Source organism: Streptomyces sp. Act143, assembly GCF_003143935.1.
Classification (GTDB): domain Bacteria; phylum Actinomycetota; class Actinomycetes; order Streptomycetales; family Streptomycetaceae; genus Streptomyces.
On sequence record NZ_QFRX01000001.1, the window covers coordinates 8,677,388 to 8,735,058 of the forward strand.

51 protein-coding genes (1 of these 51 cut by a window edge) are annotated in these 57,671 nt (G+C 70.1%); 38 read left to right on the forward strand and 13 right to left on the reverse strand.

Features of this window, described 5'->3' with window-relative positions; all coding sequences use genetic code 11:
- The 4 genes from DI272_RS39650 to DI272_RS39665 all read left to right on the forward strand — a co-directional run.
- Positions 1-985: vitamin B12 dependent-methionine synthase activation domain-containing protein (locus tag DI272_RS39650; RefSeq protein WP_309221691.1), on the forward strand; the 985-nt coding region annotated here is incomplete at its 5' end.
- A gap of 184 nt (positions 986-1,169) precedes the next feature.
- Positions 1,170-1,871 (forward strand): HAD family phosphatase, encoded by a 702-nt coding sequence (locus DI272_RS39655; RefSeq protein ID WP_109499998.1) that lies wholly within the window; start codon positions 1,170-1,172, stop codon positions 1,869-1,871.
- A 422-nt stretch (positions 1,872-2,293) separates the two neighbouring features.
- A complete protein-coding gene (locus DI272_RS39660; RefSeq protein WP_109499999.1) occupies positions 2,294-3,898 on the forward strand; it encodes an ABC transporter substrate-binding protein in 1,605 nt (534 codons plus the stop codon).
- A gap of 67 nt (positions 3,899-3,965) precedes the next feature.
- Positions 3,966-5,543 (forward strand): ABC transporter substrate-binding protein, encoded by a 1,578-nt coding sequence (locus DI272_RS39665; protein WP_109500000.1) that lies wholly within the window; start codon positions 3,966-3,968, stop codon positions 5,541-5,543.
- A gap of 102 nt (positions 5,544-5,645) precedes the next feature.
- Here DI272_RS39665 and DI272_RS39670 read toward each other — a convergent pair whose 3' ends face one another.
- Together DI272_RS39670 and DI272_RS39675 are read right to left on the reverse strand one after the other, a co-directional pair.
- On the reverse strand, positions 5,646-6,317 hold the full coding sequence (locus DI272_RS39670; protein ID WP_020141342.1) for a response regulator transcription factor: 672 nt from the start codon (positions 6,315-6,317) through the stop codon (positions 5,646-5,648).
- Positions 6,318-6,381: 64 nt separating this feature from the next.
- Complete coding sequence (locus tag DI272_RS39675) at positions 6,382-7,452, reverse strand: RecB family exonuclease (RefSeq protein WP_258314811.1); 1,071 nt, start codon at positions 7,450-7,452, stop codon at positions 6,382-6,384.
- A gap of 174 nt (positions 7,453-7,626) precedes the next feature.
- Here DI272_RS39675 and DI272_RS39680 point away from each other — a divergent pair, with 174 nt between their 5' ends.
- From DI272_RS39680 to DI272_RS39690, 3 genes are all read left to right on the forward strand, one after another.
- The gene (locus tag DI272_RS39680; RefSeq protein WP_109500001.1) at positions 7,627-9,525 is read left to right on the forward strand and encodes a site-2 protease family protein; all 1,899 of its coding nucleotides are present in this window, start codon (positions 7,627-7,629) and stop codon (positions 9,523-9,525) included.
- A 38-nt stretch (positions 9,526-9,563) separates the two neighbouring features.
- Positions 9,564-10,466, forward strand: a complete 903-nt coding sequence (locus tag DI272_RS39685; RefSeq protein ID WP_109500002.1) for a tRNA (adenine-N1)-methyltransferase — start codon at positions 9,564-9,566, stop codon at positions 10,464-10,466.
- Between the two features lie 272 nt (positions 10,467-10,738).
- On the forward strand, positions 10,739-11,323 hold the full coding sequence (locus tag DI272_RS39690) for a hypothetical protein (protein WP_109500003.1): 585 nt from the start codon (positions 10,739-10,741) through the stop codon (positions 11,321-11,323).
- 161 nt (positions 11,324-11,484) lie between these two features.
- On the opposite strand, the gene DI272_RS39695 is transcribed toward DI272_RS39690, so the two are convergent.
- Entirely contained in the window at positions 11,485-11,790 is a 306-nt protein-coding gene (locus tag DI272_RS39695; protein WP_109500004.1) for a ferredoxin, read from the reverse strand.
- A gap of 563 nt (positions 11,791-12,353) precedes the next feature.
- Here DI272_RS39695 and arc point away from each other — a divergent pair.
- From arc to prcA, 6 genes are all read left to right on the forward strand, one after another.
- Positions 12,354-14,120 (forward strand): proteasome ATPase, encoded by a 1,767-nt coding sequence (gene arc / locus DI272_RS39700; protein WP_109500005.1) that lies wholly within the window; start codon positions 12,354-12,356, stop codon positions 14,118-14,120.
- 245 nt (positions 14,121-14,365) lie between these two features.
- Positions 14,366-15,877, forward strand: a complete 1,512-nt coding sequence (gene dop / locus DI272_RS39705) for a depupylase/deamidase Dop (RefSeq protein WP_375138093.1) — start codon at positions 14,366-14,368, stop codon at positions 15,875-15,877.
- 189 nt (positions 15,878-16,066) lie between these two features.
- Entirely contained in the window at positions 16,067-16,285 is a 219-nt protein-coding gene (locus DI272_RS39710; RefSeq protein WP_109500007.1) for a ubiquitin-like protein Pup, read from the forward strand.
- Between the two features lie 49 nt (positions 16,286-16,334).
- Positions 16,335-16,940, forward strand: coding sequence for an endonuclease VII domain-containing protein (locus DI272_RS39715; RefSeq protein ID WP_109500008.1), 606 nt, complete (start codon positions 16,335-16,337; stop codon positions 16,938-16,940).
- Complete coding sequence (prcB, locus tag DI272_RS39720; RefSeq protein WP_109500009.1) at positions 16,892-17,737, forward strand: proteasome subunit beta; 846 nt, start codon at positions 16,892-16,894, stop codon at positions 17,735-17,737. The genes DI272_RS39715 and prcB overlap by 49 nt, the downstream gene beginning before the upstream one ends.
- A 64-nt stretch (positions 17,738-17,801) precedes the next feature.
- A complete protein-coding gene (gene prcA / locus DI272_RS39725; protein WP_109500010.1) occupies positions 17,802-18,539 on the forward strand; it encodes a proteasome subunit alpha in 738 nt (245 codons plus the stop codon).
- Positions 18,540-18,624: 85 nt separating this feature from the next.
- On the opposite strand, the gene DI272_RS39730 is transcribed toward prcA, so the two are convergent.
- Complete coding sequence (locus DI272_RS39730) at positions 18,625-19,689, reverse strand: LacI family DNA-binding transcriptional regulator (RefSeq protein ID WP_109500011.1); 1,065 nt, start codon at positions 19,687-19,689, stop codon at positions 18,625-18,627.
- Positions 19,690-19,754: 65 nt separating this feature from the next.
- Here DI272_RS39730 and DI272_RS39735 point away from each other — a divergent pair, with 65 nt between their 5' ends.
- The 12 genes from DI272_RS39735 to DI272_RS39790 all read left to right on the forward strand — a co-directional run bounded on the left by DI272_RS39735 (position 19,755) and on the right by DI272_RS39790 (position 32,084).
- The gene (locus tag DI272_RS39735; protein ID WP_109500012.1) at positions 19,755-21,014 is read left to right on the forward strand and encodes an MFS transporter; all 1,260 of its coding nucleotides are present in this window, start codon (positions 19,755-19,757) and stop codon (positions 21,012-21,014) included.
- Positions 21,015-21,023: 9 nt separating this feature from the next.
- Positions 21,024-22,385 carry a Pup--protein ligase gene (gene pafA, locus DI272_RS39740; protein ID WP_059196529.1) on the forward strand — a complete coding sequence of 454 codons (1,362 nt, stop codon included), beginning with the start codon at positions 21,024-21,026 and terminating at the stop codon, positions 22,383-22,385.
- Between the two features lie 128 nt (positions 22,386-22,513).
- Positions 22,514-23,515 (forward strand): FKBP-type peptidyl-prolyl cis-trans isomerase, encoded by a 1,002-nt coding sequence (locus tag DI272_RS39745; protein WP_109500013.1) that lies wholly within the window; start codon positions 22,514-22,516, stop codon positions 23,513-23,515.
- A gap of 61 nt (positions 23,516-23,576) precedes the next feature.
- Positions 23,577-23,948 (forward strand): FKBP-type peptidyl-prolyl cis-trans isomerase, encoded by a 372-nt coding sequence (locus tag DI272_RS39750; protein ID WP_109500014.1) that lies wholly within the window; start codon positions 23,577-23,579, stop codon positions 23,946-23,948.
- 149 nt (positions 23,949-24,097) lie between these two features.
- Complete coding sequence (locus tag DI272_RS39755; protein ID WP_109500015.1) at positions 24,098-25,051, forward strand: YafY family protein; 954 nt, start codon at positions 24,098-24,100, stop codon at positions 25,049-25,051.
- A gap of 19 nt (positions 25,052-25,070) precedes the next feature.
- On the forward strand, positions 25,071-26,099 hold the full coding sequence (locus DI272_RS39760; protein WP_109500016.1) for a YafY family protein: 1,029 nt from the start codon (positions 25,071-25,073) through the stop codon (positions 26,097-26,099).
- A 149-nt stretch (positions 26,100-26,248) separates the two neighbouring features.
- A complete protein-coding gene (locus DI272_RS39765) occupies positions 26,249-26,509 on the forward strand; it encodes a hypothetical protein (protein ID WP_109501284.1) in 261 nt (86 codons plus the stop codon).
- A gap of 9 nt (positions 26,510-26,518) precedes the next feature.
- Entirely contained in the window at positions 26,519-26,713 is a 195-nt protein-coding gene (locus DI272_RS39770) for a hypothetical protein (RefSeq protein ID WP_109500017.1), read from the forward strand.
- A 261-nt stretch (positions 26,714-26,974) separates the two neighbouring features.
- Complete coding sequence (gene tatA / locus DI272_RS39775) at positions 26,975-27,262, forward strand: Sec-independent protein translocase subunit TatA (RefSeq protein WP_109500018.1); 288 nt, start codon at positions 26,975-26,977, stop codon at positions 27,260-27,262.
- A gap of 47 nt (positions 27,263-27,309) precedes the next feature.
- Positions 27,310-28,266, forward strand: coding sequence for a twin-arginine translocase subunit TatC (gene tatC, locus DI272_RS39780; RefSeq protein ID WP_109500019.1), 957 nt, complete (start codon positions 27,310-27,312; stop codon positions 28,264-28,266).
- Positions 28,267-28,297: 31 nt separating this feature from the next.
- Positions 28,298-29,188: a diacylglycerol kinase gene (locus DI272_RS39785; protein ID WP_109500020.1), complete on the forward strand. Its 891-nt coding sequence runs from the start codon at positions 28,298-28,300 to the stop codon at positions 29,186-29,188.
- A gap of 40 nt (positions 29,189-29,228) precedes the next feature.
- On the forward strand, positions 29,229-32,084 hold the full coding sequence (locus DI272_RS39790) for an RNA helicase (protein WP_109500021.1): 2,856 nt from the start codon (positions 29,229-29,231) through the stop codon (positions 32,082-32,084).
- On the opposite strand, the gene atzF is transcribed toward DI272_RS39790, so the two are convergent.
- The 4 genes from atzF to DI272_RS39810 form a co-directional block, all read right to left on the reverse strand.
- The gene (gene atzF / locus DI272_RS39795) at positions 32,066-33,802 is read right to left on the reverse strand and encodes an allophanate hydrolase (RefSeq protein WP_109501285.1); all 1,737 of its coding nucleotides are present in this window, start codon (positions 33,800-33,802) and stop codon (positions 32,066-32,068) included. The genes DI272_RS39790 and atzF overlap by 19 nt on opposite strands.
- A 62-nt stretch (positions 33,803-33,864) precedes the next feature.
- Positions 33,865-37,377, reverse strand: a complete 3,513-nt coding sequence (locus DI272_RS39800) for a 5-oxoprolinase/urea amidolyase family protein (protein ID WP_109500022.1) — start codon at positions 37,375-37,377, stop codon at positions 33,865-33,867.
- Positions 37,374-38,006 carry an urea amidolyase associated protein UAAP2 gene (locus tag DI272_RS39805; RefSeq protein WP_109500023.1) on the reverse strand — a complete coding sequence of 211 codons (633 nt, stop codon included), beginning with the start codon at positions 38,004-38,006 and terminating at the stop codon, positions 37,374-37,376. The genes DI272_RS39800 and DI272_RS39805 overlap by 4 nt, the downstream gene beginning before the upstream one ends.
- On the reverse strand, positions 38,003-38,827 hold the full coding sequence (locus DI272_RS39810) for an urea amidolyase associated protein UAAP1 (protein ID WP_109500024.1): 825 nt from the start codon (positions 38,825-38,827) through the stop codon (positions 38,003-38,005). Before DI272_RS39810 ends, DI272_RS39805 begins: the two co-directional genes overlap by 4 nt.
- A gap of 184 nt (positions 38,828-39,011) precedes the next feature.
- Here DI272_RS39810 and DI272_RS39815 point away from each other — a divergent pair, with 184 nt between their 5' ends.
- From DI272_RS39815 to DI272_RS39840, 6 genes are all read left to right on the forward strand, one after another.
- Positions 39,012-39,638: a TetR/AcrR family transcriptional regulator gene (locus DI272_RS39815; protein WP_109500025.1), complete on the forward strand. Its 627-nt coding sequence runs from the start codon at positions 39,012-39,014 to the stop codon at positions 39,636-39,638.
- A gap of 270 nt (positions 39,639-39,908) precedes the next feature.
- On the forward strand, positions 39,909-41,486 hold the full coding sequence (locus DI272_RS39820; RefSeq protein ID WP_109500026.1) for a sensor histidine kinase KdpD: 1,578 nt from the start codon (positions 39,909-39,911) through the stop codon (positions 41,484-41,486).
- The gene (locus DI272_RS39825) at positions 41,483-41,890 is read left to right on the forward strand and encodes a roadblock/LC7 domain-containing protein (RefSeq protein ID WP_059196512.1); all 408 of its coding nucleotides are present in this window, start codon (positions 41,483-41,485) and stop codon (positions 41,888-41,890) included. Before DI272_RS39820 ends, DI272_RS39825 begins: the two co-directional genes overlap by 4 nt.
- The gene (locus tag DI272_RS39830; protein ID WP_109500027.1) at positions 41,887-42,294 is read left to right on the forward strand and encodes a DUF742 domain-containing protein; all 408 of its coding nucleotides are present in this window, start codon (positions 41,887-41,889) and stop codon (positions 42,292-42,294) included. The genes DI272_RS39825 and DI272_RS39830 overlap by 4 nt, the downstream gene beginning before the upstream one ends.
- The gene (locus tag DI272_RS39835) at positions 42,275-42,895 is read left to right on the forward strand and encodes an ATP/GTP-binding protein (protein WP_109500028.1); all 621 of its coding nucleotides are present in this window, start codon (positions 42,275-42,277) and stop codon (positions 42,893-42,895) included. Before DI272_RS39830 ends, DI272_RS39835 begins: the two co-directional genes overlap by 20 nt.
- 98 nt (positions 42,896-42,993) lie before the next feature.
- Positions 42,994-44,514: a cytochrome P450 gene (locus tag DI272_RS39840; protein ID WP_109500029.1), complete on the forward strand. Its 1,521-nt coding sequence runs from the start codon at positions 42,994-42,996 to the stop codon at positions 44,512-44,514.
- Here the strand turns inward: DI272_RS39840 and DI272_RS39845 are convergent.
- Together DI272_RS39845 and DI272_RS39850 are read right to left on the reverse strand one after the other, a co-directional pair.
- Positions 44,508-45,455 (reverse strand): RluA family pseudouridine synthase, encoded by a 948-nt coding sequence (locus DI272_RS39845; protein ID WP_109501286.1) that lies wholly within the window; start codon positions 45,453-45,455, stop codon positions 44,508-44,510. The two genes, DI272_RS39840 and DI272_RS39845, sit on opposite strands and share 7 nt — an antisense overlap.
- A gap of 19 nt (positions 45,456-45,474) precedes the next feature.
- Positions 45,475-47,016, reverse strand: coding sequence for an amino acid permease (locus DI272_RS39850; protein ID WP_109500030.1), 1,542 nt, complete (start codon positions 47,014-47,016; stop codon positions 45,475-45,477).
- 214 nt (positions 47,017-47,230) lie between these two features.
- Here DI272_RS39850 and DI272_RS39855 point away from each other — a divergent pair, with 214 nt between their 5' ends.
- From DI272_RS39855 to DI272_RS39865, 3 genes are all read left to right on the forward strand, one after another.
- Positions 47,231-47,821 (forward strand): PadR family transcriptional regulator, encoded by a 591-nt coding sequence (locus DI272_RS39855; protein ID WP_109500031.1) that lies wholly within the window; start codon positions 47,231-47,233, stop codon positions 47,819-47,821.
- 187 nt (positions 47,822-48,008) lie between these two features.
- Positions 48,009-49,028 (forward strand): ATP-binding cassette domain-containing protein, encoded by a 1,020-nt coding sequence (locus DI272_RS39860; protein ID WP_109500032.1) that lies wholly within the window; start codon positions 48,009-48,011, stop codon positions 49,026-49,028.
- Positions 49,025-49,804, forward strand: a complete 780-nt coding sequence (locus DI272_RS39865) for an ABC transporter permease (protein WP_109500033.1) — start codon at positions 49,025-49,027, stop codon at positions 49,802-49,804. Before DI272_RS39860 ends, DI272_RS39865 begins: the two co-directional genes overlap by 4 nt.
- Positions 49,805-49,919: 115 nt before the next feature.
- Here the strand turns inward: DI272_RS39865 and DI272_RS39870 are convergent, their stop codons facing one another.
- From DI272_RS39870 to DI272_RS39880, 3 genes are all read right to left on the reverse strand, one after another.
- Positions 49,920-50,762, reverse strand: a complete 843-nt coding sequence (locus DI272_RS39870) for a siderophore-interacting protein (protein ID WP_109500034.1) — start codon at positions 50,760-50,762, stop codon at positions 49,920-49,922.
- Between the two features lie 147 nt (positions 50,763-50,909).
- Positions 50,910-51,854: a 5'-3' exonuclease gene (locus DI272_RS39875; RefSeq protein ID WP_109500035.1), complete on the reverse strand. Its 945-nt coding sequence runs from the start codon at positions 51,852-51,854 to the stop codon at positions 50,910-50,912.
- A 6-nt stretch (positions 51,855-51,860) separates the two neighbouring features.
- Positions 51,861-52,220 carry a hypothetical protein gene (locus tag DI272_RS39880; protein ID WP_109500036.1) on the reverse strand — a complete coding sequence of 120 codons (360 nt, stop codon included), beginning with the start codon at positions 52,218-52,220 and terminating at the stop codon, positions 51,861-51,863.
- Between the two features lie 161 nt (positions 52,221-52,381).
- Here DI272_RS39880 and DI272_RS39885 point away from each other — a divergent pair, with 161 nt between their 5' ends.
- From DI272_RS39885 to DI272_RS39900, 4 genes are all read left to right on the forward strand, one after another.
- Entirely contained in the window at positions 52,382-53,440 is a 1,059-nt protein-coding gene (locus DI272_RS39885) for a glycine betaine/L-proline ABC transporter ATP-binding protein (RefSeq protein WP_109500037.1), read from the forward strand.
- Positions 53,433-56,048, forward strand: a complete 2,616-nt coding sequence (locus DI272_RS39890; protein WP_109500038.1) for an ABC transporter permease/substrate binding protein — start codon at positions 53,433-53,435, stop codon at positions 56,046-56,048. Before DI272_RS39885 ends, DI272_RS39890 begins: the two co-directional genes overlap by 8 nt.
- 421 nt (positions 56,049-56,469) lie before the next feature.
- Positions 56,470-57,042 (forward strand): helix-turn-helix domain-containing protein, encoded by a 573-nt coding sequence (locus DI272_RS39895; RefSeq protein WP_109500039.1) that lies wholly within the window; start codon positions 56,470-56,472, stop codon positions 57,040-57,042.
- Positions 57,039-57,671, forward strand: the 5' portion of a protein-coding gene (locus tag DI272_RS39900; RefSeq protein WP_109500040.1) for a helical backbone metal receptor. 84 nt of this gene lie beyond the right edge of the window; 633 of the gene's 717 nt are visible here — the first part of the coding sequence; it begins with the start codon at positions 57,039-57,041; its stop codon lies beyond the right edge, outside the window. Before DI272_RS39895 ends, DI272_RS39900 begins: the two co-directional genes overlap by 4 nt.

Sequence of the window (57,671 nt, forward strand, 5' to 3'; positions counted from 1 at the left end):
AGTCCGCTACGCCCGCGACGCCTTCGAGGGCCTGCGCCTGATGGACGCCCTCATCGGCGTCAAGCGCGGCGTGCCCGGCGCGGCCCTGCCCGAACTCAAGCAACGCCGGGTGCGCGCCAGTTCCGTACAGGTCGAGGAGGAGCGGCCCGAGGAGGGGCACGTTCGTTCCGACGTCGCCACCGACAACCCCGTGCCCACCCCGCCCTTCTGGGACACCCGCGTCATCAAGGGCATCCAGCTCAAGGAGTACGCGTCCTGGCTCGACGAGGGCGCCCTCTTCAAGGGCCAGTGGGGGCTGAAGCAGGCCCGCACCGGCGACGGGCCGACCTACGAGGAACTCGTCGAGACCGAGGGCCGGCCGCGGCTGCGCGGACTGCTCGACCAGCTCCAGACGGAGAACCTGCTGGAAGCGGCCGTCGTCTACGGCTACTTCCCGTGCGTCTCCAAGGACGACGACCTGATCATCCTCGACGAGCAGGGCAACGAGCGGACCCGCTTCACCTTCCCGCGTCAGCGGCGTGGCCGCCGCCTGTGCCTGGCCGACTTCTTCCGCCCGGAGGAGTCGGGGGAGACCGACGTCGTCGGCCTCCAGGTCGTCACCGTCGGCTCCCGCATCGGCGAGCGGACCGCCAAGCTCTTCGAGGCCAACGCCTACCGCGACTACCTCGAACTGCACGGCCTGTCCGTCCAGTTGGCGGAGGCCCTCGCCGAGTACTGGCACGCGCGCGTGCGTTCGGAACTCGGCTTCTCCGGTGAGGACCCCAGCGACATCGAGGACATGTTCGCCCTGAAGTACCGGGGCGCGCGCTTCTCTCTCGGCTACGGCGCCTGCCCCAACCTGGAGGACCGCGCGAAGATCGCCGACCTGCTCCAGCCGGAGCGCATCGGCGTCCACCTGTCCGAGGAGTTCCAGCTGCACCCCGAGCAGTCCACGGACGCGATCGTGATCCACCACCCGGAGGCGAAGTACTTCAACGCCCGCTAGCAGGGTGGTCGAGGGGCACAAAGGCACAGCTCAAAGCAGCCCCGGGCGGTACTTGAGGTGTGCCCTGGAGCACCTCGATTAAACGAGGCGCATCTCCCGGGACAGCCGTACACTGGACGGTCCATCGCAGGCCGGTTCCCTCCGTGGGAACCGGCCTGATCGTCCCTCAAGGAGGTGCGCCTAGATGACCAGTACGGTCCCCGCGCTCGGTATCCGCACGGCCGAAGGCTCAGCCCTGCAGGCCGTGCTCCTCGACATGGACGGCACCCTGGTGGACACCGAAGGCTTCTGGTGGGACGTCGAGGTAGAGATCTTCGCCGGACTCGGCCACACCCTCGACGACTCCTGGCGCCATGTCGTGGTCGGCGGTCCCATGACCCGCAGCGCGGGGTTCCTGATCGAGGCCACCGGCGCCGACATCACTCTCGCCGAGCTCACGGTGCTGCTCAACGAGGGCTTCGAGGACCGTATCGGCCGCGCCCTGCCGCTGATGCCGGGCGCCATGCGGCTGCTGGCCGAACTCGCCGAGTACGAGATCCCCACCGCCCTGGTCTCCGCCTCCCACCGGCGCATCATCGACCGGGTGCTGACCTCCCTCGGCCCCCAGCACTTCGCCCTCACGGTCGCCGGTGACGAGGTGGCGCGCACCAAGCCGCACCCCGACCCCTACCTCTTCGCCGCCGCCGGACTCGGCGTCGATCCGGCCAGATGCGCCGTCGTCGAGGACACCGCCACCGGCGTCGCCGCCGCCGAGGCAGCCGGCTGCCATGTCGTGGCGGTGCCGTCCGTCGCACCCATCGCCCCCGCCGCCCGGCGCACCGTCGTCAGCTCGCTGGAGGAGGTCGACCTGGCATTTCTGCGCGGCCTGATGACGGAAATGCGCTGAGCGTTCACCCAGCGTGCATCGCGGATAGCGGCAGCATTTCCGAGCCGGTGTGCAAAGAAATTCGAATCTTGAGGGATGGCCGAATTCCGGTACTGGCACACCTGTTTGACCATGTGACGTTCCCCACTTCACAGGAGGTCGACAGGTAGCGCCGCCTGTGCCTGTAGCCCGCAATGAGGGGGTTGTGCCGTGCCCTTGTGTCCCGATTGATGGAAACCTGCACGAATCCTTCCCCTGTCGGGTTTTCGGTGCGTCCACACCCGGTTTCGCTCCGTGATGGCGGCTCAACTCCGGTGCCCGCGAACCCCTCTGCGGGCGCGGACTAATCTCGTCGCGAGAACATCACCGCACCCCCCGTGGATCCGTCGCACCACCCATGCATGCCGGATACACGGACTCGACAGCTCTGGAGAAACTCGAGCATGAACCGCAAGACTTTGGTGCTGCCGGCCGTGATCGGTCTGCTCGCCCCGGTCCTCGCCGCCTGCGGCGGGTCCGACAGCGGCAGCGGCGGCGGAGACGCGATAGTCGTCGGCACCACGGACGCGGTCACTGCCTCGAAGGACGCACCCGCGCCGCTCGACCCGGCCTACGCCTACGACGCCGGCATCTGGAACATCCTGCGCCAGACCGTGCAGACCCTGATGATCCAGCCGCGCGGCGAGGGCGAGCCCGTGCCCGAGGCCGCCGAGAGCTGCGGTTTCACCGACAGCGGCAACGAGCGCTACGCCTGCAAGCTGCGCCCCGGCCTGGAGTTCGCCAACGGCGACGCCGTCACCGCGGAGGACGTCAAGTACTCCATCGACCGCGCGCGGGCCATCAACGCCGAGGGCGGCCCCGTCGGCCTGCTGTCCACCGTCGACACCGTCGAGACCAAGGGCGACCGCGAGGTGATCTTCCACCTCAAGACGGCCGACGCCACCTTCCCGTACAAGCTCTCGACCCCCGTCGCCGGCATCCTCAACCCCGACGACTACCAGCCCAAGACCCTGCGCGAGGGCTTCGACCTCGACGGTTCCGGTCCGTACACCATGTCGGCCAAGGTCGAGAAGAACGAGCTCGTCAGCGCCGTGTTCACCAAGAACCCCAACTACAAGGGGACGCTGAAGGTGAACAACGACAAGGTCGAGCTGCGTACCTTCGCGGACGCCGACGCCATGGGCGCCGCCCTCGACGACGGTGACATCGACGTCATGTCCCGCACCATGTCGCCCGAGCAGATCCAGAAGCTCTCCGCGTCCTCCGACAGCGATGTCGACCTCGTCGAGATGCCCGGCCTGGAGATCCGCTACCTGGCCTTCAACACCGACGCCGCCACGGTCAAGACCAAGGCCGTGCGCCAGGCGATGGCCCAGATCATCAACCGCAGCGAACTCGTCTCCAAGGTCTACGGCTCCCAGGCGGAACCGCTGTTCTCGCTGGTGCCGGCGAGCATCATCGGCCATTCCAACGCGTTCTTCAACAAGTACGGCGACCCGAGCAAGACCAAGGCCGCCGCACTCCTCAACGGGGCGAACATCACCACCCCGGTCAAGCTGACGCTGCACTACACGACCGACCACTACGGCTCGGCCACCAAGAAGGAGTTCGAGCAGCTCCGGCAGCAGCTCAACGACTCCGGCCTGTTCGACGTCAGCATCAAGGGCGAACTCTGGAAGACCTTCCGCCCCGCCGAGCAGAAGGGCGCCTACGACGTCTACGGCATGGGCTGGTTCCCGGACTTCCCCGACGCCGACAACTACCTCGCGCCCTTCCTCGACAAGGGCAACTTCCTCGGCTCCCCCTACGCCAACAGCAAGATCCGCAACACCCTGATCCCGGAATCCCGTCAGCAGGCCGACCGGCTGTCCGCCTCCAGCAGCCTCACCCGCATCCAGGACCTGGTCGCCGACGACGTCCCGGTGCTGCCGCTGTGGCAGGGCAAGCAGTATGTCGCCGCCCGCGACGACATCACCGGCACCGCCTACGCCCTCAACTCCTCCTCCACCCTTCAGCTGTGGGAGCTCGGCCGTGGCGTGAGCGGCTGATCGTCCTCTGCCCGGGGCCCGGGACGGCCGGCCCGGGATTCGACACCCGACGACAAGGCACTCGTACGTGAACATGCGCAACCAGTGGCCGGTCCTGCCCATCGTGGCGGGGCTGGCCTCCGGCCTGTTGACCGGCTGCGGCACGGAGAACGGGGAATCCGGGAGCAGCGGCTCCTCCGTGGTCATGGGGATGTCCGACGACGTCCTGGCCACCGACCCGGCGTCCGGCTACGACCCCGGCTCGTGGCTGCTGTTCAACAACGTCTTCCAGTCGCTGCTGAGCTTCCCCAAGGGCGGCACCCAGCCGGTACCCGAAGCCGCCGAGAGCTGCGAGTTCAGCGACACCCGGACCCAGGTCTACACCTGCACGCTGAAGGACGGACTGAAGTTCAGCAACGGTGACGAACTCACCTCTGAGGACGTCAAGTTCTCCTTCGACCGCATGCTGAAGATCAACGACGACGCCGGTCCCGCGATCATGTTCCCGATGCTCGACAAGGTCGAGACGCCGAACGAGAAGACGGTCGTGTTCAAGCTCAACACGCCCGACGCCACCTTCCCCAGCAAGATCGCCTCCGGAGCCGGCTCCATCGTCGACCACCGGCAGTACGACGCCGGCGCACTGCGCGAGGACGGCGAGGCCGTCGGCTCCGGCCCCTACAAGCTGGACTCGTTCAGCGACGGCGAGGCCGTCTTCTCCGTCAACGACAACTACCAGGGCACCGCCAAGGTGAAGAACTCCGGCGTCACCCTGAAGTTCGGCGTCGACCAGGCCGACCTGAAGCAGGACCTCACCGACAACAAGATCGACATCGCTTACCGGGGCCTCAGCGCGAGCGACATCGCCGACATCGAGGCCGCCGGCAGCGACGCGGACGTCGACCTCGTCGAGGGCACCAGCGCAGAGGTCCAGCACCTGGTCTTCAACATGGACGACCCGATCGCCGGCAAGCTCGGCGTCCGCAAGGCCATCGCCTACCTGCTCGACCGCGACGCCCTCATGGCGCACGTCTACCAGGGCACCGCCACCTCGCTCTACTCGATCATCCCGGCCGGCATCGCGGGCCACAACACGGCCTTCTTCGACACCTACGGCGCCCGCCCCTCCAAGGCCAAGGCCGCCGCCGCCCTGAACGCCGAGGGCATCACCGGCAAGGTCAAGCTCACCCTCTGGTCCACCCCGACCCGCTACGGCCCCTCCACCGACCAGGAACTGAAGGCGATCGCCGACCAGCTCAACGACAGCGGCCTCTTCGACGCCGACGTCAAGTCCGTCGCCTACGACCAGTACGAGAAGGACATAGCCAAGGGCAAGTACGGCGTCTACGTGAAGGGCTGGGTGCCCGACTACCCGGACGCCGACAACTTCACCGCCCCCTTCTTCGGCGAGGGCAACGTGCTGAGCAACAACTACACCAACAGCACGATCACCGACACGCTCATCCCGCGCACGGCCGCCCAGAGCGACCGCGCCGCCACCGACAACGACTACGGCCACCTCCAGGATCTGGTCGCCGCCGAACTCCCTGTCCTGCCCCTGTGGCAGGCCAAGCAGTACGCCGTCGTCCGCGACGACGTCTACGGCCTGGAGTACTGCCTCGACGCCTCGACCGTCTTCCGCTTCTGGGAGATCAGCAAGGGCTGACCCCACCCGGCAACACCAAGGGCGCCCCTTCTCCGGAAGGGGCGCCCTTGGTGTTCCGACGCCGGCGCTACGGCTTCCGACGCCTGCGCTACTTGCGTCCGGCTACTGCGCGCCGGGGCGCACCAGCCCGCTCTCGTACGCGTACACCGCCGCCTGCACCCGGTCCCGCAGCCCCAGCTTCGTCAGCACATGACCCACATGCGTCTTCACCGTCGTCTCGCTGACGAACAGATCCGCCGCGATCTCCGCGTTCGACAACCCCCGCGCCACCAGCTTCAGCACCTCGACCTCACGGTCGGTGAGCGTGTGCAGCGTGTCCGGGACCGGCTCGTCGCCCGACGGCAGATGAGTGGCGTACTTGTCGAGCAGCCGGCGCGTGATGCTCGGCGCGAGCATCGCCTCACCGGCGGCCACCACCCGGATCGCCTGCACCAGCTCGTTCGCCGGAGCGTCCTTGAGCAGGAAGCCGCTCGCCCCCGCCCGCAGCGCCTCCACCACGTACTCGTCGAGATCGAACGTGGTCAGCACCAGCACCTTCGCCGGGCCGTCCCGCCCGGGCCCGGTGATCTGCCGGGTCGCCTCGACCCCGTCCATCCGCGGCATACGGATGTCCATCAGAACCACATCGGGCTGCAACGCCCGCACCTGGTCGAGCGCCTGGAGGCCGTCCCCGGCCTCACCGACCACAGCGATGTCCTGCTCCGCCTCCAGAATCATCCGGAAGCCGGTACGCAGCAGCGGCTGGTCGTCGACCAGTAGGACGCGGATGGCCACGAAAGTCTCCTTAGCTAGTCCGGCCCCATTCTGCCCTGCGACGCCTCGCCGGACTCGGCCGCCCTCACGGCAGCGGCTGCGACTCCCCGGAGAACCCCCCAGAACCCTCGCCCGAGCCCTCCCCACCCACCACCGTCACCGGCAGCGCCTGCGCCTCCCGGGGGCCGGCTCCCGAACCCCCGGCCGCCTCCCCGTCGACGACCACCCGCACCGGCAAGGGATACGGCGGGGGAGTACCGCCGAACTCCGGGCAGTGCGTCTGGTGGTCGCACCAGCCGCACAGCTTCGTCGGCCGCGGGCGCCAGTCACCCGTCTCCGTCGCCAGCCGGATCGCCTCCCACAGCGCCAGCAGCTTCCGCTCCACCCGCTCCAGATCGGCGAGGACCGGGTCGTACGTCAGGACGTCACCGCTGCCCAGATAGACCAGCTGCAACCGCCGCGGCACGACCTGCTTCAGCCGCCACACCACCAGCGCGTAGAACTTCATCTGGAACAGCGCACCCTCGGCGTACTCCGGCCGCGGCGCCTTGCCCGTCTTGTAGTCGACGATCCGCACCTCGCCCGTCGGCGCCACATCCACCCGGTCGATGATGCCGCGCAGCTTCAGCCCCGACTCCAGCTCCGCCTCGACGAACAACTCCCGCTCGGCAGGTTCGAGCCGCGTCGGGTCCTCCAGGCTGAACCACCGCTCCACCAGCCGCTCCGCCTCCCCGAGCCAGCGCGCCAGCCGCTCGCCCTCCGGATCGTCGGCGAACAGCTCCACCACCTCCGGCCGCGTCTCCCGCAACCGGTCCCACTGACCTGGAATGAGCGACTTGGCCCGCGGCGCCGTCCGCTCCACCGCCGGCGCGTCGAACAACCGCTCCAGCACCGCATGCACCAAAGTGCCCCGCGTCGCCGCCTCACTCGGCTTCTCCGGCAGCCGGTCGATCACCCGGAACCGGTACAGCAACGGACACTGCATGAAGTCACTCGCACGCGACGGCGACAACGACGCGGGCGCTGTCGCGACGGACGCCCCGGCCGTGACCGTCACGTCCTGTGCCCCCGCCACCTGCTCGCCCACGACCGGCGCATCCACATCCGCGACCCCGCCGCCGGCGGCCTCCGCCGCGCCCTCGGTGCTCGTCTCCATGCCCCAGACCTTACGGCCCACCACTGACAGTGACCCACTCACGGCCGAGCCCGGCACCACAGCCCGGGAAACACAGGGGGTGCCGGGGCGGAACGCGACGCGACCGCCGCATACCATCGACCCCGAGACCCTTCCGCCGGCAGGCGCGGAAGACGCTTCGAACGAGGGGACACCGTGGACGAGAGCGGCGGGAGCGGGCAGCCGCGGTCCGGCAACGACGAGCCGACCCAGCACGCAGGCCCTACGGCCCCGGCCGCCGACCCCGCACGCCCCACACCTACAGCACCCGAGGAACCCCCCGCGCAGGCGACGGACACCGACACGGCCACGGACGCGGACAGGGCCGGGGGCGAGGGCGAGGGCAAGCGGAACGAGACCGCTACCGGCCGCGCCGAGACCGCAACGCCGGGAGCAGACACACCGGGCACCGCGAACGCTGCTGGCACTCCGAGCACGTCGAATGCTCCGAGCACGTCAAGTGCACCGTCCGCTCCGAACACCGCGACCACTCCTGCCTCGCCGACCGACGCGACGGCCGCCCCTGCCTCGCCGACCGACGCGACGCCTGCCCCGGCTTCGTCGACCGACGGGGCCGCGAAGACCCCGTCCCCGTCTGCCGATGCCGCCCCGGGGCCCTCGTCCTCAGCCGTAGACGCCACAAGCGACCGCGCCCCGGACCGCGCCGTTACGGCGAGCAGCACCGACGCCGAGTCGAAGAAGCACGCCGCCGCTCCGGAAGACCACCCGGCCGGCGACCCCACCGACCACCGCCCGCCGGCGTCCTCCTCCGTCACCGACAAGCACCCGACGCCGAACGACCCCACCCCCACCCCCACCCCCGCAGCGCACGACCACGACCACGAGCACCGCGCCCTCGCCCACTCCGGCACCACCAGGACCCGCCCGCCCAAGCGGCCGCGCGAACCCGGTGGCGGGCTGCTCATGGGCCGCCCCTTCGGCGTACCCGTCTACGTCGCGCCCAGCTGGTTCCTCGTGGCCGCCCTCATCACCTGGGTGTTCGGCGGACAACTCGACCGCGTCCTGCCCGAACTCGGCGCCGCCCGCTACCTCGTCTCCCTCTTCTTCGCCGTCGCCTTCTACGCCTCGGTCCTCGTCCACGAACTGGCCCACACGGTCGCCGCACTGCGCTTCAAACTGCCCGTGCGCCGCATCCAGCTCCAGTTCTTCGGCGGCGTCTCCGAGATCGAGAAGGAAGCCGAGACCCCCGGCCGCGAATTCGTGCTGGCCTTCGTCGGCCCCCTGCTCTCCCTCGTCCTCGCCGGTGTCTTCTACGTCGCCCTCCAGCCCGTCGAACCCGGTACCGTCCCCGGCGTCCTGCTGGCCGGCCTGATGATCTCCAACCTCATCGTGGCCGCCTTCAATCTCCTGCCCGGACTCCCCCTCGACGGCGGCCGCATGCTCCGCGCCGTCGTCTGGAAGATCACCGGCAAGCCCATGAGCGGCACCATCGCCGCCGCCTGGGTCGGCCGCGCCCTCGCCGTCTCCGTCCTCATCGGCCTGCCGCTGCTCACCCAGTCCGGAGCCCTCGGCTCCAACGCCGAGGACAACGTCGGCATGGACACCGTCATGGACGCCCTCCTCGCCGCCATCCTCGCCGCCATCATCTGGACCGGCGCCGGCAACAGCCTCCGCATGGCCCGCCTGCGCGAACACCTCCCCGAGCTCCGCGCCCGCAACCTCACCCGCCGCGCCGTCCCCGTCGAGACCGACACCCCCCTCTCCGAGGCCCTGCGCCGCGCCAACGAAGCCGGCGCCCGCGCCCTCGTCGTCGTCGACACCGACGGCGAACCCCTCTCCCTCGTCCGTGAGGCCGCCATCGTCGGCGTCCCCGAACACCGCCGCCCCTGGGTCGCCGTCAGCGGCCTCGCCCAGGACCTCACCGACGGCATGCGCGTCTCCGCGGAACTGGCGGGGGAGGACCTCCTCGACGCCCTGCGCGCCACCCCCGCCACCGAGTACCTCGTCATCGAGGACACCGGCGAGATCTACGGCGTCCTGTCCGCCGCCGATGTCGAGCGCGCCTTCGTCAAGGCCATGGCCCGCCCCTCCTAGTGGTCGGCGGCCCCCGGAAACGCCGGTAGGCTGTTCACATGTCCGAACCGACCGGTGCCGCCCGCAGGCGCGGGCCCTTCAAGGTCGGGGACCAGGTTCAGCTGACCGACCCCAAGGGCCGCCACTACACGTTCACGCTCGAAGAGGGAAAGAACTTCCACACCCACAAGGGTTCCTTCCCGCACGACGAGCTGATCGGCGCTCCCGAGGGCAGCGTTGTCCGCACCACCGGTAACGTCGCCTACCTCGCGCTGCGCCCCCTGCTCCCCGACTACGTCCTGTCCATGCCCCGCGGGGCCGCCGTCGTCTACCCCAAGGACGCCGGGCAGATCCTCGCCTTCGCCGACATCTTCCCCGGCGCCCGCGTCGTCGAAGCCGGCGTCGGCTCCGGCTCGCTCAGCAGCTTCCTGCTGCGCGCCATCGGCGACCAGGGCATGCTGCACAGCTACGAGCGCCGCGAGGACTTCGCCGAGATCGCCCAGCAGAACGTGGAGCGCTACTTCGGCGGCCCGCACCCCGCCTGGCAGCTCACCGTCGGCGACCTCCAGGACAACCTGTCCGACACCGACGTCGACCGCGTCATCCTCGACATGCTCGCCCCCTGGGAGTGCCTGGAGGCCGTCTCCAAGGCCCTGGTCCCCGGCGGCATCCTGTGCTGCTACGTCGCCACCACCACCCAGCTCGCCCGGACCGTCGAGTCCATCCGCGAGATCGGCTGCTTCAACGAGCCGACCGCCTGGGAGACGATGATCCGCAACTGGCACATCGAGGGCCTCGCCGTCCGCCCGGACCACCGGATGATCGGCCACACCGGCTTCCTCCTCACCGCCCGCCGCCTCGCCGACGGCGTCGAGCCGCCCATGCGGCGCCGCCGCCCCGCCAAGGGCGCCTACGGCGAGGACTACGCCGGCCCCAACGCCGACGGCGGCTCCGGCCGCTGAGGCGGCCCCGTGCCGCTTACAACGCAACCGCGCCGCGGCCGAGTTCCCGACACCAGCTCCGGAACTCGGCCCCGGCGCCTTTTCGTTGCCGCGGCCGACGCGCACACCGGGGCGACACCCGCCGCCCCGGACACACCGCGCCCTCCGGCGCACGGCCGCACCACGCGCGGTCGCGCGCCCACAACCGGCGACCCCGCCGTTCCCCTCCCTTGTGACGTGTGGCACCATGCGGGACACCCCCACCGCCACAGCCCTCTCGGGAGTCACCCCTAGTGCAGCAATCCGCGGTCCCGGAACTCGCTCACACCCACACCCGCCCGATCCACTGGGTGGCCACCGCCACCGCCGTGGCCGGCGTCGTGGCCCTCTCCTCGGTCCTCCAGCCCAACCCGGCCACCGCGGCCCAGGCCGCCGGCCCGCAGGTGCAGTCGCAGAAAGCCCCCGCGACCGCCACCGCCCCGAACCCCGCCCACGTCGACTTCCCGATCGACTGCGGCCCCGTCACCGCCCTGGTGGTGAAGAAGGCCACCGGCGACCTCGACGGCGACGGCAGGCCCGAAACCGTCGCGGTCGTCCACTGCGACGCCCCCATGGGCACCCCTCCCGACGGCGTCTACGTCCTCACCCAGGCCGCCGACGCCAACAAGCCCCGCGTCGTGGCGACCCTGATCGACCCCAAGGACCGCAGCACCGTCAAGACCCTCACCGTCTCCGACGCCACCGTCCGCGCCGACACCCTCGGCTACTCCTCGGACTCCGTGCCCAGTTGCTGCCCGGACGTCAAGACGAGCGTGAAGTGGCAGTGGAAGAACGGCACCTTCCTCCGCTCCACCCCGGCGGGAGCCCAGAGCGTCTGAGCGCCAGTGACCCTGTCCGAAGGGGCCACGCACGCCGGCGCAGCCATCCGGACGGATTCCGCCCCCGGCGTCGCGCCCCTCCCGAGGCGGCGGTCAACCAGCGGCGCGGCGACGGACGTTCCCCGGCCTCGCGCTCACCGGGACCGACCCGCGCCCCACCGTCACGCCGCGTCGGGCCCGTACACCTCGACCCCGTCCGACACCCGGCGCACGTGGATGCACTCACCCGGGCACTCCTTCGCCGAGTCCACGACATCCGTCAGAAGCGGCAGCGGCACGGGCGTGGTCGCGCCCTCCGCCTGCAGCAGCTCGTCGTCCACGCCCTTCACATAGGCCAGACCGTCGATGTCCAGTTCGAACACCTCGGGTGCGTACTGGACGCAGATGCCGTCTCCGGTACAGAGATCCTGATCGATCCAGACCTCCAGAGCCTCACCGTCGACCCCGGCCTCCTGCTGCACGCTCACGCCTCCTGCCACCTCGCTGTCCAACACCCCCGACCCTACCCCCGCCGCCGGACGAACCTCCGGCCGCCGACAGGCCCCCGGACCCGTCCGCTCCACCGCACGACAGCGGAGTACCCCTCCAAGACACCTCGATCACACCTCGCGCCCGGCTCGAGACCCCCGTGCGCCCCCCTCCGACAGCAGGCAGAACCAGCCCCGCCCGGGCCGCCGCCACCATGACGCACGCCACCCGCCCGTACACGCTCCGTCAGCACCACCCCACCACCGCCCGCCCACCCCTACGCCCCCGGGAAACCGGCACCGAGCCCCCCGATCCCCGGCCCCCACGGCCCCCGACCGGCAGCGCTGCCCGCAACTCACCCCCGCCGTGGAAGATTTCGCGCACTCCTGCCCAGGAACAGTCGGCTTCTGAATCACGTTGACTGGGTATTCAGACGGCGTGAGGGAGAGCGCAGGGTGACCGACGACACACCTTGACACTGTTTGTGATCTAGGGGTTTCAATCGACACCCACCCAGGTAGGGTCTGGAAGCGTCCAGCTCCCCTTGGAGGAGGTGAGGACCGTGGCAGCCCACGACGACGACATGAACCGCGGCATCCGCCCGGGACGAGGGTCCGACGACCCGGCCGGGCAGATTGCCTACCTTGAGCAGGAGATCGCCGTCCTGCGACGCAAGCTCGCCGACTCTCCGCGGCACACGAGGATTCTCGAAGAGCGGATCGTCGAGCTGCAGACCAATCTGGCCGGCGTGTCCGCCCAGAACGAGCGACTCGCGAACACCCTCCGCGAGGCCCGCGACCAGATCGTGGCCCTCAAGGAAGAAGTCGACCGGCTCGCACAGCCCCCGGCCGGCTTCGGCGTCTTCCTGCAAGCCAACGAGGACGGCACAGCCGACATCTTCACCGGAGGACGCAAACTCCGCGTGAACGTCAGCCCCAGCGTCGACCTCGAAGAACTCCGGCGCGGCCAGGAACTGATGCTCAACGAAGCACTCAACGTGGTCGAGGCCATGGAGTTCGAGAGCGTCGGCGACATCGTCACCCTCAAGGAAATCCTCGAGGACGGCGAACGTGCCCTGGTACAGGGCCACACCGACGAGGAACGGGTGGTGCGGCTCGCCGAGCCCCTGCTGGACATCACCATCCGCCCCGGCGACGCCCTCCTGCTCGAACCCCGCTCCGGCTACGTCTACGAAGTCGTGCCCAAGAGCGAGGTCGAGGAACTCGTCCTCGAAGAAGTCCCCGACATCGGCTACGAGCAGATCGGCGGCCTCGGCGGCCAGATCGAAGCCATCCGCGACGCGGTCGAACTGCCGTACCTCTACCCGGACCTGTTCAAGGAGCACGAACTCCGCCCGCCCAAGGGCGTCCTGCTCTACGGACCCCCCGGATGCGGCAAGACGCTCATCGCCAAGGCCGTCGCCAACTCGCTGGCCAAGAAGGTCGCCGAGGTCACCGGCCAAGCCCAGGGCAAGAGCTTCTTCCTCAACATCAAGGGCCCCGAACTCCTCAACAAGTACGTCGGCGAGACCGAGCGGCAGATCCGCCTCGTCTTCCAGCGTGCCCGGGAGAAGGCCAGCGAAGGCACCCCCGTCATCGTCTTCTTCGACGAGATGGAATCCCTCTTCCGCACCCGCGGATCCGGCGTCAGCTCGGACGTGGAGAACACCATCGTCCCCCAGCTCCTCGCCGAGATCGACGGTGTCGAAGGCCTGCAGAACGTGGTCGTCATCGGCGCCTCCAACCGCGAGGACATGATCGACCCCGCCATCCTGCGCCCCGGCCGCCTGGACGTGAAGATCAAGATCGAACGTCCCGACGCCGAGGCCGCCAAGGACATCTTCGGCAAGTACCTCACCGAGCGCCTCCCCCTGCACGCCGACGACCTCGGCGAACACGGCGGCAGCAAGGAAACGACCGTCCAGAGCATGATCCAGACGGCCGTGGAGCACATGTACGCCGAATCCGAGGAAAACCGCTTCCTGGAAGTCACCTACGCCAACGGAGACAAGGAAGTCCTCTACTTCAAGGACTTCAACTCCGGCGCCATGATCGAGAACATCGTCGGCCGCGCCAAGAAGATGGCCATCAAGGACTTCCTCGACCACAACCAGAAGGGACTCCGCGTCTCCCACCTCCTCCAGGCATGCGTGGACGAGTTCAAGGAGAACGAGGACCTCCCCAACACCACCAACCCGGACGACTGGGCCCGCATCTCCGGAAAGAAGGGCGAACGGATCGTCTACATCCGTACCCTCATCACCGGAAAGCAGGGCGCCGACACCGGACGCTCCATCGACACGGTGGCCAACACCGGTCAGTACCTGTAAAAAACAGGGCGGCTGCGGGTGCCCTCACCGGGTACCCGCAGCCGACTGTTTTCCAGGAACCGATCCCAACCACACGCGTGCAAGGCAATGACGCAAATGATCTCCCCACCAGCGCAAAGCCGTTCTAGGCTCTTCGGTACCGCCGAGTCGCGCAGTGCGGGGACGGGCACCGCACACGCACCGGAGCGCCAGCGGTACTTGAGCGCCGCCCCCGACCGAGGGCGCCGCCGGGCAAGGAGGGCCGCATGACCGTACGGCGAGTAATGGGCATCGAGACGGAGTACGGGATCTCCGTCCCCGGCCACCCCAACGCCAATGCCATGCTCACCTCGTCCCAGATCGTCAACGCCTACGCGGCGGCGATGCACCGGGCCCGACGGGCCCGCTGGGACTTCGAGGAGGAGAACCCGCTACGGGACGCGCGAGGCTTCGACCTCGCCCGCGAAGCCGCCGACTCCAGCCAGCTCACCGACGAGGACATCGGCCTCGCCAACGTCATCCTCACCAACGGCGCCAGGCTCTACGTCGACCACGCCCACCCCGAATACAGCGCCCCCGAAGTCACCAACCCCCGCGACGCCGTCCTCTGGGACAAGGCCGGCGAACGCATCATGGCCGAGGCCGCCGAACGCGCCGCCGCGCTCCCCGGCGCCCAGCCGATCCACCTCTACAAGAACAACACCGACAACAAGGGCGCCAGCTACGGCACGCACGAGAACTACCTGATGAAGCGGGAAACCCCCTTCTCGGACATCGTGCGCCACCTCACCCCCTTCTTCGTCTCCCGCCAGGTCGTCACCGGCGCAGGCCGCGTCGGCATCGGCCAGGACGGCCACGAACACGGCTTCCAGATCAGCCAGCGCGCCGACTACTTCGAGGTCGAGGTCGGGCTCGAGACGACCTTGAAGCGCCCGATCATCAACACGCGCGACGAGCCACACGCGGACGCGGAGAAATACCGCCGCCTCCACGTGATCATCGGCGACGCGAACCTGTCCGAGATCTCGACCTACCTCAAGCTGGGCACGACCGCCCTGGTCCTGTCCATGATCGAGGACGGCTTCATCGCCGTCGACCTGGCCGTCGACCAGCCCGTCCGCACCCTCCACCAGGTCTCCCACGACCCGACCCTCCAGCGCCTCATCACCCTCCGCAGCGGACGCACACTCACCGCGGTCCAGCTCCAGATGGAGTACTACGAGCTCTCCCGCAAATACGTCGAGGAGCGCTTCGGAGCCGACGCCGACGAACAGACCAAGGACGTCCTCACCCGCTGGGAAGACACCCTCAACCGGCTCGAGAACGACCCCATGAGCCTCGCCGGCGAACTCGACTGGGTGGCGAAGCGGGAACTCATGGAGGGCTACCGCCGCCGCGACGGCCTCGACTGGGACGCCGCCAAGCTCCACCTCCTCGACCTCCAGTACGCCGACGTACGCGCCGAGAAGGGCCTCTACAACCGCCTCGCGGCCCGCGGCCGCATGAAGCGGCTCCTGGACGAGGCCGACGTCGACAGGGCCCGCACCAAGCCCCCGGAGGACACCCGCGCCTACTTCCGCGGCCGCTGCCTGGAGCAGTACGCCGACGACGTCGCCGCGGCCTCCTGGGACTCGGTCATCTTCGACCTCCCGGGCCGCGACTCACTCCAGCGCGTCCCAACCCTGGAACCGCTACGCGGAACGCGAAATCACGTCAAGGAGCTCCTGGACCGCTGTCGCACGGCAGAAGACCTGGTCAGGGTCCTCTCCGGCGGCTGAGCGGGTACTCGGGCGGAGTCGGCCGGACAGGGTGGAAATCCCCCTGTCCGGGAATCATCGAGATGGCTCCCGCGGGTTGAGGAAACTGCGGGGCCGATGTCAGACCCGGCTTGTAGGGTCTGATCATCACCGATCGGCGGATAAGCCGACCTGGCGACCATGTCGGGCGAAACGAGCGGGGTGAGGGTTATGGCGACGAAGGACACCGGCGGCGGCCAGCAGAAGGCGACGCACTCCACGGAAGAGGTCGAGGAGCAGACTGCGGAGGCGCAGGGCTCGGAGGACCTCAAGGAGCGCCACGAGAAGCTGAGCGATGACGTGGACTCGGTTCTGGACGAGATCGATGACGTACTCGAGGAAAATGCCGAGGATTTCGTGCGAAGCTTCGTGCAAAAAGGTGGACAGTAAAGGTCGTTTGGCTGCTTCGCCTTCGAATTGAAAGTGGCGGGGGTTCAGGGTGGCTGACGAGCCGAACGCCAAGCAGTGCAGAAAGTGCCGGCGAGAGCTGCCGCTTGCTGCATTCGCGCGGGACAAGAATCGGCGTGATGGCCTCCAGGTGCACTGCCGGGAGTGCGTGGCGGAGTACAGCGCCGCGCACTACCGGCGGCGCCGGGAGGCCATGGGCAAGTCGGTTCGGGAGCAGGTGGAAGTCCCGGCTGGGCACAAGCTCTGCCGGACATGTGGCGAGGTCAAGCCGCACAGCGAGTGGCATCGCAACGCAACGGCCTCTGACGGTCTGTCGACGCGGTGTAAAGCGTGCCGGGCGATCCAGAGCAGGCAGGATCATCTGAAGCGGCAATACGGCATCACCGAAGCCGAACGTGACGAGTTGATCGCCTCTCAAGGGGGCGTCTGCTGCATATGTTTGGCGGCTGTGCCTGAGCATGTGGATCACTGCCACAAGACGGGTAGGGTCCGAGGCGTACTGTGCTTCAGCTGCAACGCTGCACTGGGGCAGTTCAAAGATCGGCCCGATGCCATAAGGCGGGCTGCCGCATACGTGGAAGGAATCGCGTGGAAGCCAACACTCGTAGCACCGGGCGTCTACCAGCTGCCTTCCTGACGCCAGGGTCCTCGTCCTTCATGGACTTTCTCTCCGAGCACCAGCCCGAGCTGCTGCCCGGCAAGCGTCAACTCCCGCCCACGCAGGGCGTGATCGAGGCGCCGCACGGGACGACCATCGTGGCCGTCACCTTCCCCGGGGGTGTCGTGCTCGCCGGTGACCGGCGCGCCACCATGGGGAACGTCATCGCGCAGCGGGACATCGAGAAGGTGTTCCCGGCGGACGAGTACTCGGCGGTCGGTATCGCCGGCACCGCCGGTCTCGCGGTGGAGATGGTGAAGCTCTTCCAGCTGGAGCTGGAGCACTTCGAGAAGGTGGAAGGCGCTCAGCTGTCGTTGGAGGGCAAGGCCAACCGGCTGTCGACGATGATCCGGTCCAATCTCGGCATGGCGATGCAGGGGCTGGCCGTGGTGCCGCTGTTCGCGGGGTACGACATCGATCGGGAGCGGGGGCGGATCTTCTCCTACGACGTCACGGGTGGTCGTTCCGAGGAGCAGAACTACGCCGCCACCGGTTCGGGTTCGATCTTCGCGCGCGGTGCGATGAAGAAGCTGTTCCGTGAGGATCTGACCGAGGAGCAGGCGACCACGCTGGTGGTACAGGCTCTGTACGACGCGGCTGACGACGACTCGGCGACCGGTGGTCCCGACGTCGCGCGCCGGATCTATCCGATCGTCACCGTGATCACCGAGGACGGTTTCCGTCGGCTGACGGACGAGGAGTCGTCCGCGATCGCCCGTTCGATCCTGGAGCGGCGTCTGGAGCAGCCTGACGGCCCGCGGGCCGCGCTGCTGTAGGCGGCGGGTGACCGGTCTTATCAAGGTGATCGCAGTGACTTCGACAGAAAGGGACGGATAACCGGTGTCGACGCCGTTCTATGTCTCCCCCCAGCAGGCGATGGCCGACCGGGCGGAGTACGCCCGTAAGGGCATCGCGCGTGGCCGCAGCCTTGTGGTGCTGCAGTATGCCGACGGCATTGTGTTCGTCGGTGAGAACCCGTCCCGTGCGCTGCACAAGTTCAGCGAGATCTATGACCGGATCGGTTTCGCGGCCGCCGGCAAGTACAACGAGTACGAGAATCTGCGGATCGGTGGCGTGCGGTATGCCGATCTTCGTGGGTACACGTACGACCGTGATGACGTGACCGCGCGTGGTCTGGCGAATGTGTACGCGCAGACGCTGGGCACGATCTTCTCCTCGGCGGCCGAGAAGCCGTACGAGGTGGAGCTGGTGGTGGCGGAGGTCGGTGACACGCCCGAGGGTGATCAGATCTATCGGCTGCCGCATGACGGTTCGATCGTGGATGAGCACGGTTCGGTCGCGGTCGGTGGCAATGCCGAGCAGATCAGCAGCTATCTCGATCAGCAGCATCAGGACGGCATGAGTCTGGCCGAGGCGCTGAAGCTGGCGGTGCAGGCGCTGTCGCGGGACACGAACGGTACGCAGCGGGAGATTCCGGCGGAGCGGCTGGAGGTCGCGGTGCTGGACCGTACGCGTCCGCAGCAGCGGAAGTTCAAGCGGATCGTGGGTCGTCAGCTGGCGCGGCTGCTGGAGACCGATGGTGCGGAGACCGAGGCGGAGAGCTCCGAGGAGGAGTAGTCCTTCGGTCTCGATCGCGCCCAGTTGTCCTGGCTTTACCCCTTCTGTGCCCCGGCCCGGGTCCTCCGGCCGGGGCACAGGGCGTTCACGGGGTGCTGGGTGGGGCCGTGGAGGCGCGTACGACGAGTTCGACGGGGATGTCCCCGGCGTCGGGTGTGCGGCCGTCCAGGACGGCCAGGAGGGCTTGCATGCCGCGTTCTCCGAAGAGCTCGGCGTCGAGTCGTACCGTCGTGAGTTCGGGGTCGAGGGCGGCGGCGAGGGCGATGTCGTCGACGCCGGTGACGGAGACGTCGTCGGGGATGCGCAGGCCGCGGCGGCGGAGGGCTTTGTAGACGCCGGCGGCGAGTTTGTCGTCGTCGCAGACGATGGCGGTGGGGCGGTGGGGGGCGGGGGCTGCGAGGGCCGCTTCCGTGGCTGCCAGGGCGCCTTCGATGGACATCGGTGTGCGGGCCGTCCGCAGTGACGTCCCGGGTGTGATCGCCAGTCGTTCGGCGAGTGCCCGCGCGCGTACGTCGAAGGTCCAGGAGGGGATGTCGGCGGCGAGGTGCAGGAAGTGGCGGTGGCCGAGGCCGAGGAGGTGGTCGGCGATCTGGTGGGTGCCGTCGGTGATGTCGAGGTTGACGGTGGCGGCGCCGAGGCTGCCTTCGGGGTCGCTGTCGAGCATCACGAGGGGGAGTTGGTCGCCGCGGATGGCGGTGAGGGCGTCGGCGGCCATGGAGGAGGCGATGACGCCGTCGAGGGCGGCCTGGGCGGAGGCGAAGGGGTTGCGGGCGGGGCCGACGCCTTCGGGGGAGGGGTAGAGGACGACGCCGAAGCCGTGTGCGGCGGCGACGCGGGCGGCGCCGGTGTAGACGCCGGCGAAGAACTCGGTGGTCAGGGCGGGGACCACCAGGAGGACGGTTCGCGTGTGTCCGAGGCGGAGGTTGCGGGCGGCGAGGTTGGGCCGGTAGCCCAGTTCCCGTGCGGCCTCCCGTACTCGTTCCGCGGTCGTCTGTGAGACCCGGCCGCGCCATTTGTCGCCGAGGACGAGGGAGACCGCGGCCTGGGAGACGCCGGCGGCCTGGGCCACGTCGCGGCTGGTGGGGCGGGTGCTGCCTCCTCGTGCCACCGTGTGCCTGCTCTTTCGTCTGGACTGGGGAACAGCGCACATGGTACGTATGACGGCGGACGTTATACGTAACACTTCGGCGCTGTCGCCAACGGGAAGGGCGGGTCATGGCCGCGGGATACCTGGAGATCCTCAGGGCGAGGCACGCGACGCGGCTGCTCGTCGGCACGCTCGTGGGCCGGCTGCCCAACGCCATCGCGGCGATCGCGATCGTGCTGTTCATCCGCGCGGAGGGCGGCACGTACAGCCTCGCGGGCGCGCTGGCCGCGGTGTACGGCGTCGCCAACGCCGTGGGGCAGCCGCTGCTGGGGCGCCTGGTCGACCTGTACGGGCAGCCGCGGGTGCAGCTGCCCGCCGCGGTCCTCTCGGCGCTGGCGATGACGGTGTTCGCCTTCACGGGTACCGAGCCGCCGGCGCTCTCCTACGCCGCCGTGGCCGCCGCCGGTCTGTTCACGCCTCCGCTGGAGGGCGGTCTGCGGGCGCTGTGGTCGTCCGTCCTCCACCGGGAGGACCAGGTGCACACCGCGTACGCCATGGACGCCGTGGCGCAGGAGGTCATGTTCACCGTGGGGCCGCTGCTGCTGACGCTGTGCGCGTCGCTGTGGTCGGCGCAGGCGGCGTTGCTCGTGCTGAACGTCATCGGGGTGCTGGGGGCGCTCTCCGTGGTCGTGTCGCCGCCCTCGCGCGCGTGGCGTTCGGCGCCGCGCGAGGCGCACTGGCTGGGTGCGTTGCGCTCGCCGGGGCTGCTGGCCCTGCTGGCGGCGTTCCTGTTCGTCGGCGGCGCTCTCGGTTCGATCGCGGTCACGTCGGTGTCGTACGCGGACGAGCACGGCGGTGACGTGGTGTACGGCTGGATGATGGCGGGCCTGGGGCTCGGGGCTCTCGTCGGCGGGACGGTGTACGGCGCGCGGCAGTGGACGGGTGAGCCGGCGCGTCGACTCCAGGTGCTCGTCGCTCTTCTGGCGGCATGTCAGCTGCCGCTGATGCTGCGGCCCGGTCCGGTCCTCATGGTGGTGCTCACCGTGCTCGCCGGGTTGTTCCTGGCGCCCGCCATCGCCTGTGCGTTCGTGCTCGTGGACCGGCACGCGCCGCGGGGCACGGTCACCGAGGCCTTCTCCTGGCTGGTGACGACGTTCACCGTGGGTTCCTCGGTCGGTACGGGCCTTGCCGGGCCGGTCGTGGAGCGGGGCGGGGCCCTGTGGGGGTTCGCCGTGCCGGGGGTCACGGGGGGTGTGTCGCTGCTCGTTCTGCTGGCCACCGGGCGGGTCCTCGCAGCTCCCGGTAGGGGGGCGGTGGTTGCGGCTTCATCGGAAAATGATCCAAACCGTGCCGTCGAACCCCGTTTCAGCACCGGGGATCGGGCGTAATGTTCAGTCATGGACCGCCGCATTTTCGGGCTGGAGAACGAGTACGGCGTCACATGTACGTTCAGGGGACAGCGCCGCCTGTCTCCCGACGAGGTGGCGCGGTACCTCTTCCGCCGTGTCGTGTCATGGGGCCGCAGCAGCAACGTCTTTCTGCGAAACGGCGCCCGCCTCTATCTCGATGTCGGGTCACATCCGGAATACGCGACTCCCGAATGTGACAACGTGACGGAACTGGTCACGCACGACAAAGCAGGCGAGCGCATTCTCGAAGGACTCCTGGTGGACGCCGAACGACGCCTGCACGAGGAGGGAATCGCGGGCGACGTCTACCTCTTCAAGAACAACACCGACTCGGCGGGCAACTCCTACGGCTGTCACGAGAACTATCTCGTCGCACGCCACGGGGAGTTCTCCCGGCTCGCGGACATCCTCATTCCGTTCCTCGTCACGCGGCAGCTTCTGTGTGGTGCCGGCAAGGTGCTGCAGACGCCACGTGGCGCGGTCTACTGCGTGAGTCAGCGGGCGGAGCACATCTGGGAGGGCGTCTCCTCGGCGACGACCCGCTCGCGCCCGATCATCAACACGCGTGACGAACCGCACGCGGACGCCGAGCGCTACCGTCGTCTTCACGTCATCGTGGGCGACTCCAACATGTCCGAGACGACCATGCTGCTGAAGGTCGGCGCGACCGATCTGGTGCTGCGCATGATCGAGGCGGGCACCGTGATGCGTGATCTGACGCTGGAGAACCCGATCCGGGCGATCCGTGAGGTCAGCCATGACATCACCGGCCGGCGCAAGGTGCGTCTGGCCAGTGGCCGGGAGGCCTCCGCGCTGGAGGTGCAGCGCGAGTACTACGAGAAGGCCGTGGACTTCTGCGAGCGCCGCGGTATTCGTACGGGCACCGTCGAGCAGGTCCTGGAGCTATGGGGCCGCACGCTGGACGCGATCGAGGCCGAGGACCTCGACCGGATCGGCACCGAGATCGACTGGGTGATGAAGTACAAGCTCATCGAGCGGTACCGGGCCAAGCACAACATGACCATGTCGCATCCGCGGGTCGCGCAGATAGACCTCGCGTATCACGACATCCACCGTCGTCGCGGGCTGTACTACCTTCTGGAGCGGAAGGGGCAAGCGGCCCGTATCTGCAACGACTTGAAGATCTTCGAGGGCAAGTCCGTGCCCCCGCAGACCACTCGGGCGCGTCTTCGCGGTGACTTCATCCGGCGGGCGCAGGAGCAGCGCCGGGACTTCACGGTCGACTGGGTCCATCTCAAGCTGAACGACCAGGCGCAGCGCACGGTGTTGTGCAAGGACCCGTTCCGTTCGGTGGACGACCGGGTGGAGAAGCTGATCGCCGGTATGTGAGTCGGGTGTTCCGGCCGGATTGCCGGAACGCAACACGGGCGCCGTACGTTTTCCGTACGGCGCCCTTCTCACGCCGTAGAGTTGCGCGCACGCCATCAACAAGATCGATCGATTACGAGGCCCTCACCGTGCGCCGACGCTCACTTCTCATTGCCGTACCCGCTGGAATGGCCACGCTCGCCGCGTGTGGCGACGAGGATTCCGACTCGAGCAAGGCGAGCGACAGCGCCTCTCCCTCGGCGTCGCAGACGTCGGCCGCGCCGGCGCCGAAGATCGTCGACGGTCCGCTGCCGGCGATCACGGCGGGGACGAAGTTCGGCGAGAAGCCGACGGTCGCCAAGGGCAGTGGCGATCCGTCGGACCAGGTCGCGGTGAAGACGGTGGTTGCGGGTGGCGGCCAGACGGTCGCGGAGAACGACTACATCCAGGCGAACTACCTGGGTCAGATCTGGGACACGGCGAAGGTCTTCGACAACTCCTACGACCGCAAGACCCCGCTGGTGATCCAGCTCGCCCAGGGCTCCATCATCGACAGCTGGCGTTATGCCCTGGCGGGCAAGAAGGTGGGCAGCCGCGTGCTGATGTCCACCGCTCCCACGTGGGGGTACGGCAAGGAGGGCAACTCCTCGGCGGGCATCAAGGGCACCGACACGCTGGTCTTCGTGGTCGACATCGAGGGCACGTTCAACGCCAAGAGCTCGGCCAAGGGCAAGAACGCCGCCCAGGATGACACGGCCCTGCCGAAGGTGAGCACCAACACCGACGGCAAGGCGCCGACCATCGACGTGCCCAAGGCGGACGCGCCGACCAAGCTGGTCGCGGACTACGTGATCGAGGGCGACGGTGACGAGGTCAAGGCGGAGAACACCGTGCTCGTTCAGTACAAGGGCGTGCTGTGGGACAGCGGCAAGGAGTTCGACTCGACGTACAGCCGCAAGGCGCTGACGTCGTTCTCGCTCCAGCAGGTCGTCAAGGGGTGGGCGCAGGGGCTGACCGGCAAGAAGGTCGGCAGCCGCGTCCTCATCGTGATCCCGCCGGCGCTGGGCTACGGCGACAACCCGCCGGCCGGCAGCGGTATCTCGAAGGACTCCACGCTCGTCTTCACCGTGGACATCCTCGCGAAGATGTGAGCCCCGCCAGGATGTAAGACTGTCCCTGTTGCCTTTCCGTGAACAAGCAGGAGCTAGTGACGTGAGCATCGACAAGCCCGAGATCGACTTCCCGGGCGGCGAGCCCCCGGCGGACCTCGAGATCAAGGACATCTGGGAGGGTGACGGCGAGGTCGCGCAGGCCGGTCAGAACGTGACCGTGCACTACGTGGGTGTGGCCTTCAGCACCGGCGAGGAGTTCGACGCCAGCTGGAACCGCGGTACGCCGTTCAAGTTCCCGCTCGGTGGCGGTCGCGTCATCAAGGGCTGGGACCTCGGCGTGCAGGGCATGAAGGTCGGCGGCCGTCGTCAGCTGACCATCCCGGCGCACCTCGCCTACGGCAACCAGAGCCCGACCCCGGCGATCAAGCCGGGCGAGACGCTGATCTTCGTGGTCGACCTGATCGCCGTCTGATCATCCCGTCCGACGTGTGATCGTCACACGACCGGTCGCGATCGGCTGGGGCCCATGCCTGTCCGGGCGTGGGCCCTCGGCTTTTGCCACGCCACCGCGGGGCGGTACGGTCAACGTCATCGGGGAGCATAGGGAGGCGAAGGGCGTCGATGGCCATTGCCAAGGCCGAGCGGCTGATGAACCTGGCGCTGTGTCTGCTGGGGACGCGCAGGCCGCTCAGCAAGCGTGAGCTGCGTGAGTCCATCGAGGCCTATCTGGAAGCGAACTCGGACGACAGCTTCAACCGGATGTTCGAGCGCGACAAGGACGATCTGCGCGAACTCGGGCTCGTGATCGAGACCGTGGAGAACCTCGACGGCGAGGTCGGCTACCTCGCCCGCCGGGACAGCAACCGGCTGCCGCCCATCACGCTGGACGCCGAGGAGGCCGCGGCCCTGGGCCTGGCCGCCAAGGTCTGGCAGCAGGCGCGCCTCGCGGGCGCGGCCAGCGGCGCCTTGCAGAAGCTGCGCGCGGCCGGCCTGCCGGAGGACGTCGACCCGTACGAGGCACACGGCGCCCTGGAGCCCCGTATCCCCGTGCACGAGGCCGCGTTCGAGCCGCTCATGCTGGCCTGCCGGGACCGCCGCCCGGTTGTCTTCGACTACCGCAAGGCCACCGCCGCCCACCCCGAGACCCGGCATGTGGAGCCGTGGGCCCTGGAGTGCTGGCGCGGCCACTGGTACCTGGCGGGCTGGGACCGCGACCGGGATGCCGAGCGGGTCTTCCGGCTCTCCCGGATCACGGGCAAGGTGCGCTCCCGGGGCAGCAGCTTCACCGCGCCGGTGCCCGACGTCGTCACCGTCCGCGAGACCGTCGCGAGCTGGGCGGGGGAGACCGCCGACCGCAGCGCGCTGATCCGGCTGCGCACGGACGCCGGTTACCCCTTGCGGGCGAAGGCCACGGCGGTGCGGGAACTCGGGGGCGGCTGGGACGAGTTGGAGATCCCGTACGGCCATGGGCTGGACGCCTGGCTGGTGGAGTTCGGGCCTGACGTGGTCGTCCTGGAGCCCGCCGAGCTGCGGGCCGACGTGGTGGACCGGCTGCGTGCCGTGGCCAAGGGCTGAGGGGGAGCGGGAAACAACTGTGGCAGGCAAACCGGTCAGGCCCGTCAACGCCATCGACCAGACCCGGCGGATGCTGTCCCTGGTGACCTATCTGAAGGAGCGGCCCGGTGCCCGGGTCGAGGACGTCGCCCGTGCCTTCGGGATCACCGAGGACGAGCTGGTCTCCGACCTCGATGTGCTGCCCATGTGCGGCACCAGCTTCCGCGGCGGCGATCTGCTCGACATCGACACCGACGGCGAGCGCATCTGGTGGCACAACCCCGCCGCGCTGGGTGAGGAGACCGCCGAGCCGCTGCGGCTGGCGGCCGACGAGGCGACCGCGCTGCTGGTGGCCGCCCGTGCGGTGGCCACGCTGCCGGGGCTGCGCGAGGGCGACCGGCAGGCGCTGCTGCGGGCCACCGCCAAGGTGGAGGCCGCCGCCGGTGAGCAGGCGGGCGCCAGCTCCCGGCTGTCGGTGACCTTCGAGTCGGAGGGCGGCGTCTTCGCCGACGTCGACCGCGCGATCTCCGAGCGGCGCCGGCTGTGGATCCGCTACTACTCGCCCGCCCGCGACGAACTCAGTGAGCGCGAGATCGACCCGATCCGCCTGGTCAGCGTCGGCCACACCTATGTCGAGGCCTGGTGCCGCCGCTCCGAGGCGCGCCGCACCTTCCGGCTCGACCGGGTCGCCGAGATCAAGATCCTGGACGAGCCGTCCGCGCCGCCCGAGATCGAGCTGCGGGACCTGTCCGAGGCGCTGGTGCAGCCGGCCGCCGAGGACCCGGAGGTCGTCGTCGAGGTGGGGCCCGGCGGGCGCTGGGTCGCCGAGTACTACCCGCACGACAGTGCGGATGAGCTTCCGGACGGCGGGCTGCGTATTACCCTGCGCACCCCCGATCCGGCCTCCCTGCGCCGGCTGGCGCTGCGACTCGGCCGGGACGGCCGCATCGTCTCGCCGAGCGGACTGGCCGACAGCGCCCGGCAGGCGGCCCGCGAGGCGCTGGCGGCGTACGACGGGGTCGAGGTGCAGGACGACGGGCAGTACGACAGGCAGGAGCAGGGGCTTTGAGCGAGTCGGCTACCTCTGGCACGGCTACCTCCGGCGTGGCCGTCTCCGGCACGGCTACCTCCGGCGTGGCCGTCTCCGGCGCGCCGGCCTCCGGTGCGGCCGGTCATGGGACGGCTTCCCGGGGTGCGGCTGTCTCCGGTGCGGCGGGCATGTCCGTGGCGGCTGCCTTCGCGGGGATGAGGAGCGTCGCCCCGACGGTGTTCCGGGCGGGCTGCCCGGACTGCCGGGGCCGCTTCGAGCTCGCCGCGAGTGCCCTGCGGCTGGCCATCGGCGCCACCAGCAAGACCACGTTCTACTCGTTCACCTGCCCGGACTGCGGGGTGCCCGTGCGCAAGCCGGCGGGGGAGCGGATCGTGGAGCTGCTCACCGGCGGCGGGGTCAGGACGCTGCGCCTGCACTCGACCCTCTAGGGTCTGCCTATGTTCTGGTCGATGTTCGCCGTCGCTGTGGGTTTCCTGGGAATCGCCGTGCTCGGCGTGCTCGCCGTCCGGGTCTTCCTGGAGGCGCAGCGTCTCGGACGCCAGGTCTCCGATTCCGCGCAGCGCATCAGCAGGGCCGCGGCGGATCTGGAGCGGGCCGCCGAGAGCACCGTGCGCTCTGTGGACGCGCTGTGAGTCCTGCTGTGCACCGCATGTGAGTCCTGCGCCGGAAGCGCTTTGGGTCACTTCGCCCTGTCACCTTGACGGCATCGGCAGGTACGCTGCTGGTCGCGGCTCGGAGAACGAGGCCCGGACCGCGGACCGGGAGTACGCACGGGGATTGCCTCACGTTTACCCCTGAGCGTTACGATCGCTGACAACACGATCGTTCGGACATCTGTCCGACCGGTCGGACAGCACCCCACCCCAGCCGCCTCGGTGAGAAGGTAAAGACTTATGTTCGGAAGGCTCGGCGCCCCCGAGATCATTCTCATCCTCGTCGTCATCATCCTGCTGTTCGGCGCGAAGAAGCTTCCCGACATGGCGCGCTCGCTCGGCAAGTCCGCCCGCATCCTCAAGAGCGAGGCGAAGGCGATGAAGGACGAGGGCAAGACCCCCGCCCCGGCCGACCCGCCGCAGCAGACGGACGACCAGGCCCCGGCTCAGCGCATCATCCAGGCCGCCCCCGGCGACGTGACCAGCTCCCGCCCGGTCACCGAGCCGACGGACACGACCAAGCGCTGACGCAGGGCCGGTGACCTCCGGCCCGCCGCACGAGATGGGAACGTGGGTTGCTGAAGTCTGCCCGCAAAGAGGAGAAGGATCCCGAGGGGCGGATGCCCCTTGCGGATCACCTTCGTGAGCTCCGCAACCGGCTCGCGAAGGCGCTGCTGGCCATCGTCATCGTGACGATCGTCGCCGCCTTCTTCTACAACGACATCATCAACTTCCTGACGAAGCCGATCCTGGACTCCATCGGTTGCGACTCGAGCTTCGCGGAACTCGCCAAGTCGTCCGACGCCAGCGAGAAGTGCGCCCGGATCACGATCAACGGTCTGCTCGCGCCCTTCACGCTCGCCCTTCAGGTCTCGCTGACCGCGGGCATCGTGCTGGCCTCGCCGATCTGGCTGTACCAGCTCTGGGCCTTCGTCGCCCCGGGCCTGCACAGGCACGAGAAGAAGTACGCGTACGCGTTCGTCTTCACCGGTGCCCCGCTGTTCATCGGCGGTGCCTACTTCGCGTACTCGGTGCTCCCCACCACCGCGAAGGTCCTGATCGACTTCACCCCCAACGGCAGCATCGACAACCTGCTGCCGCTCGACGATCTGCTCCAGCTCGTCACACGCATGGTCATCGTCTTCGGCCTCTCCTTCGAGCTGCCGCTCCTGCTGGTCATGCTCAATCTCACCGGCATGATCACCGGCAAGCGGATGCTCGGCTGGTGGCGCGGCATGATCATGGGCATCACCGTGTTCGCCGCGGTCGCGACCCCGAGCACGGACCCGCTGAGCATGCTCGCGCTGGCCGGTCCCATCTGGGTGCTGTACTTCATCGCGACCCTGTTCTCCCTGCTCAACGACAGGCGCCGGCGCCGTCGTGAGGAAGCGGGCCCCGCCGACGACGAGGCCTCCGACCTGGACCTCACCCCCGAGGACATCGGCGAGGTCGAGACGGTCTCCGCCAGCCGGGCGCTGCCCGAGCAGTCGCCGGCTCCGGACCGGGTCAACGGTTATGACGACGTGACCTGAAGATCGGCGGACCGCTCGTAGGGTCAGGGACGTGACCAGCGAGATCACCCTCTTCGTCAACCCCACCGCGGGTCGCGGCCGGGGCGCCCACGCGGCGCAGCCGGCCGCTTCCGCGTTGCGGGCGGCCGGTTTCTCCGTACGCACGGTCCTCGGGGAGAACGCCCCGGACGCCCTCACACGCGCGCGTGCCGCCGTCGCGGGCGGCACCGGCGCCCTCATCGCCGTGGGCGGCGACGGCATGGCGCATCTCGCGCTCCAGGCCGTCGCCGGCACCCGCACCCCGCTCGGCCTGGTCGCCGTGGGCACCGGCAACGACCTCGCCCGCGCCCTGGGCCTGCCGATCCGGGACCCGGCCGCCGCCGGGCGGCGCATCGCCGACGCCCTCAAGGGCGGCGAGCTGCACGACATCGACCTCGGACAGGTGGGCGACCGCTGGTTCGGCACCGTCCTCGCCTCCGGCTTCGACTCCCGTGTCAACGACCGCGGCAACCGGATGCGCTGGCCGACGGGCCGTTTCCGCTACGACCTGGCGATGCTCGCCGAGCTGGCCGCGTTCCGCCCCTTCCCCTACCGCGTCCGGCTCGACGACGGTCCGGTCCGGGAGATCGAGGCCACCCTCGTCGCGGTCGGCAACGGATCGTCGTACGGCGGCGGCATGCGCATCTGCCCCGGCGCGGACCTCACCGACGGCCTCTTCGACATCACCGTGGTCGGCGACTGCAGCCGGGCCACGCTGCTCAAGGTCTTCCCGAGCGTGTACCGGGGCACCCATGTCGACCACCCGAAGGTCACCGTGCACCGGGCGGCGCACGTCCAGATCGGCGCGGCGGGGATCACCGGGTACGCGGACGGGGAGCCGCTCGGGGCGTTGCCGCTGACCGCGCGCTGCGCACCGGGGGCCGTGCGCGTCGTGGGGCTCTGAAGTGCACGGACCCGGGGTTTGACAAGACGGGATCCGGATAATGATCGTCCTGTTGTCAGTGGGGCCCGGTACGCTCGAAAGCACGATGACAGAGGACCTCTCACCGGCCGAGCGGTATGCGGCTGCCCGCAAGAGGGCTGCCGAGCAGGCCACCGCGCTCGCCTCCTTCCGCGAGATGTACGACTTCGGCCTCGACCCCTTCCAGATCGAGGCCTGCCAGGCACTTGAGGCGGGGAAGGGCGTGCTGGTGGCCGCACCCACCGGCTCCGGCAAGACGATCGTGGGCGAGTTCGCCGTCCACCTCGCCCTGCAACAGGGCAAGAAGTGCTTCTACACGACCCCCATCAAGGCGCTGTCGAACCAGAAGTACGCCGACCTGTGCCGCCGCTACGGCGCCGACAAGGTCGGTCTGCTCACCGGCGACAACAGCGTCAACTCCGAGGCGCCGGTGGTGGTGATGACCACCGAGGTGCTGCGGAACATGCTGTATGCGGGTTCGCAGACCCTCCTCGGCCTCGGGTACGTGGTCATGGACGAGGTGCACTACCTCTCCGACCGCTTCCGCGGCGCCGTGTGGGAAGAGGTGATCATTCACCTGCCGGAGTCCGTGACCCTGGTCTCCCTGTCGGCGACCGTGTCCAACGCCGAGGAGTTCGGCGACTGGCTGGACACCGTCCGCGGCGACACCGAGGTGATCGTCTCCGAGCACCGGCCCGTGCCGCTGTTCCAGCACGTGCTCGCCGGGCGGCGGATGTACGACCTGTTCGAGGAGGGCGAGGGCCAGAAGAAGGCCGTCAACCCCGACCTCACCCGGCTGGCCCGGATGGAGGCCCAGCGGCCCTCGTACCAGGACCGCAGACGCGGCCGGGCGATGCGCGAGGCCGACCGGGAGCGGGAGCGCAGACAGCGCTCGCGGGTGTGGACCCCGGGGCGTCCCGAGGTCATCGAGCGGCTCGACGCCGAAGGACTGCTGCCCGCGATCACGTTCATCTTCAGCCGGGCCGCCTGCGAGGCGGCCGTGCAGCAGTGCCTGTACGCCGGCCTGCGGCTCAACGACGACGAGGCGCGGGCCAAGGTCCGCGACCTGGTCGAGGAGCGCACCGCCTCCATCCCGACCGAGGACCTGCACGTCCTCGGGTACTACGAGTGGCTGGAGGGCCTGGAGCGCGGCATCGCCGCCCACCACGCGGGCATGCTGCCCACGTTCAAGGAGGTCGTCGAGGAGCTGTTCGTACGCGGGCTGGTCAAGGCCGTGTTCGCGACGGAGACCCTCGCGCTGGGCATCAACATGCCCGCCCGGTCCGTGGTGTTGGAGAAGCTCGTCAAGTGGAACGGCGAGCAGCACGCCGACATCACCCCCGGCGAGTACACCCAGTTGACCGGCCGGGCCGGGCGGCGCGGCATCGACGTCGAGGGTCATGCCGTGGTGCTGTGGCAGCGCGGGATGAGCCCCGACCACCTTGCGGGGCTGGCCGGTACGCGCACCTACCCGCTGCGGTCCAGTTTCAAGCCGTCGTACAACATGGCGGTCAACCTCGTCGAGCAGTTCGGGCGGCACCGGTCGCGGGAGCTGCTGGAGACCTCCTTCGCGCAGTTCCAGGCCGACAAGTCGGTCGTCGGGATCTCGCGGCAGGTGCAGCGCAACGAGGAGGGGCTGGAGGGCTACAAGGAGTCCATGACCTGCCACCTCGGCGACTTCGAGGAGTACGCGCGACTGCGGCGCGAACTGAAGGACCGCGAGACCGAGTTGGCCCGGCAGGGCGCCAACCTGCGGCGCGCCGAGGCCGCCACGGCGCTGGAGAAGCTCAAGCCCGGCGATGTCATCCACGTCCCGACCGGCAAGTACGCCGGACTGGCCCTGGTGTTGGACCCGGGGCTGCCCGCCGGGCGGTCCAACGGGCATCGGGGCTTCGAGCACCATGACGGCCCCCGGCCGCTGGTGCTGACCGCCGAGCGGCAGGTCAAGCGGCTCGCGTCGATGGACTTCCCGGTGCCGGTCGAGGCGTTGGACCGGATGCGCATCCCGAAGTCCTTCAACCCGCGCTCGCCGCAGTCCCGTCGGGACCTGGCCTCCGCCCTGCGGACCAAGGCCGGGCACATTCCGCCGGAGCGGGCCCGCAAGAAGCGGTCGCAGGCCGCCGACGACCGGGAGATCTCGCGGCTGCGGACCGCGATCCGCGCGCATCCCTGTCACGGGTGCGACGAGCGGGAGGACCACGCGCGCTGGGCCGAGCGGTACCACCGGCTGCTGCGGGACACCTCGCAGCTGGAGCGGCGCATCGAGGGGCGTACGAATACGATCGCGCGCACCTTTGACCGCATCGTCGCGTTGCTGACCGAGCTGGACTATCTGCGGGCCGACGAGGTCACCGAGCACGGCAAGCGGCTCGCGCGGCTCTACGGCGAGCTCGATCTGCTGGCCAGTGAGTGCCTGCGGGCCGGGGTCTGGGAAGGGCTCGGTCCTGCCGAGCTGGCCGCGTGCGTGTCGGCCCTGGTGTACGAGGCGCGGGTCGGTGACGACGCGATGGCGCCGAAGCTGCCGTCGGGCAAGGCGAAGGCCGCGCTCGGTGAGATGGTGCGGATCTGGGGGCGGCTGGACGCCCTGGAGGAGGATTTCCGGATCACGCAGACCGAGGGTGTCGGGCAGCGTGAGCCGGATCTCGGGTTCGCCTGGGCCGCGTACATGTGGGCCAGCGGCAAGGGGCTGGACGAGGTGCTGCGGGAGGCGGAGATGCCTGCCGGGGACTTCGTGCGCTGGTGCAAGCAGGTGATCGACGTGCTGGGGCAGATCTCGGCCGCGGCGCCGGCCAGGGAGGGGTCCACGGTGGCCAAGGCCGCGCGTAAGGCTGTGGATCAGTTGCTGCGGGGGGTTGTGGCCTACTCGTCGGTGGGGTGAGGGTTCGGCGGGCGGGTGCGGGTGGGTTGTGGCTGGTCGCGCAGTTCCCCGCGCCCCGGGGCGGCGCTGTCCCTCTCGGCGTTCAGATAGGAGCGCCAGCCTCCGTACGGCGTGATGTCGGGTGCGTCCGTCAGAGCGTCGGGTTCGCACAGGAAACCTGGGACCCTGCTTCCGTCCGCCAGTTCCACGCTGCCCAGTGCCATCGGGCGGGGGAGCGTGGACAGCAGGCGGCCCAGGCCCTCCGCCGGGAGGTGCCAGATCTCCGTCTCGATCGCCGCCCCTTCCTCGCCGACGTGCACCAGGCCGGGCTTGGGCGGAGTCGTCCGCAAGGCGTGCAGGCGGTAGCGCCGGGCTGTGGTCGTCGTACGTTCCAAACGAGCCCCCAGTGACAGAAGTTGGGGGTTCAGGGGCTGGCCCGACAGATGGGCGCCCAGCACCGCCAGCCGTGTCTCCGGCTGGAGCAGCCCCGCGATCCTCGCCAGCCGTTCGTCCGTGAACGACGGGCCGATCAGCATCACGCCGAACGGGAGGCCGTTCACCTCGCCCGCCGGTACGGCCACCGCCGCCAGGTCGAAGAGGTTCGTGGAGTTGGTGAAGCGGCCCAGGCGGGCGTTGGCGCCCAGCGGGTCGGCGGCGACCTCGGCGAGCGTGGGGTGGCCCGGGGTCGTGGGGAGCACCAGGGCGTCCGCGTCCGAAAGCTCGGCCAGAGCACGGGTGCGGAGGACGGAGAGGCGGTCCAGGTCGGCGTAGAGCCGGTGGGCCGGGATGTCGCGGGCGCGGGTGATGATGCCGGCGACGGTCGGGTCCAGGCCCTCGCCTCCCTCCGCGAGCAACTTGTCGACAAAGCTCCCCACCGCGGTGTAGCGCTCCGCCACGAACGCGCCCTCGTAGAGCATCGCGGCGGCCTCGGTGAACGGGGTCAGGTCGAGGGGGCGGATCTCGGCGCCCGCGGCAGCGAGCTGCGCGACCGCCCCCTCGTACGCCTGCGCCCAGCCCTCGTCCAGTTCGCCGAGCTGTTCGAGGGGCGGGGCGGCAATGCGCCAGGGGCCCGGTGCGCGACCGGGGCGGGGCGGGGGTGTGCCGGTCGTCATGTGGGACAGTGCCTGCTCCGCCTCCGGGAGGGTGCGGGCGAACACCGTCACGCAGTCCAGGGAGGCGCAGGCCGGGACCACTCCGGTCGTCGGGACCAGGCCCCGGGTGGGTTTGAGGCCGACGACGCCGTTGAAGGCGGCCGGTACCCGTCCCGACCCGGCCGTGTCGGTGCCCAGCGCGAAGTCCACCAGGCCGAGGGCCACCGCGACGGCCGAGCCCGAGCTGGAGCCGCCGCTGACGCGGGACGGGTCGTGGGCGTTGCGGACGGCGCCGTGCGGGGAGCGGGTGCCGACCAGGCCGGTCGCGAACTGGTCCAGGTTCGTGGTGCCCAGCACGAGCGCACCGGCCGCGCGCAGGCGGGCGACGACGGGGGCGTCCTCGGCGGGGTGGTGGGCGTACGCCGGGCAGCCCGCGGTCGTGGGCAGGCCCGCCACGTCGATGTTGCCCTTGGCGGCGAACAGGCGGCCGGCCAGCGGGAGGCGCTCACCGGCGGCGACACGGGTGTCGAGGGCGCGGGCCTCGGCCTCTGCCTCCCGCTGCGGGCGCAGGTCGATCCAGATCTCGGGGCGGTCGACGGCCTCGATGCGGGCGTAGGCGGCGCGGACGCGGGAGACGGCGGTGGACATCTTGTCGTTGGCGGACGTGCTGTCCGTGGTGGGCCTGTTGCCGGTGGTGGACATGTTGCCGTTCACTCTCCGCTCGTGGTGGGGGACAGGACCAGCAGGGCCGTGCCCGCCTCCACCTGGTCGCCCGGTCCGGCCAGGATCTGCGCCACCACGCCGTCGGCGGGGGCGTGCACCCTGGACTCCATCTTCATCGCCTCCAGCGCGAGGAGCGGCTGCCCGGCCCGCACCTCGTCGCCGGGCGAGACGTTCACCTGCCATACGGAGGCGGCGAACTCGGCCTCGACCAGGCGGCCACCCGGCGGGACCGTCACCTCGGCCGGGGGAGCGGGCGGGGCTGCCGCCGCCTCCGCCCGGATGAACTCGCCCGCCGCCTCCCACGCGTCCCGCTCCGCGGCGAAGGCCGCCTGCTGCCGGGTCCTGAACTCCCGTATGGAGTCGGCGTTCTGGGCGAGGAACGCCTGGTACTCGGCGAGTGAGAACGTGCCCTCCTCGATGCGGGGCACGAAACGGCCGGAGACGATGTCCGCCCGCAGGTCGAGGAGTTCGTCCGCGTCGACCGGGTACCACTTGATCCGGTCGAAGAAGCGCAGCAGCCAGGGCGACCCCGGCTCGAACGCGCCGCGTTGCTGCCAGCCCGACCACACCTGGGTCGTGCGGCCCACGAACTGGTAGCCGCCGGGGCCCTCCATGCCGTAGACGCAGAGATAGGCACCGCCGATGCCGACCGAGTTCTCCGCCGTCCAGGTGCGGGCCGGGTTGTACTTGGTCGTCACCAGGCGGTGGCGGGGGTCCAGGGGGGTGGCCACCGGAGCGCCCAAGTAGACGTCTCCCAGGCCCAGTACGAGGTACTCCGCGTCGAAGACCGTGCGATGGACGTCGTGCACCGATTCCAGGCCGTTGACGCGGCGGATGAACTCGATGTTCCACGGGCACCAGGGCGCGTCGTCGCGGACGCCCGCCATGTAGCGGGCGATCGCCTCCCGGGTCGCCGGGTCGTCCCAGGAGAGGGGCAGGTGGACCGTGCGGGAGGGGACGACCAGTTGGTCCGTCGGAGGGAGGGCGTCGACGATCTCCCGTACGGTGGCGAGGAGTTCAAGCTGGGGCAGGCGCTGCGGGTCCGTGCGGATCTGGAGGGAACGGATGCCCGGGGTGAGGTCGGCGACCCCGTCCAGCAGCGCCTCGGCCACCGCCTCCATCAGCGCGTGGACGCGCATCCGCAGCGCCAGGTCCAGCTGCATGGGGCCGAATTCGACGAGCAGGTTGTCGTCGCCGCTGCGGCGGTACGTCACGTCGCCGTCCCGGGCCAGCACGCCGCCGTCCACGATCTCCGGGCGGGCCGAGCCGTCGACGTCGACCGGCACGAACCGGACGGTGTCGCCGGGCCGCAGTTGGCCCAGCTTCCAGCGCTCGGTGCTCAGGACGGTCGCCGGGCACACGAAACCGCCCAGCGAGGGGCCGTCCGGGCCGAGCAGCACCGGCATGTCGCCGGTGTAGTCGACGGCGCCGACGGAGTACGGGGTGTCGTGGATGTTGGAGGGGTGCAGGCCCGCCTCGCCGCCGTCGGTGCGGGCCCAGCGGGGCTTCGGGCCGACGAGGCGGACACCGGTGCGCGCCGAGTTGAAGTGCACCTTCCAGTCGGCGGCGTAGAAGTCGCGGATGTCGTCCGCGGTGAAGAACTCCGGTGCCGCGTGCGGGCCTTCCACGGCGCCGATGTGCCAGGTCGAGCCGTACGAGGGGCGATCGGTGACCGGCGTCCCCGTGGTCACGGCACCGCCGTGCAGGACGTCGCCGGTGCGCAGCGCTCTGCCGCCGTGGCCGCCGAAGCGGCCCAGCGTGAAGGTGCTCGCGCTGCCGAGGAAGGCGGGGACGTCGAGGCCGCCGGCGAAGAGGACGTAGGTCCGCAGGCCGTGTTGCGAAGGGGCGCCTATGGAGAGCGTCGCGTGTGCGGGCACGGTCAGCGGCTCCCACTGCGGAACCGGCACGCCGTCCACCGTGACCTCGGCCGGGGCGCCCGTGACGCACACCGTCGTCGGGTGGGTGAACCTCAACGACGGTCCCTGAAGGGTGCATTCGAGGCCGGGCGCCCCCTCCGGGTTGCCGAGCGCCTGGTTCCCGAGCCGGAAGGCACGGTCGTCCATCGGGCCGCACGGAGGCACGCCGACCTGCCAGTAGCCGGTGCGGCCCGGCCAGTCCTGGACGGTGGTGAGGGTGCCGCCGGAGACGATCTCGATGCGGGGAGTGGGGTCGCTGATGCTCGCCAGGGTCGCCGTCGAGTGGGTCGCCCGCGTGAAGCGTGCGTCCGCGAGGGCGGCCCGGACCAGGCCCAGGTTCGTCTCGATGCCGTCCAGGCGGGTGCGGGCCAGCGCCTCGTCGAGCCGCCGCAGCGCGTGGGCCCGGTCCGAGCCGTACGCGACGACCTTCGCGAGCAGCGGGTCGTACGACGTCGTCACCTCGGTGCCTGTCTCCACCCAGCCGTCCACGCGGACGCCGGGCGGGAACTCGACCCGCGTCAGCAGGCCCGCACCGGGCCGGTGTTCGCGCGTGGGGTCCTCGGCGTAGACGCGGGCCTCGACGGCGTGGCCGCGCGGTGGGCCGGGAGCGCGGACGACGTCCGTCTCGCCGCGGGCCAGGCGCAGCATCCAGGCGACGAGGTCGACGCCGTAGATCTCCTCGGTGACCGGATGCTCCACCTGGAGGCGGGTGTTGACCTCCAGGAAGTACGCCTCCTCGCGGGCGGCGTCGTAGACGAACTCGACGGTCCCGGCGGAGCGGTAGCCGACCGATGCGCACAAGTCGCGAGCGGAAACGGCCAGTTGCCGGCGGACCCGGTCGGGCAGGTGGGGGGCCGGCGCCTCCTCCACGACCTTCTGGTTGCGGCGCTGGAGGGTGCAGTCGCGGTCGCCGAAGGTGACGACCCGGCCCTCGCCGTCGCCGAAGACCTGCACCTCGACATGGCGGGCGCGCTCGACGAGGCGTTCCAGGAAGACGCCCGCGGAGGAGAAGGACGCGGCGGCGACGCGGTGCACCCGCTCCCAGGCGTCGGTCAGTTCGGCGGCGGAGCGACATGCCGACATGCCGATGCCGCCGCCTCCGCCGGTCGCCTTGAGCATGACCGGGTAGCCGATCTGCGCCGCCTGCGCGAGGGCCTCCGCCGGCGTGGCCAGCAGGCCCGTCCCCGGCGCCAGCGGCACCCCCGCCGCCTCGGCCGCCGCCCTCGCCGTGTGCTTGGCGCCGAACAGCTCCAGCTGCTCCGGCGTCGGGCCGACGAACACGATCCCGGCCGCCTCGCAGCGGCGCGCGAAGTCGGCGTCCTCGGACAGGAAGCCGTACCCGGGGTGGACGGCGCCCGCGCCGGTGTCCTTGGCGGCCTTCAGGACCAGGTCGGCGTCGAGGTACGACTCCTTCGCGGGGGCGGGTCCCAGTCGTACGGCCGTGTCCGCGAGCCGCACGTGGGGTGCCGAGCGGTCGGGGTCGGAGTACACGGCGACCGTGCGCAGTCCCAGCTCACGTGCGGTACGGATGATCCGGACCGCGATCTCACCCCGGTTCGCGACCAGCAGCGTGTCGAAGCTCATTCGGCGGCCCCGATCGTCATCTCCACCGCGGTCGGCTCGAAGCCGTTGCAGGGGTTGTTGATCTGCGGGCAGTTGGAGACCAGGACGAGGACGTCGCACTCGGCGCGCAGGGTGAGGGCGAGCCCCGGCGCCGAGATGCCGTCGACGATGCCGAGGGTGCCGTCCTTCTCGACCGGCACGTTCATGTACCAGTTGATGTTGGAGACGAGGTCGCGTTTGCCGAGACCGTGCCGGGCGCCCTCGGCGAGGAAGTTGTCCACGCAGGCGTGCTGCGACCAGGTGTGGTGGCCGTACCGCAGGGTGTTGGACTCCTTGGAGCAGGCGCCGCCGAGCGTGTCGTGCCGGCCGACGTCGTCGGCGACGACCGTCATCAGCGGGGTGTGCTCGTTGGACATCAGCACGCTGCCCGTGGTCAGGAAGATGCCGCCCTGGGCGTGGACGGTGTCGGGCGCGCTGTAGCGGACGGACGTGTCGTGGGCGTCGTAGACGAGGAAGTCGACGGCCTGGTTGCCGTGCAGGTCGGTGATGGTGAGCGTGGCGCCCGCCGGGATGACGGACGACCAGGCTGCGCGGGCCGGAACGACGGTCTTCACAGGAACGACGGTCTTCACAGGAACGGCGGACGTCATGCGAGCCCCCTGGCGGCGAGGAATTCGGCGGTGTTGAGGAAGGCCCGGCGGCCTTCGGGCGTGGCGTCCCACAGGGGGTCGCCGGGCGCGGTCGGCGCGGCGCGCCAGGCGAGGACCTCCAGCGGGGTGCTGACGTAGCCGGGGCGGGGGTCGGCCGGGTGCGGGACGTTGGCGATCAGCACGGTGACGTCCTGCTCGGTGCGCAGGGTGACGCTGCCGCCGGGGCCGGCCGAGCCGGTGAAGTCGAGGGTGCCGTCCTCGCGGACCTCGACGCCCTGGAAGAAGGAGAGCGACGGGGGCAGGTCGCGGGGTGCGAGGCCGTTCTTGGCGGCGGCCAGCTTGAACAGCTCGCGCCCGGCGGGGGAGGGGGACTGCGGGGTGCCGTCGCCGTACCGCTGCGCGTTGCGGACGAGGGTGGAGGTGCCGCACAGCGCGTCGTGGCGGCCGGAGGTGTCGGCGACGACGCCGGCGAGGACCCGGCCCTGGTCGGACAGCAGCAGCCGGCCCTCGCCGAGGTAGGCGTTCCACTGGACCTTCACCGTGTCGGCGACGTTCAGGCGTTCCCAGGGGCGGTCCGCCGCGTACAGCAGCAGGTGGGCGCAGGCGTCGCCGCGCAGGTCGGTCAGGCGCAGTTCGGTGCCGCGGGCCAGTACCCGGTGGGTGTAGCCGCCGCCGGCCACCGTCTCGGCCCACACCAGGTGCCCCGCCGCGCAGGGCGGTTCCGGCCAGTCGGCGGCCGGTACCACCGGCATGGCCTCGGTGTGCGTGCCCTCCTGGGCACGTGCGTGATCACGCGCTCCGTACGTGGTCGCTGTCGCCATTGCGGGACCTCCGGCTCCGGGGGCTGGGTGTCGTACGACGTATTTCTGTCGTGTGACAGAAATTAGAGGCAGGGCGGGTCGCCGGGATTGCCCATGTGTTGCACGGTGGTTACCGACCTCTCACCCGGGCCGCCGGACGCGTCCCGAAGATCGTCGGGCGGCGCCCTGTGCGAGGATCGAACGCATGGGGACGACAGGTGGGCGGCGGGTCGGCAGGCCGCGGGTGGCGCAGCGGGCCGACAGCGGGCTGGAGCCGCGCGACGAACTGCTTGCCGCCGCGGCCGAGTTGTTCACCACGCGGGGCTACGCGGCCACCACCACCCGGGCCGTCGCCGAGCGGGCGGGCATGCGGCAGGCCTCCATGTACCACTACGTCTCCGGCAAGGAGGAGCTGCTCGCCCGGCTCCTGGAGTCCACCGTCACCCCGTCCCTGGGGTACGCCCGTGAGCTGCTCGCCGACGACGCGACCCCGGCCGCGGACCGGCTCCGGGAGCTGTGCCGTGCCGATGTCGAGCTGCTGTGCGGCGGCCCGTACAACCTCGGCGGGCTGTACCTGCTGCCCGAGGTGCGCTCCGAGCGGTTCGCCGGGTTCCGCGCCGTGCGCGCCGAACTCAAGGACGCCTACCGTCAGTTGCTCGCCGCGACCGAGGCCGGGAGCGCGCTCGCCAAGAGTGAGCTCGATCTCCGTACCGACCTGGTCTTCGGGTTGATCGAGGGCGTCATCCTCGTGCACCGCTCCGACCCCGAGCGGCCGGTGTCGGTGTTCGCGGAGGCGACGGCCGACGCGGCGCTGCGCATCGCCGGGGTCTGAACCGGCGTACCGGAAGCGGACCTTCACTCGTCACGGTGAGTGGCTTTCGCATGCCTGTACGCCGTGACACACCGTGTACGAGTGGCGGCGCAGCGTGTAAATGGGGACGAGAGTACTCCTGTCGCGGGGGCGATTTCAGGGGCTTGCTGAATATGACACGGCGATGATCCGGTCGGACTAAGCTCGCCCGCAGCGCACCGAGTTGAGATGTATTCGGGCGCTTGTTCCCTAAATATGCGCCTCCCAGCCGATATGTTTCAGAGGGTCTACATGGTGAGTGTTCAATCCCCACCCGGACGCCGTGAACTTCCCTACGCGCGCGTGCTGTTGCTCCCCGCGATATTGATGGCCGCGGCGACCGGAGCCGCAGCCGCCGTCGTGTCGGAGCCCGCCCGCGCGGCCGTCGGCTGGTGCGGCGGCGTCGCCATGCTCCTGGTGCTCGCGGCGGCGGCCGAAGCGGTACGTCGCGGCCGGGCCCTGCGTGACCTGCGGGCCGAGCACGCTCGTCACGCCGCGTATCTGGAACGCCGGGTCGCCTCCCACGAGGAGGACCTGCTCCGCTTCGCCAAGGAGGTCGTGCCCGCCGCGATCTACCGGTTGCGATCCGGAAATTCCCCCGGTGAGGTGATTCGCCGACTCGACGCCATCGACCCGTCCTACCGCGAACTCCCCGCGTCGCAGGTGATGGTGCTCCAGACGGTGCTCGAGATCATCGACCGCGAGGAAGCCCTGCGCGACTCCGCCCAGCGCTCCTTCGTCAGCATCGCCCGCCGCGTCCAGGCCATCGTCCACCAGCAGAACAAGGAACTCCGGGAGATGGAGGAGGACCACGGCCGCAACCCCGAGGTCTTCGACGACCTCCTGCGCATCGACCACGGCACCGCGCTGATCGGCCGCCTCGCCGACTCCATCTCCGTGCTCGGCGGCGGCCGCCCCGGCCGTCAGTGGCCCGACCCCGTCCCGCTGTACAGCGTGCTGCGCGGCGGCATGTCCCGCATCCTGGAGTACCGCCGTATCAAGCTCGACTCCATCGCCCAGGTCAACATCCGCGGCATCTCCGTGGAGCCGGTCATCCACGCGGTCGCCGAGCTCCTGGACAACGCCACGCGCTACTCGCCGCCGCAGACCAAGGTCCACGTCACCGCGACCGAGGTGCAGACCGGCGTCGCCATCGAGATCGAGGACGCCGGCGTCAGCTTCAGCGAGGAGGCCCGCAACAAGGCCGAGGGCATGCTGGAGCGGGCCCAGGCCGGCGTCGACCTCCAGGACCTGGGCGACGCCCCGCGGCTGGGCCTGGCCGTCGTCGGACGCCTGTGCTCACAGTTCAACATGCAGGTCTCGCTGCGGAGTTCGGCGTACGGCGGAGTCCGCGCCGTACTCATCGTCCCGCGCGAGATGATGACCAGCGATCCGGCCCCCGGACTCGCCCATGGCATCGGCGCGGGCGCCGTGCCGAAGACCGAAGGTGCGCTCGAAGGTCCCAAGCGCGCACCGAAGAGGCGGCGCCCCACCAGCCCCCGTATCCCGGCCACCGTGTCCATGGAGGACGAGGTTCCCGAGGTGACCGAGTGGACGGCCGGAGGGCTGCCGCAGCGCCGCAGCCGGGTCAAGATCCCGCTTAGCCAGCGGCTCGCCGAGCAGGCCGCCGCCGAGAAGGCCGAGCGGGAGGGCAAGCCGTCCATCTGGTCGACGCCCGCGCCCGAGCCCGACAAGAAGGAACCCGAACCCGGTCTGTGGGTCGAGGCGTTCTGGAACGGGCTCAAGGGTGATCCGGACCCGACCGCACTCACCCAGCAGACCACCGAGCCGGCCCGTGTCGAGGCCGACGACGAGAGGGACCACACGTGATCCAGCAGCGCGCCAACTTCGACTGGATGCTCAAGGATCTCGCCGACGGCGTACCGGGCATCGAGATGATCGTGGTGCTCTCCGCCGACGGCCTGCGCATCGCGCGCCACGGCGGCGACCCGGACGCCGCCGACCGCGTCGCCGCGGCCTGCGCGGGGCTCCAGAGCCTGGCCGGGGCCGTCGCCCACGAGATCCCGGGCAGCGACGGCCGGATGAAGATGGTCCTCATCGAGATCAACGGCGGCTACTTCTATCTGATGGCCGCGGGCCCCAACGCCTACCTCGCGGTCCTGTCCGACGTGGTCGCCGAACCAGGTCTGATGAGCAACAGAATGCGTGACCTGGTCGTCCGGATCGGGGCCCATCTCACCAGTCCGCCCAGGCGCAACGGCCAGACCGTATGACTCCTCCGCAACGCCGGCGGCGATACCCCAGCGAAGAAGCGGTCGAACCGGTCCCGAAGCCTGCGGGCGAGGGCATCGGAAAGCGGCCCCCGGAACGCCTCTACGTGGTCGCGGGACCGGACGGCGAACGCGCCGACCTCGACCTCGTCACCTTAATCGTGGCGCGCGCCGACCCACCGCCCTCCGCGACGCCCGAGCAGACGGCGATGCTCCGGCTCACCACGGCCCCCCTGTCGGTGGCCGAGCTCTCGGCCTATCTCAACCTGCCGTTCAGTGTGGTGACCGTGCTGCTCACCGAGATGCTGGCGGCCGGACTGGTGCAGGCGCGCGCCCCGATCGTCCGGCAGGCGCTCCCCGACCGTTCCCTCCTCGAAGCGGTGATGCATGGACTTCAAAGGCTCTGACACCATCCCCGGACCACGCACAGAGGATCATCTGCCGCACACGGCCCAGGCCGCGGTGAAGATCGTGATCGTGGGCGGCTTCGGAGTCGGCAAGACGACGATGGTCGGCTCGGTCAGCGAGATCAGGCCGCTGACCACCGAGGAGACCATGACGCAGGCCGGCGTCGGGGTCGACGACAACTACGGCTCCGAGACCAAGACGGCCACCACCGTGGCCATGGACTTCGGCCGCATCAGCATCACCGACCAGCTCGTGCTGTACCTGTTCGGCACCCCCGGCCAGGAACGCTTCTGGTTCCTGTGGAACGGCCTGTTCGAAGGCGCGCTCGGCGCGGTGGTGCTGGTCGACACCCGCCGCCTGGAGGTCAGCTTCGACGTCATAGGCCGGCTGGAGGAGCGCGGAGTGCCCTTCGTCGTCGCCGTCAACAGCTTCCCGGACGGGCCCCGTTACCCCATCGCGGACCTGCGCACCGCGCTCGACCTGTCCGAGGAGATCCCCATCGTGGAGTGCGACGCGCGCCGCCGGGCGTCCAGCCGCGACGTGCTGATGACGCTGATGCGCTTCCTGCACTCGCTCGCCATGACGGGCGCCCTCACCTGACGCCGTGACGGGCCCCCGCCCCCGACCGGAGGCCCTGGCGGGCGCCGCCGCCCGACCTCAACTCCCCATGCAACCGGATCCACTTCGGAGCGACCACAGTGACGCCTGAATCCCACTCCCTGACCGGTGCCGGCCCCACGGCCGGCCCACCCCCCGGCTGCCCCGCCCACAACCTGGGCCCCGGGGGACTGCACAGGCTGTACGGCCCCGAGGCGGAGGACCTCGAAGGGCTCTACGAGAGACTCCGCGAGGAACACGGTCCGGTGGCGCCCGTGCTGCTCCACGACGACATCCCGATGTGGATCGTCCTCGGCCACGCGGAGAACCTCCACATGGTCGGCACGCCCTCGCACTTCTGCCGGGACAGCCGCATCTGGACCCCGCAGATCGAGGGCATGGTCAAGCCCGATCACCCGATGATGCCGCACATCGCCTGGGCGCCCATCTGCTCCTACGCCGAGGGCGACGAGCACCTGCGGCTGCGCGGCGCGGTCACCGGCGCCATGTCGACCATCGACCACCGGGCCGTCCGCCGGCACATCAACCGCTACACCCAGCGTCTGGTGAACGAGTTCTGCGAGTCCGGCGAGGCCGACCTCATGAGCCAGTTCGCCGAGCACCTGCCGATGGCCATCCTGTGCGAGATCCTCGGCATGCCGGACGAGTACTCCGACCGGCTCGTACAGGCCACCCGCGACCTCCTCAAGGGCACCGAGACCGCCAACGCCAGCCAGGGGTACGTCATGTCCGTGCTCCAGCGGCTCGCCGAACGCCGCCGGAAGGAGCCCCTGGAGGACATCGCCAGCCATCTCGTCCTGCACCCGGCGAAGCTCACCGACGACGAGGTCACCACCCACCTCTGGCTCGTGCTCATGGCCGCCTACGAGGCCACCGTCAACCTCATCGGCAACGTCCTGCGCGCGGTGCTCACCAATCCGGGCTTCCGCGCCCAGCTCAACGGCGGCCAGATGACGGTCCCGCAGGCGGTCGAGCAGTCCCTGTGGGACGAGCCGCCGTTCAGCACCGTCTTCGCCTACTACGCCAAGCAGGACACCGAGTTGGGCGGCCAGCGCATCCGCAAGGGCGACGGTCTGCTCTTCGGCATCGCCCCGGGCAACGTCGACCCCCGGGTCCGCCCCGACCTGAGCGCCAACATGCAGGGCAACCGCTCCCACCTCGCCTTCGGCGGCGGACCGCACGAGTGCCCCGGTCAGGACATCGCCCGTGGCATCGCCGACACCGGTGTCGACGCACTGCTCATGCGGCTACCGGACGTCCAACTCGACTGCGAGGAGGACGAGTTGGAGTGGCGGCAGACGATCTCCTCACGGCACCTGGTGGAACTGCCCGTCCGGTTCGAGCCCAAGCCGCAGCAGGACGTCATGCAGAAGCCGGGCCACGCGCCGGTGCCGCAGCAGCGGCCCGCCTGGCAGGTCGGCACGGAACCGGCCGAGCCGACCGCGCCCACGGCGCCGGTGACGCCGGTGGCGGCGGAACCCCGGCCGACCGCCTCCGCCGCCGCACCGCAGCCGCTCGCGCCGACGTCCGAACCGACGTCCGAGCCCGTCCGTCCGATGGGGGCCTGGCGAAGGTTCCTGCGCTGGTGGCGGGGCTACTGACCGGCCCAGTCGGCATAGGCGGACCAGGCCTCCAGCGCCCCGGCGCTGCGGAACCGGTGCTCCACCCCCGTGACCGGGTCGGTGAACTCCAGTGACCGTGCGAGCAGTTGCAGCGGTCGCCGGAAGTCACCGGCCGGCACGGGGGCGGCCACCTCCGGATACAGCGGATCGCCGAGGATGGGCAGGCCCAGAGCGTTCATGTGGACGCGCAGCTGATGCGTCTGCCCGGTGGCCGGCAGCAGCCGGTACCAGCCCAACTCGTCGCGATGGTCGATGAGTTCGACCCGGCTGACGGCATTGGGCTCGCCCGCCACCTCATAGGCGGCCAGCACCCCCCGCTCCTTCACGATCCGGCTGCGCACGGTCCGGGGAAGGGCGAGCGAGGGGTCGTACGACGCGATCGCCTCGTACTCCTTGCGGACCCGCCGCTTGGCGAACAGCGTCTGGTACGCGCCCCGTTCCTCGGGCCGTACCGTGAACAGCACGAGGCCGGCGGTGAGCCGGTCGAGCCGGTGCGCGGCACCGAGCGTCGGGATGTCCAGGTCCCTGCGCAGCCGGGCGAGCGCGGTCTCGGTGACATGGCTGCCGCGCGGGGTGGTGGCCAGGAAGTGCGGCTTGTCGGCGACGACGATGTGCTCGTCCCGGTGGACGACCGTGAGCGGGAACGGCACGACCGGCTCGTACGGCAGCTCGCGGTGGAACCACACGTACAGGCCGGGGACGTACTCCGCGTCGGGCGCCACGGCCCGGCCGTCCGCGTCGACGACCTGTCCCGCGGCGAACATCCCGTCGACGGCCCCGGCCTCCGCCCCGCTGAGCCGCTCCACGAGATGCTCCCGGACCGTGGCCCACGGCCCCTCGGGGGGCAGTCGCACCCGCACCGGGTCCACCCCCTCGCGCTGCGGGAGGGGAGAGGGCGGGATCCGGTTCTTGCGTCTCATCACCGGCCAGGGTAGATCGTCACGCCGGGGCGACGGCCTCCGCGGTGACCCTGGTGCGGGCCTTGTACGCCCGGTAGGCCACGCCCGCCGCGACGGTGACCCCCAGGAACAGCACCGTGAACCACTGGAAGTACCAGTGACCGCCCGCCGGGTCGTACACCGCCGCCCGCGGCCAGGCCAGGTTGACGGCCATGGCGAGGCCGTAGAGGAGGGCCAGGGCGTTGACCGGGACGCCCCAGCGGCCGAGGGAGAAGAGAGGGGCGCCGGTCTCGTCCGTGCCGGTGGTGGTGAAGCGGCCGCGCAGCCGGGCCCGCAGGAGCGGACCGGTGACCATCGCGTAGGCGAGGTACAGCATCACGATGCAGGTCGTCCCGATGGCCAGGAACGCCTCCGGGGAGACGAAGTCGAGCAGGAGCAGGGCCGCGGCGAGTACGCCGACGACCAGGGCGGGCGCGGTCGGCATGCCGGTGCGGGCGTTGACCCGTGCGAGCCGTGCCGAGAAGGGCAGCCGGCCGTCGCGGGCCATGGAGAACAGCATCCGGCACGCCGCCGTCTGGATCGCGAGGGTCGCCACCGCGATCGCCACCACCACGTCGGCGAGCAGCACCTTGCCCACGCCGTCGCCCAGGCTGCTGGTGAGGACGTAGCTCAGTCCGTCCACCGCGAGATGCCCGTCCGTCAGGCTCGGCGCCGCCAGCAGTCCGCCCAGCACGATCAGACCGCCGAGCAGCCCCGCGGCGCCCAGTGCGGTGAGGATCGTGCGGGGAGCGGTGCGGCGCGGGTGGTGCGTCTCCTCGCTCATCTCGCCCGCGCTGTCGAAGCCGATCATCACGTACGCCGCCGTGAACGAGCCGACCAGCAGCGCCCCGAACAGCCCGCTCTGCGCCGCGCTCCCGGTGTGGAAGGTGATGCCCGGTGCGCGCTCGGAGTGCGTGAGCAGCAGGACGACGATGAGGACCGCGCCGATGATCTCGGCGGTGACACCGATCCGGTTGATCACGGACATCACGCGGTTGTCCAGGACGTTGACCAGCGTCGTCAGGGCCAGCAGGACCACTCCGAGCAGCGCCGCGTTGGCCGCGCCGTCCGTCGAGGTCGGCGCGGGGTCGGCGCCGACCAGCTGGAAGCCGGACCAGATGGCGGGCAGCACCATCTGGAGGGCCAGCGCCGCCGCCGCGACCACCACGATCTGCCCGATCACCATGATCCAGCCGGCGAACCAGCCGAAGGTGAGGTTGGACAGCCGGGACGACCACTGGTAGATCGCGCCCGAGATCGGATAGCGCGCCGCCAGTTCCGCGAAGCAGGCGGCGACCGTCAACTGTCCCAGCAGCACCGCCGGCCAGGCCCAGAAGAAGACGGGGCCGCCGAACGCGTAGCCGAAGGCGAAGAACTGGAAGACGGTCGTCAGGACGGAGATGAAGGAGAAGCCGGCCGCGAACGAGGCGTACTTGCCGAGGCTGCGGTGCAGCTCCTGGCGGTAGCCGAACTCGGCGAGGGAGCGGTCGTCGGGGGAGTGGGGCGGATCGGGGCGGACGTCGGACGGGGTGGTGGTCGTCACGAAAGGCACCTGCCTTCGACGTGGATTCCTGTCAGGCGACAGAAATTAGGGAGAGGCTGTTTCGCGCGGATGACGCGGCCATGTCGAAGGGGGGCCCAAGTCCTCACGCCACTTGTGCTGTTCCCAGAACGCGATACATCGTGTCTATTGACCGTCAGGCATGGATCGCGATATGTTCGGTCACGGATATTCGGATGCGAGGTGAATCGGACTCATGCAGCGTCGCAAGCTCCGCAACCCCTTGGCGCTCGCCGTGCTGGCCACGCTGTGGCAGAAGCCGATGCACCCCTACGAGATCGCCCAGACCCTGCGCCGCCAGGGCAAGGACTCCAGCACGAAGATCAACTACGGCTCGCTCTACACGGTCGTGCAGAGCCTCCAGAAGCACGGCTTCGTCGAGGTCACGGACGTGGAACGGCAGGGCAACAGGCCCGAGCGGACGGTCTACGGCATCACCGCGGCCGGACGCCAGGAGGCCACCGAGTGGATGTCGGACCTGGTCGCCTACCCGGCCAAGGAGTACCCGATCTTCGAGACCGCGCTCTCGCTGCTCGGGGTGCTGCACCCCGACGACGTGGTGACGCTGCTGGAGGAACGGCTCGAATCCCTGGTGGTCCAGGCGGCCGGCGGTCGCGCCGCGCTGGAGAAGCTGTCCGAGACACTGCCCCGGCTCTTCCTCGTGGAGAACGAGTACCAGCTCCACATGGTGGAGGCGGAGGCGGAGTGGGTCCGAGGCTTCCTCGACGAGATCAGGGCGGGAACACTGCCCGGGATCGAGGAGTGGAAGGCTCTGCACGCATCGTGAACTGACCGAGAACGCAACGAGAAACAGGCCCCGGCACGGCTGTTGCAGCAGCGGTGCCAGGGCCTCGAACCCCGAGCTGAATCCGCCGTGAGGCAGTTCCAGGCGATCGAGGTGCGGCACACCCAGGATAGCCCGGTGCTCCTCACGCGGATCAGCTGTCATCCGCTCACCCAGGAGGGCACCTGCCATGAGCACCCGTGCGCCCGCAGTAGAGGCGCGTCAGCTGATCAAGACCTACCCCGGTGATGTCACCGCCCTCGACGGCATGGACCTCACCGTCGAACCCGGCACGGTCTTCGGGCTCCTCGGCCCCAACGGCGCCGGCAAGTCCACCACCGTCAAGATCCTCACCACCCTGGCCCGCCCCGACTCCGGCACGGCCACCGTGGTCGGCCATGACGTGCTCAAGCACCCGGACCGGGTCCGCCGCGCCATCGGGGTGGTCGCCCAGAACTCCGGCGCCGACCCCGTCGCCACCGGCCGCGAGAACCTCCGGCTCCAAGGGCGGCTCCACGGGGTGCGGGGCACCGCCCTCGACCGCCGGGTCGCCGCGCTCCTGGACCGCTTCACCCTCACCGATGCCGCCGACCGCCAGGTCAAGGGCTACTCCGGTGGCATGCGGCGCCGGCTCGATGTCGCTCTCGGGCTGGTGCACCGACCCGAGGTCCTCTTCCTCGACGAGCCGACCACCGGCCTCGACCCGCAGGCCCGCAGCGCGATGTGGGACGAGATCGGCCGGCTCGCGGGCGAGGAGGGACTGACCATCCTGCTCACCACGCACTACCTCGAAGAGGCAGACCGGCTCGCCGAACGCGTCGCCATCGTCGACCGCGGTCACGTCGTCGTCGAAGGCACCCCCGACGCCCTCAAGGGCGAACTCCGCGGTGACGCCGTCCACGTGGAGCTGCGTGCCGCACTCGGCGAGGCCGGCCGTACGCTGCTCAAGGGTGCCCTCGGCGGACTGCCGGGCGTGCACGAGGTGCTGGTGGACGGAGACCGCGCCAGCGTCCGCGCCGACGACGGGGCGGCCGCGATGCCCGCCCTGCTCGGCGCCCTGGAGCGGGCCGGGGTCGGTGTCGCCGCGGCGACCGTCGCCCGCCCCTCGCTGGACGACGTGTACCTGCGCTACACCGGCCGCCGTTACGCGCAGGCTGACGAGGGGCACGAGCAGGCCGGTGCGCTCGTCCTCGCGGGAGGTGCGCGATGAGCACCGCCGCCCTCTCCCAGACCTGGTACATGACGCAGCGTCAGCTCATGGTGTTCGTACGGCAGCCCGCCTACGCGGTCATCACCCTGATCCAGCCGGTCATCTGGCTCTTCCTGTTCGGCAGCCTCTTCCGTGACGTCGTCGAGCTCGGCGGCTTCGGCACCACCTCCTACCTCGACTACCTCGTGCCGGGTGTGGTCGTGATGAGCGCGCTCAGCTCCAACATGTGGGCCGGGATGACCACGCTCGACGAGATCCAGCGCGGCACCCTCGACCGCTTCCTGACCACACCCGTCAGCCGGGCCGCGCTGATGAACGGCAACGTCGTCAACAACGGCCTGGTGACCGCCCTGCAATCGGTCGTCATCGTGCTGCTCGGGCTGCTGGGCGGCGCGGACTACCCCGGTGGCATCACGGGCGTCACCGTGCTGGTCCTCGCCTCGGTACTGCTCGGCACCGTCTTCGGGGCGCTGTCCAACGCGCTGGGGATGCTGGTGCGGGAGCGGGAGTCGATCATCGGCATCAACACCTTCCTGCTGCTGCCGCTGACGTTCCTGTCCTCCGCCTTCATGGCGCCGCGTCAGATGCCGTCCTGGATACGGCACATCGCCGACTTCAACCCCCTCGACTGGGCGATGGTGGCCGGTCGTTCGGCGCTGTCCGAGCATCCGGACTGGGGTGCGGTGCTGGGCCGTGGCGGGGCGCTGCTGGCGCTCGCGGTGGCGGCGGTGTGGCTGTCGATCCGGACGTTCAGGTCGTACCAACGGTCGGTGTAACCGGGAAAGGCCGAGCCGGGAAAGGCCGAGCCGGGAAAGGCTGAGCCGGGAAAGGCGAAGGAGGGCGCATCGGCGCCCTCCTGAACCGCGGATCCCTGGCCCTGACCGCCGGGCGCTACGCCGCCGACGTGCCCTCCTGCTCGCTCTCGATCCGGGCGTTCCACTCCCGCTTCGAGGCCTGCCAGCCGTCCTCGTTGTGGCCGAGCCGCCAGTAGCCGGAGATCGAAAGGTCCTCGCGGGAGATCTCACGCTCGACGCGCAGCAGGTGCCGCAGCTCCTTCACGAAGTGCGCCTCGCCGTGGACGAACGCGTGCACCCGGCCCGCGGGAAACTCCAGCGCCCGCACGGCCTCGGTCAGCGCCTCGCCGACCGGCCGGTCCCCGCGGTGCAGCCAGACGACCTCCACATCGGAGTCGATCTTCTGCTCCTCCTCGGGGCCGGACACCTCGACGAAGGCGTACGCCGTGACGCCCTCGGGCAGCGCCTCCAGGGCGCGGGCGATCGCGGGCAGCGCGCTCTCGTCACCGGCGAGCAGATGCCAGTCGGCGGCCGGATCGGGGGCATAGGCGCCGCCGGGGCCCATGAACCGGACGGTTTCGCCCGGCCGTACCCGCGTGGCCCACGGCCCGGCGAGGCCCTCGTCGCCGTGGATCACGAAGTCGAGGGTCATCTCGCGGTGCTCGGCGTCCCAGTGGCGGACCGTGTAGGTCCGGGTCACCGGCCACTGCTCGCGGGGGAACTCCGCGCGGATCCGCTCCATGTCGAAGGGCTCGGGATAGACGGCACCCCCGGCCGGAAACAGCAGCTTCACGTAATGGTCGGTGCAGGTGTCCGCCGCGAAGTCGGCGAGCCCTTCGCCACCGAGCACCACCCGCTGCATGTGCGGGGTGAGCCGCTCGGTGCGGACGACCTCCGCGGAATGCGGCTTCCGCGGCTTGCGTCCCGGTCGTTCTGCCATGGCGGCCTCCCTGCTCCCATGCTTAGGCTTGCCTAAGTTAGCATTACTCCCCTGCTTGACACCTCTTCTCCGAGGGCAAGATTAAGCCAAGGAAGAGGGTGTAATTGCCCTCAAATGAGAAGGTAATTCGCCTGGCGGGAAGACGATTCACGGCGCCAGGGTCGTCAGCAGCCGCTGCAACGAGCCGCCGAGGCCCCAGCGCGCGCCCAGCTCCGTCACCGCCGCCGGGTCGCGCGGACCCCGCGGCAGGGTCGTGTCGACGTCCGGCAGCGGGACGTCGTCCGCGACCCGTACGACCTTCGGTGCCACCGCGACATAGGGCCGTGACTCGTCCAGGCGCTTGCGCTGCGACGGCGTGAGCTTCGCCTTCGGGTCGTCGACGGCCGCCATGATCCCGGCCAGGTCGCCGAACTCGGCCAGCAGCTTGGCCGCCGTCTTCTCCCCGATGCCCGGCACACCGGGCAGGCCGTCGCTCGGATCGCCGCGCAACAGCGCCAGATCCGCGTACCCACGTCCGTCGACCCCATACTTCTCGCGCAGCACCGCCTCGTCGGTGAGCTGCAGCGTGCCCACGCCCTTCAGCGGGTACAGCACGCGGATCCCGCGGGCGTCGTCCACCAGCTGGTACAGGTCGCGGTCGCCGGTGACGATGTCGACGGGGCCCTTCGCCCGCGCGGTGAACGTGCCGATCACGTCGTCCGCCTCGTACCCCGCGACGCCCACGCGCGCGATGCCGAGCGCGTCCAGGACCGCCTCGATGACCGGGACCTGCGGCGACAGCGTGTCCGGCACCTCCTCCTCGTCCGGCCCGGCCTCGTGCTCCTCGGCGACACGGTGGGCCTTGTAGGAGGGGATCAGGTCGACCCGCCACTGCGGGCGCCAGTCGGCGTCCATGCACGCCACCAGCTCATCGGGGCGGTGGTCCTTGACCAGGCGGTCGATGAATTCCAGCAGCCCGCGCACGGCGTTCACCGGCGTGCCGTCCGGGGCCTTCACGGACTCCGGGACGCCGAAATAGGCGCGGAAGTAGAGCGAGGCGGTGTCGAGAAGCATCAGTCGTCCGGTCACGCCTCGCATCATGCCGTACGGCACCGACACTCACCCGGCGGCGCCGGTCAGCAGCCGGCGCCAGCGCGGCTGCTCCGTGCCGAGCGTGACGACGGCCAGCAGTGACACGACGACCGCCGCCCAGACCGGCCAGGCCCACCACGCCGCGACCACCGCCGCGACGAGCTGCAGCAGCACCAGCAGGATCGTCACCGCACCGGGCACCGGGACGATCACCTGCGCCTTGTCGCCCGGCGTGGCGAACACGGTCGGCAGGCCGATGAGGACCACCACCGCGAGCACGGCGAGCGGCCAGGAGTACGGGGCCAGCGCCCAGGGCGCGGCGACCCACGCCACCAGCTCCGTCGCGAACCGCAGTGCGGATGCGCGTCTGTCGTCCGGTCGTTCCACAGCCGTCCCCCCAGCGCCGATGTGAAGCGTCGACGGTGATCCTACGGACCGGGGGCGGTGATTGTACGTACTGGTTGTGAACTGAACCACTTTTCCGTTTGTCCTGGTCGGCCGGGGGCAGGCGCCGCCACTGACCCCCGCCCCCGACGCAAGAGGTACGCGTGTCATCCAGGCTTGAGGCCGAACATCTCTACAAGGTGTTCGGCAGACGACCGAGTGAGGCAGTCGAGAGACTGCGCGACGGAGCCGACCGGGAGGAGCTGCGCGCCGACGGCACGACCGCCGCCGTCATCGACGCCTCCTTCACCGTGGACCCCGGTCAGATCTTCGTCGTCATGGGCCTGTCCGGATCGGGCAAGTCGACGCTGCTGCGCATGCTCAACGGGCTGCTGGAACCGACCGCGGGACACGTCCGCTTCGACGGTCAGGACCTGACGGCCCTCGGCGACCGCGCACTGCGCGAGGTGCGCGCGCGGAAGATCAGCATGGTCTTCCAGCACTTCGCGCTGTTCCCGCACCGCAGTGTCCTGGAGAACGCCGCCTACGGTCTCGCCGTCCAGGGCGTGGCCAAGGCCGAGCGCGTGAAGCGTGCCACCGAGGCCCTGGAGCTGTGCGGCCTGGCCGGCTGGGAGAAGTCCTGGCCGGACGAGCTGTCCGGTGGCATGCAGCAGCGCGTCGGCCTCGCCCGCGCCCTGGCCACCGACGCCGACCTGCTGCTGATGGACGAGTCGTTCAGCGCCCTGGACCCGCTGATCCGCCGCGACATGCAGGACCAGCTGCTGACGCTCCAGCAGACCCTGAAGAAGACGATCGTCTTCATCACCCACGACCTCAACGAGGCCATGCGCCTCGGCGACCGCATCGCCGTCATGCGGGACGGCCGCATCGTCCAGAACGGCACCGCCGAGGACATCCTGGTGCGGCCCGCGAACGACTACGTGGCCTCGTTCACCAAGGACGTCGACCGCTCCAAGGTGCTCACCGCGTCCGCCGTGATGGACACCGACGTACGCGGCGACGAGACGGACTGCGGCTGCGCCGGCGACTGCGAGACCGTCGCGCCCGACACCTCGTTCGCCGAACTCTGTGCCGTCAGCGCCCGGTCGACCCACCCGGTGGCCGTGCTCGACGGCGAGCGGAAACTCGTCGGAGTGGTGCCGCCGCAGCGGCTGATCGGCTTCCTCGGCGAGCAGCGGGACCGGGAGGCCGCGCATGCCTAGGATTCCGCTCGGCGACTGGGTCAACGCCGCCGTCGACTGGCTGCTCGCCCACATGGGCTGGCTCTTCGACTTCCTCAAGACCGTCTTCACCGGCACCTACGACGGGATCGACGCCGTCCTCCAGGCGCCCCAGCCCCTCCTCCTCGCCGGCATCTTCGCCGTCGTCGCGTTCTGGCTGCGCGGCACCCTCGCCGGTGTCCTCACCTTCGCGGGATTCGCCTTCATCGACTCCCTCGACCTGTGGGACGACGCGATGGTGACCCTCTCGCTCGTCCTCGTGGCCACTCTGATCGCGCTGCTGATCTCGGTGCCGGTGGGCATCTGGGCGGCCCGCTCCGAGCGCGTGGGCGGGCTGGTCCGGCCGGTGCTGGACTTCATGCAGACGCTGCCCGCGATGATCTACCTCATCCCGGCGATCCTGTTCTTCGGCACCGGCGCCTCCGCGGGCATCGTCGCCACCCTGATCTTCGCGCTCGCCCCCGGCGTGCGCATGACCGAGCTGGGCATCCGCCAGGTCGACAAGGAACTGGTCGAGGCGGCCGAGGCGTTCGGCACGACGCCCCGGGACACCCTGCTGCGCGTCCAGCTCCCGCTCGCCCTGCCCACCGTCATGGCGGGCGTCAACCAGGTCATCATGCTGGGCCTGTCGATGGCCGCGATCGCCGGCATGGTCGGCACCGGCGGCCTCGGCGGCCGGGTCAACGAGGCCATCGGCCAGCTCGACGTGGGCCTCGGCTCCGAGGCGGGCGTCGCGATCGTGATCCTCGCGATCTACCTCGACCGCATGACCGGCGCGCTCGGCACCCAGGTCTCCCCGCTGGGCCGCCGCGCCGCCGCCCGGGCCCGCGCGGCACAGGGGATGAAGATCTGGACGTACCGCCCCCGTCCGCAGGTCGCCGTGGTCGGCATCGTGATCCTGGCCCTCGTGGCGGGCGGCATGGGCATGTTCGGCGGCAGCGGCGACAGCACGGCCCCGGTCGCCGACGGCAAGAACGTCGGCCGGGGCGAGAAGGTCCGCATCGGCTACGTCCCCTGGGACGACGGCGTCGCCTCCACCTTCCTGTGGAAGGAGGTCCTGGAGGAGCGCGGTTACGAGGTCGAGGCCAAGCAGCTCGACGCGGGCCCCCTCTACACCTCCGTCGCCTCCGGCAACGTCGACTTCATGACGGGTGCCTGGCTGCCCACCACCCACGAGCAGTACTGGAAGAAGTACGGCGACCGGCTCGACGACCTCGGCGCCTGGTACGGCAGCACCTCGCTGGAGCTGAGCGTGCCGTCGTACATGAAGGGCGTCGACTCCCTCGACGACCTCAAGGGCAAGGCCGCCGACTTCGGCGGGAAGATCACCGGCATCGAGTCCAGCGCCGGTGAGATGGCCCTGCTGAAGAGCAAGGTCCTCAAGGCGTACGGCCTCGACAAGGAGTACAAGGTCGTCGACAGCTCCACGCCCGCGATGCTCGCCGAGCTCAAGCGCGCGTACAGCAAGCAGGAGCCGATCGTCGTCACGCTCTGGTCGCCGCACTGGGCGTACAACGACTACGACCTGAAGAAGCTCAAGGACCCCAAGGGGGCGTGGGGTTCCGGCGACGGCATCCACACCGTCGCCCGCAAGGGCTTCGCCGCCGACAACCCCGTCGTCGGCAAGTGGCTGAAGGGCTTCAAGCTCGACGAGAAGCAGCTCACCAGCCTGGAAGCCGAGATCAACAAGGCGGGCAAGGGCAAGCAGCAGGACGCGGTCCGCACCTGGCTCAAGAGCAACCCGGGCGTGGTCGACAAGCTGGCCCCGGTCGCGAAGAGCGCGGCCACGCCCGCCGAGGCCGAGAACCCGGTCGACGTCGCCTGGTTCCCCTGGGACGAGGACATCGCCGTCACCCACTTGTGGAAGAACGTCCTGGAGCGGCGCGGCTACAAGCTGAACCTCAAGCAGATGGACGTCGGCCCGGTCTACACCGGCCTCGCCTCCGGTGACCTGGACCTCAACTTCGACGCCTGGCTGCCGTACGCGCAGGCGAACTACTGGGAGAAGAGCAAGGACAGCCTCGCCGACCTCGGCACCTGGTACGAACCGACCTCGCTGGAGGTCGCGGTCCCCTCGTACGTCAAGGGGATCACGTCCTACGAGGACCTCAAGGGCAAGGCCGACCTCTTCGACGGGAAGATCATCGGCATCGAGCCGGGCACCGGCGAGATGAACCTCCTGAAGAACAAGGTCCTGCCTGGCTACGGCCTGGACAAGGAGTACGACGTCGTCGACGGCTCCACGCCCGCGATGCTCACCGAGCTCAAGCGGGCGTACGCCAAGAAGCAGCCCGTCGCCGTCGTGCTCTGGTCGCCGCACTGGGCGTACAGCCAGTACGACCTCACCAAGCTGAAGGACGACAAGAAGCTCTTCGGCGAGGGGAACACGATCCGTACGATCGCCAACGAGAAGTTCCCCGCGCAATACCCGCAGCTCACCAAGTGGATCAAGGGTTTCCATATGAGCGAGGACGAACTCGGCACCCTGGAGGCCGCGATCAACGCGCACGGTCAGGGACATGAGGACGAGGCCGTCGACGCCTGGCTGAAGAAGCACCCGGACATGGTGGAGCGGATGACACCGCAGTAGCCCCGGATACCGCCCGAGGGGCGGGCCCCCACGCGACCTGACGGCGTGTGCGGGCCCGCCCCTCGGGTCGTGGCACGGCCATGGCGCGGTCCTGGTGCGGTCGCGGCACGGCTTACGGCACAGGAAAGAATCCGGACAACCACAGACAGCTATGCCACCCCCTGAGGCTCATGCGATCGTCGTGGTCAGCTGGTTGGTCCTGACGGCGCAAACCCCGCACGGCCGGACCGGATAGCTGATCTACTGGCCGGTGTTGGCGGGAAGGGTCACACCCGGTTTACGGCAATGTGACGGGTGCATGAAACGGTTTGCCGAACATGCGTAGGGTGCAGACAACTCCTCGGAGGCAGACACTCCTCAGAGGCAGACAACTCCTCAGAGCGTGTGGACGGACCGACGAGCGAAGGAGGGAGCCGGAGCGATGGGCGACCACAAAGAACAGCCCCTGCGGGTGGGCGCGGCCGTACGGCGGCGGCGTCGCGCACTCGAACTCACCCTCGCCGTCGTGGCCGAGCGCAGCGGCCTGTCGGTCCCCTTCCTGAGCCAGATCGAGAACGAACGGGCGCGCCCCAGCACCAGCTCCCTGGAGAAGGTCGCGGACGCCCTGCGCACCACGGCCGTCGAGCTGCTCGCCGCCGCCGATCCCGCGTGCAGCGTCGACGTCGTGCGCGCCGACGAGCCCGAGCCGGCGACGCCCGGTCCGCGGGCCCGTTCCCTGGTGCGCGGCCATCATCAGATGCACGCCCAGGAGTTCATCGGCGACCATGACGCGGGCCGTGAATTCCAGTACCGCAACGACCAGTTGATGTACGTCGCCGACGGCGCGGTGGAGATCGAGGCGGAGGGCCGGGCGTACCGGCTCGGCCGCGGCGACACGCTCTACCTCACCGGCGGGGTCAGGCACCGCTGGCGCGCGACCGTGTCGGACACCCGGCTGGTCGTCGTCGCGGTCGCGGAGCACATCGAAGCGGTGCAGGACCGGCCGCGTCCGTGAGGGTGGTGTCCCTGGTCCCGTCCCTCACGGAGGCGGTGGCCGAGACCGTCCCCGGCGTGCTGGTGGGCGCGACCGACTGGTGCTCCCACCCGGCCGGCCTGGACGTCGTCCGGATCGGCGGCACCAAGAACCCCGCCGTCGACCGCGTCCTGGCCCTCGCGCCCGATCTGGTGATCGCCAACGAGGAGGAGAACCGCGCCCCCGACCTGACGGCCCTGCGCGAGGCGAGGACCGAGGTGCTGGTGACGGAGGTGCGGGACGTCCCGCAGGCCTTCCGGGAGCTGGACAGGGTGCTGACCGCGTGCGGAGCGCGGCGGCGTCCGCGCTGGCTGGACGAGGCGGAGGACGCCTGGTCGGGAGCGCCCCCGCAGTCCCGCGTCACGGCGGTCGTGCCGATCTGGCGCCGCCCGTGGATGGTGCTCGGCCGGGACACCTTCGCGGGTGATGTGCTGGCCCGCCTGGGCGTGGACCAGGTGTACGCGACGCACGCCGACCGCTATCCGCGCATCTCCCTGGACGAGCTGCGGGCGAAGCGGCCGGACCTCGTGGTCCTCCCGGACGAGCCGTACCGCTTCACGGCGGACGACGGCCCGGAGGCCTTCGAAGGGCTCCGGGTCGCCCTGGTCAGC

Bases quoted from the DNA above. Each gene is read 5' to 3' on its own strand.
- DI272_RS39655 (WP_109499998.1), top strand. From the start codon at position 1,170: ATGACCAGTACGGTCCCCGCGCTCGGTATCCGCACGGCCGAAGGCTCA.
- DI272_RS39660 (WP_109499999.1), top strand. From the start codon at position 2,294: ATGAACCGCAAGACTTTGGTGCTGCCGGCCGTGATCGGTCTGCTCGCC.
- DI272_RS39675 (WP_258314811.1), bottom strand. From the start codon at position 7,452: ATGGAGACGAGCACCGAGGGCGCGGCGGAGGCCGCCGGCGGCGGGGTC.
- DI272_RS39685 (WP_109500002.1), top strand. From the start codon at position 9,564: ATGTCCGAACCGACCGGTGCCGCCCGCAGGCGCGGGCCCTTCAAGGTC.
- dop (WP_375138093.1), top strand. From the start codon at position 14,366: ATGACCGTACGGCGAGTAATGGGCATCGAGACGGAGTACGGGATCTCC.
- DI272_RS39710 (WP_109500007.1), top strand. From the start codon at position 16,067: ATGGCGACGAAGGACACCGGCGGCGGCCAGCAGAAGGCGACGCACTCC.
- DI272_RS39730 (WP_109500011.1), bottom strand. From the start codon at position 19,689: ATGTGCGCTGTTCCCCAGTCCAGACGAAAGAGCAGGCACACGGTGGCA.
- DI272_RS39735 (WP_109500012.1), top strand. From the start codon at position 19,755: ATGGCCGCGGGATACCTGGAGATCCTCAGGGCGAGGCACGCGACGCGG.
- pafA (WP_059196529.1), top strand. From the start codon at position 21,024: ATGGACCGCCGCATTTTCGGGCTGGAGAACGAGTACGGCGTCACATGT.
- DI272_RS39755 (WP_109500015.1), top strand. From the start codon at position 24,098: ATGGCCATTGCCAAGGCCGAGCGGCTGATGAACCTGGCGCTGTGTCTG.
- DI272_RS39765 (WP_109501284.1), top strand. From the start codon at position 26,249: ATGTCCGTGGCGGCTGCCTTCGCGGGGATGAGGAGCGTCGCCCCGACG.
- DI272_RS39770 (WP_109500017.1), top strand. From the start codon at position 26,519: ATGTTCTGGTCGATGTTCGCCGTCGCTGTGGGTTTCCTGGGAATCGCC.
- tatA (WP_109500018.1), top strand. From the start codon at position 26,975: ATGTTCGGAAGGCTCGGCGCCCCCGAGATCATTCTCATCCTCGTCGTC.
- DI272_RS39790 (WP_109500021.1), top strand. From the start codon at position 29,229: ATGATCGTCCTGTTGTCAGTGGGGCCCGGTACGCTCGAAAGCACGATG.
- atzF (WP_109501285.1), bottom strand. From the start codon at position 33,802: ATGTCCACCGCCGTCTCCCGCGTCCGCGCCGCCTACGCCCGCATCGAG.
- DI272_RS39800 (WP_109500022.1), bottom strand. From the start codon at position 37,377: ATGAGCTTCGACACGCTGCTGGTCGCGAACCGGGGTGAGATCGCGGTC.
- DI272_RS39805 (WP_109500023.1), bottom strand. From the start codon at position 38,006: ATGACGTCCGCCGTTCCTGTGAAGACCGTCGTTCCTGTGAAGACCGTC.
- DI272_RS39810 (WP_109500024.1), bottom strand. From the start codon at position 38,827: ATGGCGACAGCGACCACGTACGGAGCGCGTGATCACGCACGTGCCCAG.
- DI272_RS39815 (WP_109500025.1), top strand. From the start codon at position 39,012: ATGGGGACGACAGGTGGGCGGCGGGTCGGCAGGCCGCGGGTGGCGCAG.
- DI272_RS39820 (WP_109500026.1), top strand. From the start codon at position 39,909: ATGGTGAGTGTTCAATCCCCACCCGGACGCCGTGAACTTCCCTACGCG.
- DI272_RS39830 (WP_109500027.1), top strand. From the start codon at position 41,887: ATGACTCCTCCGCAACGCCGGCGGCGATACCCCAGCGAAGAAGCGGTC.
- DI272_RS39835 (WP_109500028.1), top strand. From the start codon at position 42,275: ATGGACTTCAAAGGCTCTGACACCATCCCCGGACCACGCACAGAGGAT.
- DI272_RS39845 (WP_109501286.1), bottom strand. From the start codon at position 45,455: ATGAGACGCAAGAACCGGATCCCGCCCTCTCCCCTCCCGCAGCGCGAG.
- DI272_RS39855 (WP_109500031.1), top strand. From the start codon at position 47,231: ATGCAGCGTCGCAAGCTCCGCAACCCCTTGGCGCTCGCCGTGCTGGCC.
- DI272_RS39860 (WP_109500032.1), top strand. From the start codon at position 48,009: ATGAGCACCCGTGCGCCCGCAGTAGAGGCGCGTCAGCTGATCAAGACC.
- DI272_RS39865 (WP_109500033.1), top strand. From the start codon at position 49,025: ATGAGCACCGCCGCCCTCTCCCAGACCTGGTACATGACGCAGCGTCAG.
- DI272_RS39870 (WP_109500034.1), bottom strand. From the start codon at position 50,762: ATGGCAGAACGACCGGGACGCAAGCCGCGGAAGCCGCATTCCGCGGAG.
- DI272_RS39890 (WP_109500038.1), top strand. From the start codon at position 53,433: ATGCCTAGGATTCCGCTCGGCGACTGGGTCAACGCCGCCGTCGACTGG.
- DI272_RS39895 (WP_109500039.1), top strand. From the start codon at position 56,470: ATGGGCGACCACAAAGAACAGCCCCTGCGGGTGGGCGCGGCCGTACGG.